Below are 56,432 nucleotides of genomic sequence, written 5' to 3' on the forward strand. Positions count from 1 at the left end.
AATACGCGGTCGGTCTTGGCATCGGCGATGACCTTGACGAAACCACCGGTATCGTTGGCAGCCATGGCACGGCCGGAAGCGGCGAACGGGAAGGTGCCGACGTTGACTTCAACGCCTTCGGCCTTCAGCGCCTGCTCGGTTTTGCCAACCCACGCGATTTCCGGGTGAGTATAAATAACCGAAGGGATCAAATCATAGTTCATCTGAGCCTTGTGGCCCTTGATGCGCTCGACAACCATGATGCCTTCTTCCGAAGCCTTGTGGGCCAGCATCATGCCGCGAACCACGTCACCGATGGCGAAGACGCCCGGTACAGCTGTGACGCAATGGTCATCGACCGCGATGAAACCGCGCTCGTCGATTTCCACGCCGCAGTCGGCAGACAGCAGATCAGTGGTCACCGGACGGCGACCAACGGCTACGATCAGCTTGTCGAAAGTGATGGTCTGTTCGCCGTTGGCATCGGTGTAGTTGACGACGACTTCTTCGCCGTTGACTTTCGAACCGGTAACGCGAGCGCCCAGCTTGATGTCCAGACCCTGTTTGGTCAGGGTTTTCAGCGCTTCCTTGGAAACAGCGGTGTCCGCTGCCATCAGGAAAGTGTCCAGTGCTTCGAGCACAGTCACTTCTGCACCCAGACGCGACCATACCGAACCCAGTTCCAGACCGATCACGCCAGCGCCGATCACGCCCAGACGTTTAGGTACGGACTGGAATTCCAGAGCGCCAGTCGAATCGACGATGACTTTCTGGTCAACCGGAGCCGGTGGAATGTCGATCGGACGCGAACCTGGCGCGAGAATGACGTTTTCCGCTTCGATGACTTCAACCGAACCGTCCGGCTTGGTGACTTCGACTTTCTTGCCGGCCAGCAGCTTGCCGTGGCCCTGGATCGAAGTAACGCCGTTGGCCTTGAACAGGGTGGCAACGCCGCCGGTCAGGTTCTTGACGATGCCAGCCTTGCGGCCAACCATCGCAGCGACGTCCATTTTGACTTCGCCGGTCGAGATACCGTGAACGTTGAAGCTCTCTTTGGCTTCCTTGTATTTCCACGAGCTGTCGAGCAGCGCCTTGGAAGGAATGCAACCTACGTTCAGGCAGGTACCGCCCAGGGCTTGCTTGCCCTCTGCGTCGGTGTACTTCTCGATGCAGGCAGTGGTCAGGCCCAACTGAGCAGCCTTGATGGCCGCTACATAGCCACCAGGGCCGGCACCGATCACTACTACGTCAAATTTCTGCGACATTCAAAAAATCCTCTTTAGCAATAAAGCTACAAGCCGCAAGCTTCAAGCTGCAAGCCCACCCGCTCGCCTTGAGCTTGAGGCTTGTAGCTGAAAGCTTGCAGCTGCTTTTTAGATATCCAGCAACAGACGAGCCGGATCTTCCAGCAGGTTCTTGATGGTCACCAGGAAGGTCACAGCTTCTTTGCCATCGATCAGGCGGTGATCGTAGGACAGAGCCAGGTACATCATCGGACGGATCACGACCTGACCGTTGATGGCCATCGGACGCTGGATGATGTTGTGCATGCCCAGAATCGCTGCCTGCGGCGGGTTGACGATCGGCGTCGACATCATCGAACCGAAGGTACCACCGTTGGTGATGGTGAAGGTACCACCGGTCATCTCGTCCATCGACAGTTTGCCGTCACGGGCTTTCTTGCCAAATGTTGCGATGCCGCCTTCGATTTCAGCCAGGCTCATCAGCTCGGCGTTACGCAGAACCGGTACCACCAGGCCACGGTCGCTGGAAACGGCAACGCCGATGTCCGCATAGCCGTGGTAAACGATGTCGCCGCCGTCGATCGACGCGTTGACAGCCGGGAAGCGTTTCAGCGCTTCGGTGGCCGCTTTCACGAAGAACGACATGAAGCCCAGGCGTACGCCGTTGTGGGACTTCTCGAACAGGTCCTTGTACTTCGAACGCAGCGCCATGACTTCGGTCATGTCGACTTCGTTGAACGTGGTCAGCATCGCCATGTTCGACTGGGCTTCAACCAGACGCTTGGCCACGGTGGCACGTACGCGAGTCATCGGTACGCGCTTCTCGATGCGGTCGCCGGCAGCGAACACAGGCGCAGCAGCCGAAGGAGCAGCAGCCTTGGCAGGCGCGGCAGCCGGAGCGGCTTTCTTGGCAGCAACCGCTGCTACCACGTCTTCCTTGGTCACACGACCGCCCTTGCCGGTGCCGGCAACGGAAGCGATGTTGATGCCGTTTTCTTCAGCCAGCTTGCGCGCGGCAGGAGCGGCGATCGGGTCATCTTCGCCATCGGCAGCAGCTGGTGCGGCAGCGGCAGTAGCGGCCGGAGCAGCAGCGGCGGCAGGAGCGGCAGCAGCAGCGCCGCCCTCTTCGATCGAGCCCAGGACCTGGTTCGACAGAACGGTAGCGCCCTCTTCGGCAACGATTGCGCCCAGCACGCCGTCTGCTTCAGCCAACACTTCGAGCACGACTTTGTCGGTTTCGATGTCGACGATCAGGTCGTCACGCTTGACGGCCTCACCTGGTTTCTTGTGCCAGGTGGCAACGGTGCCATCGGCAACCGATTCCGGGAATGACGGGGCTTTGATTTCGATAGCCATTATCTGTGGGTCCTTAAAATTCGGTTTCAGTCAGCGCGAAGGCGTTAAACAGTGAAAGCATCTTGCAGCAGTTTTTCCTGCTGCTCGGCGTGCATCGATGCGTAACCACAAGCTGGCGCAGCCGAAGCCTCACGGCCCGCGTACTCAAGTACGAGAGTCTTGTCGAGGTTGGCGATGCTGCGACGCAAGTGATGCTGGCTGCAGTACCAGGCACCCTGGTTCATCGGCTCTTCCTGACACCAAACGGCGTGTTTGACGTTGGTGTATGGAGCCAGGACTTCTTTCAAGTCGTCCTCAGGGAACGGATACAGCTGCTCGATACGCACGATGGCGATATCTTCGCGGCCTTCGGCACGGCGTTTTTCCAGCAGGTCGTAGTAGACCTTGCCGCTGCACAGAACCACGCGCTCGACCTTTTTCGGGTCCAGTGCATCGATTTCCGGGATCACGGTCTGGAACGAACCTTCGGCCAGATCTTCCAGCGTCGAGATGGCCAGTTTGTGGCGCAGCAGCGACTTCGGCGTCAGCACGACCAGCGGCTTGCGCAGCGGACGGATCACCTGACGACGCAGCAAGTGGTAGATCTGCGCTGGCGTGGTCGGCATGCACACCTGAATGTTGTGCTCGGCGCACAGCTGCAGGTAACGCTCAAGACGTGCCGAGCTGTGCTCAGGGCCCTGGCCTTCGTAACCGTGTGGCAGCAGCATGGTCAGACCGCAGAGACGGCCCCACTTGTGCTCGCCGCTGGTGATGAACTGGTCGATCACGACCTGAGCACCGTTGGCGAAGTCGCCGAACTGGGCTTCCCAGATCACCAGCGCGTTTGGCGTGGTGGTCGAGTAACCGTATTCGAATGCCAGTACCGCTTCTTCCGAGAGGAACGAGTCGTACAGGTCGAAACGTGGCTGACCGTCGTACAGGTTCTGCAGCGGAATGTAGGTGCCCGCGTCTTTCTGGTTGTGCAACACAGCGTGACGGTGCGAGAACGTACCGCGGCCGATGTCCTGACCGGTCATGCGGATCGGGTGACCTTCGAACGCGAGGGTCGCGTACGCCATGGTTTCAGCGTAACCCCAGTTGATCGGCAGGCCGCCGGCTTGCATCTTCTGACGGTCTTCGTAGATCTTCGCGACCTGGCGCTGAACAACGAAGCCTTCCGGAATTTCCAGCAGCTTGGCGGACAGCTCTTGCAGGGTCTTGAGATCGAAACGCGTGTCGTGACGCGCAGTCCAGGCGTGGCCCAGGTACGGACGCCAGTCGACGAACAGCTCTTTGTTCGGCTCTTTGACCAGCGATTTCACTACGTGCAGACCGTTGTCCAGCGCGTTGCGGTATTCGTCGACCTTGGCCTGAACGCGTTCAGCGTCAAGCACACCGGCCTGAGTCAGGCGATCAGCGTACAGCTCACGGGTGGTGCGCTGCTTGGTGATCTGCTGATACATCAGTGGCTGGGTGCCGCTTGGCTCGTCGGCCTCGTTGTGGCCGCGACGACGGTAGCAGACCAGATCGATCACCACGTCACGCTTGAACTGCATGCGGTAGTCGATGGCCAGCTGGGTCACGAACAGCACGGCTTCCGGATCATCACCATTCACATGGAGGATCGGCGCCTGGATCATCTTGGCAACGTCGGTGGCGTACTCGGTGGAGCGCGAGTCCAGCGGGTTGCTGATGGTGAAACCAACCTGGTTGTTGATCACGATGTGCACGGTACCGCCGGTCTTGAAACCGCGGGTCTGCGACATCTGGAAGGTTTCCATGACCACGCCCTGACCGGCGAATGCCGCGTCACCGTGGATGGAGATCGGCAGAACTTTCTCACCGGTCAGGTCGTTGCGACGGTCCTGACGGGCGCGCACCGAACCTTCGACCACCGGGGAAACGATTTCCAGGTGGGACGGGTTGAACGCCATGGCGAGGTGAACTTCACCTCCGGTGGTCATCACGTTGGACGAGAAGCCCTGGTGGTATTTAACGTCACCGGAACCCAGCTCGACCTTCTTCTTGCCTTCGAACTCGTCGAACAGCTCGCGCGGGTTCTTGCCGAAGGTGTTGACCAGTACGTTCAGACGGCCACGGTGGGCCATGCCGATGACGACTTCCTTGGTGCCGTACGAGCCGGAACGCTGGATCAGTTCGTCGAGCATCGGAATCAGGCTTTCGCCGCCTTCCAGACCGAAACGCTTGGTGCCCGGGTATTTGGTGCCGAGGTATTTTTCCAGGCCTTCACCGGCAGTCACGCGCTCAAGCAGGTGGCTCTTGATGTCGGCGGAGTACGTCGGACGGCCACGCACGCTTTCCAGACGCTGCTGGAACCACTGGCGCTGCTCGGAATCGGTGATGTGCGTGAACTCAGCGCCGATGGTGCGGCAATATGTCTGCTGCAACGCTTCGTGAATTTCGCGTAGGCTCGCTTCCTCTTTGCCGATGAACAGGTCGCCGGCACGGAAGGTCGTATCAAGATCGGCATTGGTCAAGCCGTAATGATTGATCGACAGGTCTGCAGGTGCAGGACGCTGCCACAGCCCCAGCGGGTCAAGCTGGGCTGCCTGGTGGCCACGCATACGGTAGGCCTGGATCAATCGCAGCACTTCAACTTGCTTCTTCTCGTGCTCACTGCTCACGCTGCCGGCGGAAACCGGTTGGGCGCGGCGCTGGTTCTTTGCCAGCAGCACGAAATGATCGCGAATCGTCGAGTGCGAAACATCAGTGGCAGAGTTGCCGTCGGCTGGCAACTTCTGAAAGTAGGTGCGCCACTCTTCTGGCACAGCGTTAGGGTCGTGCAGGTAGAGCTCATAAAGCTCTTCCACATAGGCAGCGTTTCCACCTGAAAGGTAGGCGCTGTTCCACATGCGCTGCATCACGCTTTCTTGCATGCTTGGTCACCCTCGGTTAGGGGAACACCATCGGTGTCGACACCGAGCAAACTTGCAGAAGTCCGAATGCAGCGACTAAAACAAGCCACCTAGGATCACACTGATAGTCCGGGTACCAGCCCGGATGCCCCTGCTTGTCTCATTTCTTCAAAAGAAGAGCTGCAGCTTATGGCTACGGCTCTGGTTATAGCCATGACGCGGGTTGAAGCCCGCGCCACAGCCTCTACGGTACAACGGTTACAGCAGCTGAATCACACGCCGCTCGAAAGCAGCATGTTACGGATGTGACCGATGGCCTTAGTCGGGTTCAGGCCTTTCGGACATACGTTGACGCAGTTCATGATGCCCCGGCAGCGGAAAACGCTGAACGGGTCGTCAAGTGAAGCCAGACGCTCGCTGGTCTTGGTGTCGCGACTGTCTGCCAGGAAGCGGTAGGCTTGCAGCAGCGCAGCAGGACCCAGGAACTTGTCCGGGTTCCACCAGAAGGACGGGCAAGAGGTCGAGCAGCAGGCGCACAGGATGCACTCGTACAGACCGTCGAGCTTTTCGCGCTCTTCTGGCGACTGCAGACGCTCGATGGCCGGAGCCGGCGTGTCGTTCTGCAGGTAAGGCTTCACCTTCTCGTATTGCTTGTAGAAGATGCTCATATCGACAACCAGGTCACGGATAACCGGCAAACCTGGCAGCGGACGAACGATCAGTTTGTTGCCTTTTACAACGGCAGACAGCGGCGTGATGCAGGCCAGACCGTTCTTGCCGTTGATGTTCATGCCGTCGGAGCCGCAGACGCCTTCACGGCAGGAGCGACGATAGGAGAAACCTTCGTCCTGCTCTTTGATCAGGGCCAGCACGTCCAGCACCATCAGGTCTTTACCACCGGTATCGACCTGGAAATCCTGCATGAACGGCGCGGCGTCCTGATCAGGGTTGTAGCGATAAACACTGACTTGCAACATGGCGGTCACCCTTAATAAGTCCGGACTTTAGGTTCGAAAGTCGGAACAGTCTTCGGCGAGAAGTTCACGGCACGCTTGGTGACGCGCTTGTCACCCGGGAAGTACAGGGTGTGGCACAGCCAGTTTTCGTCATCACGGTCTTCGAAGTCTTCACGGGCGTGAGCGCCGCGGGACTCTTTACGTACTTCGGCCGCGATGGCGGTAGCTTCAGCCACTTCCAGCAGGTTCTGCAGTTCCAGCGCTTCGATACGTGCAGTGTTGAACGCTTGCGACTTGTCGTTGATCTTCACGTTGGCGATACGCTTGCGCAGATCGGCCAGCTGAGCGATGCCCTTCTGCATGTATTCGCCGGTACGGAATACACCGAAGTAGTTCTGCATGCAGCTTTGCAGCTCGCGACGCAGGGTGGCAACGTCTTCACCGTCGGTACGGTTGTTCAGCGCGTTCAGACGCGACAGTGCAGCTTCGATGTCGGACTCGGTAGCGTCGTCGTATTCGATGCCATCGGTCAACGCCTTTTCCAGGTGCAGGCCGGCAGCGCGACCGAAGACCACCAGGTCGAGCAGCGAGTTGCCGCCCAGACGGTTCGCACCGTGTACCGATACGCAAGCCACTTCGCCTACCGCGAACAGGCCAGGGATGATCTGGTCCTGACCTTCGGCGTTCTGGGTGATCGCCTGGCCATGAATGTTGGTGGCAACGCCGCCCATCATGTAGTGGCAGGTCGGCACAACCGGAACCGGAGCAACGACCGGGTCAACGTGGGCGAAAGTCTTCGACAGTTCGCAGATGCCTGGCAGACGGCTGTGCAGCACTTCCTCGCCCAGGTGGTCGAGCTTGAGCATTACGTGGTCGCCATTCGGACCGCAACCGTTGCCGGCGATGATTTCCTTGACCATCGAACGGGCAACCACGTCACGACCTGCAAGGTCCTTCGCGTTCGGAGCATAACGCTCCATGAAACGCTCGCCGTGCTTGTTGATCAGGTAACCACCTTCACCACGGCAACCTTCGGTAACCAGTACACCGGCGCCGGCGATGCCGGTCGGGTGGAACTGCCACATTTCGATGTCTTGTACCGGCACGCCAGCACGCAGAGCCATGCCGACGCCGTCACCGGTGTTGATCAGGGCGTTGGTGGTGGACGCGTAGATACGGCCTGCACCGCCAGTGGCCAGAACCGTGGCCTTGGCACGAATGTAGGAGGTTTCGCCGGTTTCGATGCAGATCGCGATCACACCAACGAATTCGCCTTCCTGGTTTTTCACCAGATCAACAGCGTAGTACTCGTTGAGGAACGTAGTGCCGGCTTTCAGGTTGCCCTGATAAAGGGTGTGCAGCAGCGCGTGACCGGTACGGTCGGATGCAGCGCAGGTACGTGCAGCCTGACCGCCCTTGCCGTAATCCTTGGACTGGCCACCGAATGGACGCTGGTAGATGCGGCCTTGCTCGGTACGCGAGAACGGCAGACCCATGTGGTCCAGCTCGAAAACAGCGGCAGGGCCTTCCTGACACATGTATTCGATAGCGTCCTGGTCACCGATGTAGTCGGAACCCTTGACGGTATCGTACATGTGCCAGCGCCAGTCATCGTTCGGGTCGGCGGAAGCGATGGCGCACGTGATGCCGCCCTGTGCGGACACGGTGTGCGAACGGGTCGGGAAAACCTTGGTGATCACCGCAGTCTTGTGGCCGCCCTGTGCCAGCTGCAGCGCAGCGCGCATGCCGGCACCGCCACCACCAATAATGATGGCGTCGAAAGAAATCGTTGGAATGTTAGCCATGAATCAGATACCCCAGAGAATCTGCACACCCCAGACGAAGTAAGCGAACATCGCAACGCCGCATACTGCCTGGAAAAGGAAACGTATCGCCGTTGCGGACTTGCCGAACGCCATTGGCGTCAGGTAGTCGGTCGCGATGGTCCACATGCCGACCCAGGCGTGAGCGCCCAGAGCAACAAGGGCCAGCAGGCTGAAAATACGCATTCCGTTGTGAGCGAACAGTTCATGCCACTGGGCATACTCGAGGCCAGGGTTGGCGACGATGTATCCGATCAGAAAGATGAAGTAAGCCGCGAGAACGACCGCAGACACACGCTGTGCCATCCAGTCATAGAGGCCCGAACGCGACAGGTTAGTGACGTTAGTTACCATATCCAGACTCCTGCCAGAACGATTACCACCACGGAAACGGCGATAACGATTTTCGAGCCCAGTTTGCCGCCTTCCAGCGTCTCACCGATGCCCATGTCCATGATCAAGTGGCGCACACCGGCTACCAGGTGATACAGCAGAGCGGACAGGATGCCCCAAATCACTAGCTTGGCTAGCGGACTGGTCAGACACGCTTTCACCTGACCGAAGCCTTCCTCGGAGCTCAGCGACTTGTCCAATGCGTAAAGCATGATGGCAAGGCACACGAAGAGGATGACACCGGAGATACGGTGAAGAATGGACGTGTAAGCAGTGACTGGGAGTTTGATGGTCCTTAGGTCTAGGTTTACAGGTCGTTGGCTTTTCACGGCTTTTTTTTCACACTGAAGAGCCCCTAACAATCAGGGCAAAGTTGTTGGGGAGTGCACTGGTCAGGTAACCACCACCCAGGGATGCGACCCCCAATGAAAGCAAGCCCAAAAGCCCTTGGCGGTCGGTGGCCGAGTATAGACAGTTAGGCTACTAATGACAACGCGTTCACCTACCCCCAATAGCGGATTGCACAAGTTGCATAAAAGGCGTAAATGGCAGGCAATTTCGAGGAAAAAGTCGGCTTAAAGCCTTCTGGAGCAAGACTTTAGGCAAATTGACATTCGAATTTATCTCACTATAGTGGTGCGGGCCCTGCGTGGGGGGTCTGTCTGATGGTTCAAGCATAAATAGGAGGCCACATGGCTGACAAAAAAGCGCAGTTGATCATCGAGGGCGCAGCCCCCGTCGAGCTGCCCATTTTAACCGGCACCGTTGGTCCCGATGTAATCGATGTTCGGGGCCTGACGGCCACGGGCCGCTTCACTTTCGACCCGGGTTTCATGTCGACCGCTTCGTGCGAATCGAAAATTACCTATATCGACGGCGACAACGGCATTTTGTTGCACCGCGGCTACCCGATCGAACAGCTGGCTGAAAAGTCGGACTACCTGGAAACCTGCTACCTGCTGCTCAACGGCGAATTGCCGACCGCAGAACAGAAGGCCCAGTTCGTCAGCACCGTGAAGAACCACACCATGGTTCACGAGCAGCTGAAAACCTTCTTCAACGGTTTCCGTCGCGACGCCCACCCGATGGCCGTCATGTGCGGTGTAGTCGGCGCCCTCTCGGCCTTCTACCACGACTCCCTGGACATCAATAACCCGCAGCATCGCGAAATTTCCGCGATCCGTCTGGTTGCGAAGATGCCGACCCTGGCAGCGATGGTTTACAAGTACTCCATGGGCCAACCCATGATGTACCCGCGCAACGATCTGACTTACGCGGAAAACTTCCTGCACATGATGTTCAACACCCCGTGCGAGATCAAACCGATCAGCCCGGTACTCGCCAAGGCCATGGACCGGATCTTCATCCTTCACGCCGACCACGAGCAGAACGCTTCGACCTCCACCGTGCGTCTGGCCGGCTCTTCGGGTGCCAACCCGTTCGCCTGCATCGCCGCCGGTATCGCCGCACTGTGGGGTCCTGCCCACGGCGGTGCGAACGAAGCCGTGCTGACCATGCTCGACGAGATTGGCGATGTGTCGAACATCGACAAGTTCATCGCCAAAGCCAAGGACAAGAACGATCCGTTCAAGTTGATGGGCTTCGGTCACCGCGTCTACAAGAACCGCGACCCTCGCGCGACTGTCATGAAGCAGACCTGCGACGAAGTGCTGAAGGAACTGGGCATCAACAACGATCCGCAACTCGAACTGGCCATGCGCCTGGAAGAGATCGCGTTGACCGACCCGTACTTCATCGAGCGCTCGCTGTACCCGAACGTCGACTTCTACTCGGGGATCATCCTCAAGGCGATCGGCATTCCGACCAGCATGTTCACGGTGATTTTCGCCCTGGCGCGTACTGTGGGCTGGATTTCGCACTGGAAAGAAATGCTTTCGAGCCCGTACAAGATTGGCCGTCCGCGCCAGCTGTACACCGGTTACGAGTCGCGTGACATTACCAAGCTGGAAGATCGCAAATAAGGTTTTTCTTTTTTGTGATGGTTTAGTGGTGTGTCAGGAACGGCCTCTTATATTGAGGCCGTTTTTGTTTGTGGTTTCAGCGGCCTTCGGGCCGACTGGTTTTTGGATTTTGGGGGCATATCCGTTGCTGCGGGTGCTGCCGCTGGCGGTTTCGCTCTTACAGCGAGTCACCTTTTCCAAACGCCAAAAAGGTAACCCAAAAGGCTTTGCTCCGGCGTACGGCCCGCTCGCTGGGGCTCGGGGTACCTTCGTTACGGGACCGATCCGGTAACGAAGCCTGCCGAAAGGGCAAAAGATCAAAAGCAAAGGCCAAAGCCAGATCAAGAGCCCCTCACCCTAGCCCTCTCCCAGAGGGAGAGGGGACTGACCGAGGTGTTTGGGCGAAACACGCCGACTTGCGATACCGAGTCGAATGCAGGTTTTGAACACCACACAAATCGGCTCCCTCTCCCTCGGGAGAGGGCTGGGGTGAGGGGCGAATCCACCGAAAATCTCAAGCCATGCGACGCTTCTAACCACTCAACAATGAGCGCAAGCTCGAGTGCTCTTGATCTTGATCCACCGGCGACGTCGGAAGGCTGAGTGGAGGGATTGATCCGGGCGTGGGAGCGCAGCGACCGTCTGGCGCAGCCAGACACAGCGGAAGGAGGTGCAGCGAAGCAAACCGGAGCCGCTGCGCCCGGATCGATCCCGCAGCGAAGGAACCCGAGCCTGCGAGGGCCGAACGCAGGAGCTAGCGTTTTTTGCTTACTTTTTTTGGCGCTTGTAAAAAAGTAAGTCGCCGTAAGGGCGAAACCGCCAGCCGCAGCACTGCAAAAAACGGATATACACACCAAACCAACCAATAACCGCCCACAAAAAAACGCCCCAATCTCTCAATCAGGGCGTTTTCTTGCAGCTTGCAGCTTACAACTGATCTCTTAGTGCGAAACCGCCCCACTCGCCCCCAACCCGGTCTGCGAACGCACAAACTGCGGGAAGAACAGCGCCCGCTCGTTATCCGCAGCCGCCGACTTGTCGGTAATCGAGAAGAACCAGATCCCAATGAACGCAATCATCATCGAGAACAGCGCCGGATATTCGTAAGGGAAGATCGCCTTCTCGTGATGCAGAATCTGCACCCAGATGGTTGGGCCGAGGATCATCAGACCAACAGCACTGACAAGACCCAGCCAGCCACCAATCATCGCGCCGCGAGTGGTCAGCTTCTTCCAGTACATCGAAAGCAGCAGCACAGGGAAGTTGCAGCTCGCCGCGATGGAGAACGCCAGGCCGACCATGAACGCAATATTCTGGCTTTCGAACAGAATGCCCAGACCAATCGCCAGCACCGCCAGGGCGATGGTGGTGATCTTCGACACGCGAATCTCATCTTTCTCGTTGGCCTTGCCCTTCTTGATCACACTGGCGTACAGGTCGTGAGAAACCGCCGAAGCACCAGCCAGAGTCAGACCGGCTACCACAGCCAGAATGGTTGCAAACGCCACTGCCGAGATGAAGCCTAGGAAGATGCTGCCGCCCACCGCGTTGGCCAGGTGCACCGCCGCCATGTTGTTGCCGCCGAGCAAGGCGCCCGCTGCATCTTTAAAGGCCGGGTTGGTGCTGACGAGCAGGATCGCGCCGAAGCCGATGATGAAGGTCAGGATGTAGAAGTAGCCAATGAAACCGGTAGCGTACAGCACGCTCTTGCGCGCTTCTTTTGCGTCACTCACGGTGAAGAAGCGCATCAGAATGTGCGGCAGGCCAGCGGTGCCGAACATCAGCGCCAGACCCAGCGAGAATGCCGAGATCGGATCCTTCACCAGACCGCCGGGGCTCATGATCGCTTCGCCCTTGGCGTGAACCTTGATCGCTTCGGAGAACAGTGTGTTGAAGTCGAAGCCCACATGCTTCATCACCATCAGCGCCATGAACGAGGCACCGGACAGCAACAACACTGCCTTGATGATCTGCACCCAAGTGGTCGCAAGCATGCCGCCGAACAGCACGTACATGCACATCAGCACGCCGACCAGGATCACCGCAACGTGGTAATCGAGGCCGAACAGCAGCTGGATCAGCTTGCCGGCACCGACCATTTGCGCGATCAGGTAGAACGCCACCACCACCAGCGAACCGCAGGCGGACAGGGTGCGAATCTGGGTTTGCCCGAGGCGGTAGGACGCCACGTCGGCAAAGGTGTATTTACCCAGGTTGCGCAGGCGTTCGGCGATCAGGAACAGAATGATCGGCCAGCCCACGAGGAAGCCGATCGAGTAGATCAGGCCGTCGTAGCCGGAGGTGAACACCAGCGCGGAGATCCCCAGGAAGGACGCCGCCGACATGTAGTCGCCAGCGATCGCCAGGCCGTTCTGGAAACCGGTGATCTTGCCGCCCGCCGCGTAGTAGTCGGCGGCCGAATTGTTTTTCTTCGAAGCCCAGTAGGTGATGTACAACGTCGCGCCGACGAAGGCCACGAACATCAGGATCGCCGGGATGTTCAGCGGCTGTTTGGCCACCTCCCCCGTCAATGCGTCAGCCGCCCAGACACTCGGCGCGAAAGCCGCAACACTCAATAAAGCCAGTAGACGCCGGATCATTGCTGAGCCTCCTTGAGAATCGCATTGTTCAGGTCGTCGAACTCGCCATTGGCGCGGCGCACGTAGATGCCGGTCAGGACGAAGGCTGAAATGATCAGACCGACACCGATCGGGATGCCCCAGGTGATCGAGGATTCAGGACTGAGTTTCGCCCCGAGCACGTGCGGCCCGTATGCGATCAGCAGGATGAATGCGGAGTAGAGCCCAAGCATGATTGCCGAGAGAATCCAGGCGAATCGTTCCCGTTTCTGAACCAGCTCCTTGAATCGGGGACTGTTTTGAATCGAGAGGTAAATGCTGTCGTTCATTGTTTTTATCCTCGCAGCACAAATTATTGTTGGAACGTAGCTAATGTATGCGGCTGCGAGAGAGGTTCCAGACGACCTTAGTAGTAGATGGCCATGATGTTTTTGCCATTTTCCGGTACACAGAAAAAAACTGTGGGAGCGAGCCTGCTCGCGAAGGCGTCGTATCAGTCGATATTGCATCAACTGACAGATTGCATTCGCGAGCAGGCTCGCTCCCACAGGGGTGTGGCGGTGTTTAAATTACTTGGTCCAGTCAGCTACACGTTCCGGGTGTTTGGCCACCCAGTCCTTGGCCGCTGCATCAGGCTTGGCACCGTCCTGAATCGCCAGCATGACCTCGCCGATTTCGTCTTTCGAGGCCCACTGGAAGTTTTTCAGGAATTTGGCCACTTCCGGCGCCTTGGCGTCCAGGCCTTTGCTGCCGATGCTGTTCACGGTTTCAGCCTGGCCATACACGCCTTTCGGGTCGTCGAGGAAGCGCAGTTTCCACTTGGCGAACATCCAGTGCGGCACCCAACCGGTGACGGCGATGGATTCGTTCTTCTTCTCGGCGCGGGTCAGCTCGGCAATCATGCCGGCGCCGGAACTGGCCTTGAGGCTGTATTTGTCCAGGCCGTAATCCTTGATCGCCTGATCGGTCTTGAGCATTACGCCTGAACCGGCGTCGATGCCAACAATGCGGTTTTTGAAGGTGTCGTCGGTTTTCAGGTCTTCGATCGATTTGGCTTTGACGTACTCCGGCACGATCAGGCCGATCTTCGCGTCCTTGAAGTTCGGGCCGTAATCGACGACCTGATCCTTGTTTTTCGTCCAGTAGTCACCGTGGGTCACGGGCAGCCAGGCCGAGAGCATCGCATCGAGTTTGCCGGTGGCCACGCCCTGCCACATGATCCCGGTGGCGACAGCTTGCAGCTTCACGTCATAACCGAGCTTCTGTTTGATCACTTCGGCCGCCACGTGGGTGGTCGCGACGCTGTCGGACCAGCCGTCAACGTAACCGATGTTCAGGGTCTGTTTTTCAGCGTTGGCGAAAGTGGAACTCATCGCAAGCGCCAAAGCGGCACCTGCGCCTAAAAGTCGTCGCATCTTCATCGTTTACTTCCCCGAAATGCTGCGCCCGACGGATGCCGGGCATCGTCAACGTATTGTTATGGTGCACAGCGCCCCCATCACGCCGGACCTCACACACCGAACATCAGCCGATTTTTCAAAAAGGGTACTGATGGTTTGATCATCAACCTCAAGCGGCCGGCGACCTGCTCTGTCAGCGACCTCAAGGCAGCGAGAAACGACATCAGAAAGCCATTAATCAAGCGAGATTAATTGACGCCAGACAATCCGCCCGAACTTTGCATGGACAACGCCTGCAAGCCACCAGCCCTTCTATAAATGCAGGTAACATGCGTCGCTTTGCAGCCACTCGGCCTGACCATGTCCGCAACGTACCGATTTCCTTTTCTGCCTTATCTGTTCGCCTGCCTGCTCGGGCTCCTGGCCCTTAGCGGTTTCTGGTATGGCCTCGGCCAACCGGTGATCCTGCCGGACGCCGCGACGCCGACGCACAAGTTGCAATGCGCCTCCTACACACCGTTCGACAAAGACCAATCGCCGTTCGACGTGCCGTTCAAATTGCGCCCCGAGCGCATGGATGCCGACCTCGCGCTGCTGGCGACGCGCTTTGAATGCATCCGCACCTACTCGATGACCGGCCTCGACGCCCTGCCCGATCTGGCGCGCAAGCACGGTCTGAAGTTGATGATCGGCGCCTGGGTCAATAGCAACCCCGTCGATACCGAGCAGGAAGTCGACCTGCTGATCAAATCGGCCAATGCCAACCCCGACGTGGTCACCGCCGTAATCGTCGGCAACGAAGCGCTGCTGCGCAAAGAGGTCACTGGCGCGCAACTGGCCCGGCTGATCAACAAGGTAAAAAGCCAGGTCAAGCAACCGGTGACTTACGCCGATGTTTGGGAATTCTGGCTCAAGCACCCGGAAGTCGCGCCGGCTGTGGATTTTCTGACCATCCACTTGCTGCCGTACTGGGAAGACGATCCGTCGAATATCGACGTGGCGCTGCGGCATGTGGCGGATGTGCGTCAGGTGTTCGGCAACAAGTTCGCGCCCAAGGACGTGATGATCGGCGAAACCGGTTGGCCCAGCGAAGGCCGCCAGCGCGAAACCGCCGTGCCGAGCCGGGTCAACGAGGCGAAATTCATTCGTGGATTCGTGGCGATGGCCGAGCAGGAGGGCTGGCGCTACAACCTGATCGAAGCCTTTGATCAACCGTGGAAGCGCGGCAGTGAAGGCGCGGTCGGCGGCTACTGGGGGCTGTTCGATGCGGATCGACAGGACAAAGGCGTGCTCGCCGGACCGGTGAGCAATGTGCCGTACTGGAAAGAATGGCTGGCAGTCGGTGCTTTGATTTTCCTCGGCACGCTGATCCTTGGTGGACGCGTGCGCACCACTCGTTCGGCGTTGCTGCTACCGCTGCTGGGCGCGGTCGCAGCGTGCTCGATTGGCGCCTGGGGCGATCTGGCTCGATTGACCACACGGTTTGCCGGTGAATGGCTGTGGGTCGGCTTGCTGACCGGGTTGAATCTGTTGGTGCTCGCGCATGCCGCGCTGACGTTGAGCGCAGGCAGCGGTTGGCGCGCGCGAGCCTTCGATTTGCTCGAGCGTCGCGCCGGCTGGCTGATCGCGGCGGCCGGTTTTGCCGCGGCGGTGATGATGCTGGAAATGGTCTTCGACCCGCGCTATCGCAGTTTCGCCAGCATGGCGTTCGTGCTGCCGGCGCTGGTCTACCTGTGCCGCCCGGTGAGCGTGCCGCGTCGGGAGGTTGCTCTGCTGACCTTTATCGTCGGCGCGGGGATTGCACCGCAGTTGTATCAGGAAGGGATGCTGAATCAGCAGGCGTGGGGCTGGGCGCTGGTGAGTGGATTGATGGTGGTGGCGTTGTGGCGATGCCTGCGGGTTCGCAAGGCCTGATTTCAGCGCCTTCGAAATCGCCATCGCTGGCAAGCCAGCTCCCACAGGATTTCTGCTGCACGCAAATGTTGTGTTTACCTCAATCCCTGTGGGAGCGGGCTTGCCCGCGATGACTGACTGTCACGCGCTGCGGGACTCGCGGACCAGGCGCAACCCGGCAATCACCACCGCAAATACCGCTAATGTGGTGTTGTACAACGCCAGCGCCGGCAGGCCGAACACCAGCGCCAGCACCGCCAGCCACCACCCTGCCCGTCCCGGCAATACAAACGCCAATACCGCCGCGCCCACCGCCGCCCAGCCCAGCACCTTGAAATGAATCATCAGCCCGAGGTTCGACCGCACCACGCATTCCCAACGGCCGGCCTCGTCGACACAGATGCCCACCCACTGCCCGTCTTCCATGAAGCCATAGCGCGCGGCATAACTGCCGGCCAGCCACAGCGGCAACAAAACGAGCAGCACAATAACGGGCAAGCGGCGGGACATGGAGCACTCCAATCTGCGGAAATCGGCGGCCAGCTTAATCTGCCGACCGGCATTCGCAAGCACTAACAACTGTTAACTGTTCAGCAAGCCCTTGCAACGTGTATCGTCCAGCTACTATTACCCCGAATTCCGCCTGTTTGGTGCCGCGGCATGGCACTTTGGCGCACGGCTGGTGGTCATAGCCTGCGAACTTCAATCGGCACCTTCCTCTAAGGGATCTAGTCATGCTCCGTTCCTTGCGCTTCGCCGCGCTGTTCAGCGGCCTTATCTTGAGTGCGTCCGCGCTGGCGGTGGATATCGACGCCGCCAGCTATGGCTACCCGCTGACCAACCCGTTCGAGGCGACGATCGCCACGACACCACCGGATCTGCGTCCGGAGCTGCCGCTGGACGACGACATCAATCAATCGGACCGCAGCCTCACCCTGCGCCCGGAGCGTGAATTCCAACTGCCGGACAATTTCTGGGCAGTGAAGAAACTCACTTACCGCATCGCCACGCAGGACAAACCGGCGCCGCTTATCTTCCTGATTGCCGGCACCGGCGCGCGCTTTGACAGCACGCTCAACGAATACCTGAAAAAGCTGTATTACAAGGCCGGCTACCACGTCGTGCAGTTGTCGTCGCCGACGAGCTTCGACTTCATCAGCGCTGCCTCGCGTTTCGCCACGCCGGGCGTGACCAAGGAAGACGCCGAAGACATGTATCGGGTGATGCAGGCCGTGCGGGCGCAGAACCCGAAGCTGCCGGTCACCGAGTATTACCTGACCGGCTACAGCCTCGGCGCCCTCGATGCCGCGTTCGTCGCGCATCTGGACGAAACGCGCCGCAGCTTCAACTTCAAGAAAGTCCTGCTGCTCAACCCGCCGGTCAACCTATACACCTCGGTGACCAACCTCGACAAGCTGGTACAAACCGAGGTCAAGGGCATCAACAACAGCACCACGTTCTACGAACTGGTACTGACCAAGCTGACCCGCTACTTCCAGCAGAAAGGCTACATCGACCTCAACGATGCGCTGCTGTACGACTTCCAGCAGTCCAAACAGCACCTGACCAACGAACAGATGGCCATGCTCATCGGCACGTCGTTCCGCTTTTCGGCAGCCGACATTGCCTACACCTCGGACCTGGTCAACCGTCGCGGCCTGATCACCCCGCCGAAATTCCCGATCACCGAAGGCACCAGCCTCACGCCGTTCCTCAAGCGTGCGCTGCAATGCGATTTCGACTGCTACATCACCGAGCAGGTTATTCCGATGTGGCGCGCACGCACCGACGGCGGCAGCCTGCTGCAACTGATCGATCAGGTCAGCCTGTATGCGCTCAAGGACTACCTGCACGACAGCCCGAAAATCGCCGTCATGCACAACGCCGACGACGTCATCCTCGGCCCTGGCGACCTGGGCTTCCTGCGTAAAACCTTCGGTGATCGCCTGACCGTTTATCCACTGGGCGGCCACTGCGGCAACCTTAACTACCGCGTCAACAGCGACGCCATGCTGGAGTTCTTCCGTGGCTAAATATCTCCTGCTGATTGCAGCGTTCCTCTGTGCAGGCGTGGCCCAGGCCGACAACAGTAAAGCCGATGCACCGGTGGTGGTCGACAGCGATGGCTTCAAACAGCCGCTGACCAAACTCAAGTTCAACCCGGGCCTGGACCAGCGCGAGTTCGAACGTTCGACGCTCAACGCGCTGAACGTCTATGACCCGCTGGAATCGTGGAATCGCCGGGTCTATCACTTCAACTACCGCTTCGACCAGTGGGTGTTCTTGCCAGTGGTCGATGGCTATCGCTACATCACCCCAAGCTTCGTGCGTACCGGGGTGAGCAACTTCTTCAACAACATTGGCGACGTGCCGAACCTGGTCAACAGCCTGCTGCAGTTCAAGGGCCAGCGCTCGATGGAAACCACTGCGCGCCTGCTGCTCAACACCACGATCGGCATCGCCGGTCTGTGGGATCCGGCAACCGCCATGGGCCTGCCGCGCCAGAACGAGGACTTCGGGCAGACTCTGGGCTTCTATGGCGTACCGGGCGGCGCCTACTTCGTACTGCCGATCTTCGGCCCGTCGAACATCCGCGACACCGCAGGTCTGGCCGTGGATTACACCGCCGACACCGCGATCAACTTCCTCAACGTCGCGGAAGTCAGCTCCAACCACCCGGAAGTCTGGGCCTTGCGTGCGATCGACAAGCGCTACCAGACCAGCTTCCGCTACGGCCAGATGAACTCGCCGTTCGAGTACGAGAAAGTGCGGTACGTCTACACCGAAGCGCGCAAGTTGCAGATCGCCGAGTAAATCGGCTGGCGCAAAACACTGTGGGAGCGAGCCTGCTCGCGAACGCGGAGTTTCAGTCAACATCGATATTGACTGAACTACCGCATTCGCAAGCAGGCTCGCTCCCACATTTGTTATGTGTTGCTGACTAACCCTTCAGCGCTTTCCAGAGCTTGCCTACGACCGAAACCACCGCCAACACCACAGCACCGGCAATAATCCCCGCAACACCATTGAGCAGCATCGGTACGGCAAACCCGGCACTGCCCGCCGCTGCGCCGACACCTTCGATCCAGTGATGCAGCACCGGCACGCCATGGGTCAGGATGCCGCCGCCGACCAGGAACATCGCTGCCGTGCCAACCACCGACAGGGTTTTCATCATGTACGGCGCGGCGCTGAGAATGCCGCCGCCGATCTTTTTCGCCATCTGCCCGGGCTTCTGCGTCAGCCACAGCCCCAGGTCGTCGAGCTTGACGATGCCCGCCACCAAACCGTAAACGCCCACGGTCATGACAATGGCTATGCCGGACATGACGACCACTTGCTGGGTCAGCGAGGCATCTGCCACGGTGCCGAGGGTGATCGCAATGATTTCTGCCGAGAGAATGAAGTCAGTGCGGATCGCGCCTTTGATCTTGTCCTTTTCGTACGCCACCAGATCGGTCGCCGGATCGGCCACTGCTTCGGTCAACTGTGCGTGTTCTGCCTCGTCTTCCTCTTTGCTGTGCAGAAACTTGTGCGCGAGCTTTTCAAAACCCTCGAAACACAGGTACGCGCCGCCGACCATCAACAGCGGCGTCACCAGCCAAGGCACAAAGGCGCTGATTGCCAGCGCCGACGGCACGAGGATCAGTTTGTTGACGAACGAGCCCTTGGCCACCGCCCACACCACGGGAATTTCCCGCTCGGCGCGCACGCCCGAAACCTGCTGGGCATTGAGCGCCAGATCATCACCGAGCACCCCGGCGGTCTTCTTCGCGGCCATCTTGGTCATCAACGCAACGTCATCCAGAACGGTGGCGATGTCATCGATCAGCACCAGCAAACTGCTTCCTGCCATGAATCCTGTTTCCTTCTGTGTATGAATGTTGCCAAGCATAACGCGACCGCCGGCCACAGGCTGCATTGTTGAGCGCCGCTCAAGGCCGGTGCTACCATGCGCCACCGCCAGAACAGGCAAGGAACCACCGGGTTTATGAGCACAATCCGCGAGCGTAACAAAGAACTGATCCTGCGCGCCGCCAGCGAAGAGTTTGCCGACAAGGGCTTCGCGGCGACCAAAACCAGCGACATCGCCGCCAAGGCGGGATTGCCCAAGCCCAACGTCTACTACTACTTCAAATCCAAGGAAAACCTCTATCGCGAGGTGCTGGAAAGCATCATCGAGCCGATTCTGCAGGCCTCGACCCCGTTCAACCCGGACGGCGTACCGAGCGAAGTGCTGAGCGGCTACATCCGCTCGAAGATCCGCATCTCCCGCGACCTGCCCTACGCCTCCAAGGTGTTCGCCAGCGAAATCATGCACGGCGCCCCGCACCTGAGCGCTGACCTGGTAGAGCAGCTCAACGCCCAGGCCAAACACAACATCGCCTGCATCCAGAGCTGGATCGACCGCGGCCAGATCGCCCCGATCGACCCCAACCACCTGATGTTCAGCATCTGGGCCGCGACCCAGACCTACGCCGACTTCGACTGGCAGATTTCCGCGGTGACCGGGAAAGACAAGCTTGATGAAGCCGATTATGAAGCGGCGGCGCAGACGATTATCCGGTTGGTGTTGAAGGGGTGTGAGCCGGATCGGTGAGATCGGGGGAACCGCTTCGCGAGCAGGCTCGCTCCCACAGGGGTTGTGGTGTCCAGACATTTTGTGTCCAACCCAGATCCACTGTGGGAGCGAGCCTGCTCGCGAATAGCTGCACCGCAGACCTCAACTCATAACCAGATCGAATCCCACAACGGATAGTCGCCAAGGCTTTTGACCAGCCCTGCCCGCAATGGGTTGGCAATGACATACCGAGCCATCTTCACCAGATTCTCCTCTTTACGCAGTGCCCGGTCATGGAAGCCAGGTTGCCAAAGGCTGGACTTTCTACCGGTCGAAAGCTTTACCGATTTAGTGCTGAGGGATTTAGTTCGCTGCATCAATTCGCCGAGCGAGCCACTCTTCAATTCAATCAGCCAGTGAAAATGATCTGGCATTACGACCCAAGCCAGAGAATTGGCCAATCCCGTTTCCTCAGCTGCCCGAAATTGGTTTACAAGCAATCTGCCGAGGAAGAAATCGCTGAATACAGGTTCTCTCCCGGCGGTATTGGCGGTCAGAAGGTAAATGCGGTTGTGTTCTGAATAGCGTCCGATGCGCAAGCGATGTGAAGCAGATAAACCCGGCATTCCGTTGCCTTCTCATATGTTGATCATGAGAAGGCTAGCCGTGGAGATGGCGAAGAGAGCGTCAGACTTTTAGCAAGATGTGTAGCGCAGATCGTATTCGCGAGCAGGCTCGCTCCCACAGTGGGCTTCAGGTGTTCAGACATTTTGTGTCCAACCCTGATCCAATGGGGGAGCGAGCCTGCTCGCGAAAGCGGTTATTCAGACACTGACATTCAACCAACCACCCCGCCATCCGCCCTCAAATCCAGCGCTTCCACCGCTCTGATCGCCACCTGCTCATCCACATCCGACAAATCCCCACTGATCCCGATCGCGCCTAGCACTTCACCCGCCTGATTTCGAATCAACACCCCACCCGGTGCCGGCACTACGCTGCCCTGCCCCATGCTGTTCAACGAAGAAAAAAACGCCGGGCGTTGCTGGGCGTCCTGGGCGAGCAGGCGTGAGCCTTTGCCCAGGGCGATGGCGCCCCAGGCTTTGCCGATGGCGATGTCCGGGCGCAGCAGGCTGGCGCCGTCTTCGCGTTGCAGGGCGATCAGGTGGCCGCCGTTATCGAGTACCGCGATGGTCAGAGGTGCGGCGTTGATGCCGCGTCCTGCGTTGATGGCTTCGCTGACCAGGTTGACTGCGACTTTCAAGGTTAAAGCGCTCATGGTGCCGTCCTCATTTTGTTATAGGGAAAGTCGTGGGACCGCGCGTTTGTGACGCAGTCCGATGCCACAAATAGAACACAATGAATTATTTTTTTGTATACAATAATTCTCGAAAAGCGCCACATGCGACGAAAAGCCACAGCACATCGGGCTTCCGACGAATGAAACAGGCGCTTGAGAAAATGGATTGACCTGCGCCGTCCGCCGTGAATACACTCTGCGCAAAGCCACTTGTATACAATTACAAAACGTAAAGAGGCACAAAACCATGAGCAAAATGAGAGCAATCGAAGCCGCCGTTCTGGTGATGCGCCGTGAAGGGGTTGATACCGCTTTTGGCATCCCGGGCGCAGCGATCAACCCGCTGTACTCCGCCTTGCAGAAGGTCGGTGGCATCGATCACGTCCTTGCTCGCCACGTTGAAGGCGCCTCGCACATGGCCGAGGGCTACACCCGCACCAAGGCCGGCAATATCGGCGTGTGCATCGGCACGTCCGGCCCGGCCGGCACCGATATGGTCACCGGGCTCTACAGCGCCTCGGCTGACTCGATTCCAATCCTCTGCATTACCGGTCAGGCACCCCGCGCCCGTATGCACAAGGAAGACTTCCAGGCTGTCGACATCACCAGCATCGTCAAGCCAGTGACCAAGTGGGCGACCACCGTTCTCGAACCGGGCCAGGTGCCTTATGCGTTTCAGAAAGCCTTCTATGAAATGCGCTCCGGCCGTCCAGGCCCGGTGCTGATCGACCTGCCGTTCGACGTGCAGATGGCCGAGATCGAATTCGACATCGACGCTTACCAACCGCTGCCACTGGCCAAACCGACCGCGACCCGCGTGCAGGTCGAGAAGGCTCTGGCGCTGCTGGATCAGGCCGAGCGTCCATTGCTGGTCGCCGGTGGTGGCATCATCAACGCCGATGCCAGTGATCTGCTGGTGGAGTTCGCCGAGCTGACCGGCATCCCGGTCATCCCGACCCTGATGGGCTGGGGCACCATCCCTGACGATCACCCGCTGATGGTCGGCATGGTCGGCCTGCAGACTTCGCACCGTTACGGCAACGCGACGATGCTCAAATCCGACGTGGTGCTGGGCATTGGTAACCGTTGGGCCAACCGTCACACCGGTTCGGTTGACGTGTACACCGAAGGTCGCAAGTTCATCCACGTCGACATCGAAGGCACGCAGATCGGCCGCGTGTTCACCCCGGATCTGGGCATCGTTTCCGACGCCGCTGCCGCGCTGACCGTGTTCATCGAAGTGGCCCGTGAATGGCAAGCCGCCGGCAAGCTGAAAAACCGCAGTGCCTGGCTGCAGGATTGCCAGCAGCGCAAGGCCAGCCTGCATCGCAAGACCCACTTCGACAACGTGCCGGTCAAACCGCAGCGCGTTTATGAAGAAATGAACCAGGTGTTCGGCAAGGACACCTGCTACGTCAGCACCATTGGTCTGTCGCAGATTGCCGGCGCGCAGTTCCTGCACGTCTACAAACCGCGTCACTGGATCAACTGTGGTCAGGCCGGCCCGTTGGGCTGGACCATTCCGGCGGCGCTGGGCGTGGTGAAGGCCGATCCGAACCGCAAAGTCGTGGCCCTGTCGGGGGACTATGATTTCCAGTTCATGATCGAAGAACTGGCGGTCGGCGCTCAGTTCAAACTGCCGTACATCCACGTCGTGGTGAACAACTCGTACCTGGGTCTGATCCGTCAGGCCCAGCGCGGGTTCGAAATGGACTACTGCGTGCAGCTGTCCTTCGATAACCTCAATGCGCCGGAACTCAACGGTTACGGGGTTGACCACATCGCAGTCGCCGAAGGCCTCGGCTGCAAGGCACTGCGTGTGTTCGAACCGTCGGAAATCGCCCCTGCCCTGCGCAAGGCCGAACAGATGATCGAAGAGTTCAAGGTGCCGGTGATCGTCGAGATCATTCTGGAGCGTGTGACCAACATCTCCATGGGTACCGAGATCAACGCGGTCAACGAGTTCGAAGACCTGGCACTGGTCGGCAACGATGCGCCGACGGCGATTTCGTTGCTCGATTGATTGCTTTTAGCCCCCTCTCCCTCTGGGAGAGGGCTGGGGTGAGGGAAAGGTTTTGCGGTGTTCGCACAATCGGGATCTGACTCAGGATTCCCCCTCACCCTAACCCTCTCCCCAAGGAGAGGGGACTGATCGCGTTCAGTCTGACCTACCGTGCCTCATCAGTTTTTAGGAGACCACCATGCCGCGTTTCGCAGCCAACCTGTCCATGCTGTTCACCGAACAGGATTTCCTTGCCCGTTTCGACGCCGCCGCCAAGGCCGGTTTCAGTGGGGTGGAATACCTGTTCCCGTACGACTTCAGCTCGGCTGAAATCAAGGCAAAACTCGAGGCCAACGGGCTGACCCAAGTGCTGTTCAACCTGCCGGCCGGTGACTGGGCCAAGGGCGAGCGTGGCATCGCTTGCCTGCCGGATCGGGTCGAAGAGTTCCGCGCCGGGGTCGATCTGGCGATCGCTTACGCACAAGTGCTGGGCAACACCCAGGTCAACTGCCTGGCCGGTATCCGCCCGCAAGGCGTTGACGATGCCACTGTGGAAAAGACCTTCGTTGCCAACCTCAAATACGCCGCCGACAAGCTGCAAGCGGTGGGCATCAAACTGGTGATGGAAGCGATCAACACCCGCGACATTCCAGGTTTCTACCTGAACAACACGGCGCAGGCCCTGTCGATTCGCGAGCAGGTCGGCAGCGCCAATCTGTTCCTGCAATACGACATCTATCACATGCAAATCATGGAAGGCGATCTGGCCCGCACCCTGCAATCGCACCTGGGCGAGATCAACCACGTGCAACTCGCGGACAACCCGGGGCGCAACGAGCCGGGCACTGGTGAGATCAACTACCGCTTCCTGTTCGAACACCTTGATCGCATCGGTTATCAGGGTTGGGTCGGTTGCGAATACAAACCGCTGACCACCACCGAAGCGGGCCTGGGTTGGTTGAAATCACACAACGCAATCTAAGAAACACAGCAAATCCCCTGTGGGAGCGAGCCTGCTCGCGAATGCGGTGGTTCAGTCAACACGGATATTGAATGTTCCACCGCATTCGCGAGCAGGCTCGCTCCCACATGAAAAGCAGCTCCCCTATTTGCTTGAGCACGAAAAAAACAAGAGGATTTTCTCATGGCTAAAATCGGATTCATCGGCACCGGCATCATGGGCCACCCAATGGCGGCGAACCTGCAGAAAGCCGGTCACAGCCTGTTCCTGTCGCAACACCACGACGCGGCCCCGGCCGATCTGGTCGCCGCTGGCGCCGTCGCCCTGGCCAACCCGCGCGAAGTGGCGCAGGAAGCCGAATTCATCATCGTCATGGTTCCGGATACCCCGCAGGTCGATGACGTGCTGTTCCGCGCCGACGGCGTCGCGGCCGGTATCGGCAAGGGCAAAGTCGTGATCGACATGAGCTCGATTTCGCCGACCGCCACCAAAGCCTTCGCCGCCAAAATCAACGAGAAAGGCGCGCAGTACCTCGACGCTCCGGTTTCCGGCGGTGAAGTCGGCGCCAAGGCCGCAACCCTGAGCATCATGGTCGGTGGCGACGCCGATGCCTTCGAACGCGCCCTGCCGCTGTTCCAGGCCATGGGCAAGAACATCACCCTGGTTGGTGGCAATGGCGACGGCCAGACCGCCAAAGTGGCGAACCAGATCATCGTCGCGCTGAACATCCAGGCCGTAGCCGAAGCCCTGCTGTTCGCCTCGAAAAACGGTGCCGATCCGGCCAAGGTGCGTGAAGCGCTGATGGGCGGTTTCGCTTCTTCGAAGATCCTCGAAGTGCACGGCGAGCGCATGATCAAAGGTACCTTCGACCCGGGCTTCCGCATCAGCCTGCACCAGAAGGACCTGAACCTGGCCCTTCAAGGCGCCAAGGAACTGAACATCAACCTGCCGAACACCGCCAATGCCCAGCAGGTATTCAGCACCTGCGCGGCCATCGGCGGCAGCAACTGGGACCACTCGGCGCTGATCAAGGGCCTGGAGCACATGGCCAATTTCTCGATTCGCGACAATAAATAAAGCCTGCACAAAACCCTGTGGGAGCGAGCCTGCTCGCGAAAGCGGCTTCACATTCAACATCCATGTTGGCTGACATACCGCGTTCGCGAGCAGGCTCGCTCCCACAAGGGACCTGAGTCGCCCTTTCGAATAACAAGAATTCCGGGAGCCCGCCATGTCGGTCGATCCGCAACAACTGCTGCGCGAGCTGTTTGCCACAGCCATCGACGCGGCCCATCCGAACCAAGTCCTCGAAGCCCATTTGCCTGCCGATCGCACGGGTCGGGTTATCGTCATCGGTGCCGGCAAAGCCGCTGCCGCCATGGCGCAAGTGGTCGAGCGCTGCTGGGAGGGTGAAGTCACCGGTCTGGTGGTGACCCGCTACGGTCACGGCGCCCCGTGCGAAAAAATCGAAGTGGTCGAAGCCGCGCACCCGGTGCCGGACGCCGCCGGTCTGGCCGTGGCCAAACGTGTGCTGGAACTGGTCAGCAACCTGACTGAAGACGACCGCGTGATCTTCCTGCTCTCCGGCGGCGGCTCTGCCTTGCTCGCCCTGCCGGCCGAAGGCATCACCCTCGCTGACAAGCAGTCGATCAACAAAGCCCTGCTCAAATCCGGTGCGACCATCGGCGAGATGAACTGCGTGCGCAAGCACCTCTCGGCGATCAAGGGCGGCCGCCTCGGCAAGGCCTGCTGGCCGGCGACGGTTTACACCTACGCGATTTCCGATGTGCCGGGCGACCTCGCCACCGTCATTGCCTCCGGCCCGACCGTGGCCGACCCGAGCACTTCGGCCGAAGCACTGGCGATCATCAAGCGCTACGGCATCGACATTCCCGCCTCCGTGCGCACCTGGCTGCAAAGTCCGGAATCGGAAACCGTCAAACCCGGCGACCCGTCCCTGGCGCGCAGCCACTTCCAGTTGATCGCCCGCCCGCAGCAATCGCTGGACGCGGCGGCGGTGAAGTGCCGTCAGGCCGGTTTCAGCACCTTGATTCTCGGCGATCTCGAAGGCGAATCCCGCGAAGTGGCGAAAGTCCACGCCGGCATCGCCCGACAGATCATCAATCACGGCCAGCCACTGGCGACGCCGTGCGTGATTCTTTCTGGCGGTGAGACCACGGTAACCGTGCGCGGCAATGGCCGTGGCGGGCGTAACGCCGAATTCCTCCTCAGCCTGACCGACAGCCTCAAGGGCCAGCCCGGCGTCTACGCGCTGGCCGGCGACACCGATGGCATCGACGGCTCGGAAGACAACGCCGGCGCAATCATGACTCCGGACAGCTACGCCCGCGCCGCCGCACTGGGTCTGAGCGCCAGCGACGAGCTGGATAACAACAACGGCTATGGCTACTTCCAGGCGCTCGATGCGCTGATCGTCACCGAGCCGACCCGCACTAACGTCAACGACTTCCGCGCCATTCTGATCCTTGAGAACTGCAAATCATGACGCCTGATAAAAAGGTCAAAATCCTCGCCACCCTCGGCCCTGCGGTCGACGGTATCGACGACATCCGCGAGCTGGTCGAAGCCGGGGTCAACATCTTCCGCCTGAACTTCAGCCACGGCGATCACGCCGACCACGCCAAGCGCTATCAATGGATCCGCGAAGTCGAGCGCCAGCTCAACTATCCGCTGGGCATTCTGATGGACCTGCAAGGGCCGAAACTGCGTTTGGGCAAGTTCGCTGACGGCAAGGTGCAGTTGCATCGCGGTCAGGCGTTCCGCTTGGATCTCGATGCGACACCGGGCGATGAGCGCCGGGTCAACCTGCCGCATCCGGAAATCATTGCCGCGCTGGAAGCGGGCATGGACCTGCTGCTCGACGACGGCAAGCTGCGTCTGCGCGTGGTCACCAAGTACAACGATGCAATCGACACCAGCGTGCTCAACGGCGGCGAACTGTCTGATCGCAAAGGTGTGAACGTGCCGCAAGCGGTGCTCGACCTGAGCCCGCTGACCGCCAAGGATCGCCGCGATCTGAGCTTCGGCCTGGAATTGGGTGTGGACTGGGTCGCGCTGTCGTTCGTACAGCGCCCGCAGGACATTGTCGAAGCCCGCGCATTGATCGGCGACAAGGCGTTTCTGATGGCGAAAATCGAGAAGCCTTCGGCGGTCGAGCAATTGCGTGAGATTGCTGAGTTGAGCGACGCGATCATGGTCGCGCGCGGCGATCTTGGTGTGGAAGTGCCGGCGGAGAGCGTGCCGCAGATTCAGAAAAACATCATCACCACCTGCCGCGCGCTGGGCAAACCGGTGGTGGTGGCGACGCAGATGCTCGAGTCAATGCGCTTCTCCCCTGCCCCAACCCGTGCCGAGGTGACTGACGTCGCCAACGCCGTGGCCGAAGGCGCCGATGCGGTGATGCTCTCGGCGGAGACCGCGTCCGGCGAATACCCGCTGGAAGCCGTGCAGATGATGAGCAAGATCATCCGTCAAGTTGAGAACGGCCCGGATTATCAGACCCAGCTTGACGTCAGCCGACCGAAAGCCGAGGCGACGGTTTCCGATGCGATCAGCTGTGCGATCCGCCGGATCAGCAACGTGCTGCCGGTGGCGGTGCTGGTCAATTACAGCGAGTCCGGCGCCTCGACGTTGCGCGCATCGCGCGAGCGGCCAAAAGCGCCGATCCTCAATCTGACGCCGAACCTGCAAACGGCGCGGCGCTTGAGCGTGGCGTGGGGCATTCATTCGGTAGTCAACGATCGCCTGCGTCAGGTCGACGAAGTCTGCTCGACGGCACTGGAGATTGCTCAGGCGCAAGGCATGGCCGAGCGTGGCGATACGCTGCTGATCACCGCTGGCGTGCCGTTCGGGCAGCCGGGGTCGACCAATTCGCTGCGCATCGAGACGTTGATTTAACCCACCCTAAAAGTGGGTGCATAACCTTGTGGCGAGGGGATTTATCCCCGTTGGGCTGCGAAGCGGCCCCCCATCGGAGAATGCGGTTTCTCTGTGGAAACCGTCACACCCTCAAAAGCGACGACTGCTGCGCAGCCGAACGGGGCGGTGCGACGTTTCGCTAAATCCCCTCGCCACAGGGACTTGCAAGACCTTTTGATGTTCCAACTGCCCAGATTTTCTCAACATGCCTGCCAATCATTTCAACACCCACTGCCCCGACTGGGCCGAGGCTTTGCTCAACGGTTTCAGTCAGATTTTCTTCCAGCGCCATCCGCTGTGCGGCCTGCTGTGTCTGTTGGCGATCCTGCTGACCGCGCCGGTGCTGTTCGCCGGGGCGCTGCTCGGTGGCGTTGCCGGTCTGCTCACCGCGCAGCGGCGCAACTACGCCAAGGCCGATCGCCAGGCCGGGTTGTTCAGCTACAACGGCGTGCTGCTCGGCCTGCTGCTGAGCCTGTATTTCCCTTGGTCGCCACTGCTGCCGCCGTTGATTCTTGCAGCCGGTGGCTTGAGCGCGATGCTTACTCAGCAATGGCTCAAACACGTGTACCGCAGTCGCGCCATACCGGCGTATACCTCGCCGTTCGTGGCGCTCAGTTGGGTGCTGCTGATGTTCGCCGAGCCGTCCGCGCCGGCGGCATCGGTCGACCTGAACACGACAAATCTGCTGGCCGCTGAACTGCGCGGATTCGGCCAGGTGATGTTTCTCGACCATCCATTGGCCGGGGCGTTGATCGCCAGCGGTTTGCTGCTCGCCGATCGCCGCGCTTTCTGCTGGGCGCTGCTGGCGTCGGCGATCGGCCTCGGCTCGAGTCTGCTGCACCACGAAACGTCCGCCGCACTGCTCGGGCTCGGTGGCTACAACGCTGTACTCGCCGCCCTCGCCTTCAGCGCTCAGCGACAAAATCCGTGGCTGCCGCTGCTCGCCATTGTCCTGGCCTTGCTGGTGACGCCGCTGTTTGCCGCCCTCGGGCTGGCCACGCTGACCGCGCCGTTCATCCTCGCCTGCTGGTTGATCCGGGCTGGCATTCAAATGCTTGGCAAAGCTTCGCTCGCGCATGAGTCTTGCGCTCACGGGGAGAATCACCCTAGGCTGCGCTGATCTTCGATTCAGGCGTTATCCATGGACAGCAGCAACAATTGGCGCGAACGGCTTTACGTCATGATTTTCCAGAGCGACACCCCGGCCGGGCGTCGCTTCGACGGCATCCTGCTGTTGATCATCCTCGCCAGTCTGGTGATCGTGATGCTCGACAGTATCGACAGCATCCACCGTAATTACGCCGACGTTCTGGCCTATATCGAGTGGGGCTTCACGGCGATCTTCCTCGGCGAATACATCCTGCGTCTGTACTGCTCGCCCAAGCCGCTGCGCTATGCCTTCAGCTTTTATGGCCTGGTGGATCTGCTGGCGATCGTGCCGGGCATCCTCGCCCTGTATTACAGCGATGCGCAGTATCTGCTGATCATCCGCATCATTCGGATGCTGCGGATTTTCCGTGTGCTCAAGCTCAGCCCGTATCTCAAGCAAGCCAACTATCTGATGTCGGCGCTGCGTGGCAGCAAGCAGAAAATCGTCGTGTTTCTGGTCAGCGTGTGCACGCTGGTGACAGTGTTCGGCACGCTGATGTACGTGATCGAAGGCCCGGAACATGGCTTCACCAGCATTCCCAAAGGCATCTATTGGGCAATCGTGACGTTGACCACTGTGGGCTTCGGCGACATCGTGCCGAAGACGCCGCTGGGCCAGGTGATTTCCTCGCTGGTGATGATCACCGGTTACTCGATCATCGCCGTACCCACGGGGATTTTTACCGCAGAACTGGCCAATGCCATGCGCGGCGAACAGCTGCAACATGACTGCCCGGGCTGTCAGAAAAAGAGCCATGAACAGAGCGCAGCGTTCTGTTCCCGCTGCGGCAGTCAGCTGTTCAAGAAAGTGGAATAAGCACAGAGCTTTTTAATCTTTAAGCGACTATGCGAGGCCCGCTATAGTCGCTGGCAAATCGCCTCATTTTTGACACGACACCCCACAGAACAAGGAATGCGCAGTGAAAAAACTCTTTGGCGCCTCACTTCTCGCCGCCGGCCTGGCCTTGGCCAACATCGCTCAGGCAGCACCGACGCTGCTCAACGTTTCCTACGACGTGATGCGCGATTTCTACAAGGACTACAACACTGCGTTCCAGAAGCACTGGCAAGCCGAGCACAACGAAAACATCACCGTGCAGATGTCCTTCGGCGGCTCGAGCAAGCAGGCGCGTTCGGTGATCGACGGCCTGCCGGCTGACGTCATCACCATGAACATGGCCACCGACATCAATGCCCTCGCCGACAACGGCAAACTGGTCCCGGACAACTGGGTCACGCGCCTGCCGAACAACAGCGCACCGTTCACCTCGGCGACGGTGTTCATCGTCCGCAAGGGCAACCCGAAAGCTTTGAAAGACTGGCCGGATCTGCTCAAGGACGGCGTACAGGTGATCGTACCGAACCCGAAAACTTCAGGTAATGGCCGCTACACCTACCTGTCAGCCTGGGGCTACGTGCTGAAAAACGGTGGTGACGAGAACAAGGCCAAGGACTTCGTCGGCAAGCTGTTCAAGCAGGCGCCGGTGCTCGACACCGGTGGCCGCGCCGCCACCACCACGTTCATGACCAACCAGATCGGCGACGTGCTGGTGACCTTCGAAAACGAAGCGGAAATGATCGCTCGCGAGTTCGGTCGCGATCAGTTCGAAGTCATCTACCCGACCGTCTCCGCGGAAGCCGAGCCACCGGTTTCGGTGGTCGATAAAGTCGTCGACAAGAAAGGCTCGCGCGCTGCGGCTGACGAGTATCTGAAATACCTGTGGTCGCCGGAAGGACAGGAAATTGCGGCGGCCAACTACCTGCGCCCGCGTGACCCGGCGGTGCTGGCGAAGTACACCGACCGTTTCCCGAAAGTCGACTTCCTTTCGGTGGAGAAGACCTTTGGTGACTGGCGCACGGTGCAGAAAACCCACTTCAATGATGGTGGCGTGTTTGATCAGATTTACAGCGGGCAGTAAGGCTTGATCTGAAAAAATCAAAAGGCGACCCACCGGGTCGCCTTTTTGTTGCGTGGCAATACCGGTCATTACACTGCGTAATAACAGTTATCATCCGAAAACGTCTTCTGCCAGTCCACGTTGTCCATTAGCCTCAGCGCTTTCCTGTGCCCGACCCGAGATCCCCTATGACCACCACTCCTCACGCAATGACCCGAGGCATGGTCCTGCTGTTCGCGTTCTGCTGCGGCGCCATTGTTGCCAACATCTACTACGCACAGCCGATCATCGGCCTGATCGCGCCGGACATCGGCCTCTCCGACACCATGGCCAGTTTCATCGTTTCGCTGACCCAGATCGGTTACGCGTTGGGCCTGTTTTTTCTGGTGCCGCTGGGGGATCTGCTGGAGAACCGTCGGCTGATGATCACCACCACGGTTGTGGCGATCGCCAGTCTGCTTGGCGCCGCGTTCACTGAACAGCCGAACGTATTTCTGCTGATCTCACTGCTGGTCGGGTTCAGCTCGGTGTCGGTGCAGATCCTGATTCCGCTGGCCGCGCATCTGGCGCCGGAAGAGTCCCGTGGTCGCGTGGTGGGCGGGATCATGGGCGGTTTGCTGCTGGGTATTCTGTTGGCGCGGCCGGTGTCGAGTGTGGTCGCCGATCACCTCGGCTGGCGCGCCATGTTCATGATCGCCGCGGCGTTGATGGCGGCAATCAGCGTGGTGCTGGCACTGACCGTGCCCAAGCGCCAGCCAGATCACAGCGCTACTTATGGCCAATTGATCGGCTCGCTGTGGACGCTGCTGCGCCAGCAACCGGTGCTGCGTCAGCGGGCGTTTTATCAGGGCTGCATGTTCGCCACGTTCAGCCTGTTCTGGACCGCCGTGCCGCTGGAGCTGGCACGCAACCATGGCCTGTCGCAAAGCGAAATTGCGATCTTCGCTCTGGTGGGCGCGATCGGTGCCATCGCCGCGCCAATCAGCGGCCGCCTCGCTGATGCCGGCCACACACGCATCGCCTCGCTGCTGGCCATGCTGTTCGCCAGCCTGAGCTTCCTGCCCGCCTTCATTCACCCGGCCTACAGCGTCATCGGCCTGGCCGTGACCGGCGTGGTGCTGGACTTCTGCGTGCAGATGAACATGGTCCTCGGCCAACGCGCGGTGTACTCGCTGGACGCGAAAAGTCGTGGCCGTTTGAACGCGCTGTACATGACCAGCATCTTCATCGGCGGCGCGTTCGGCTCGTCGGTGGCCAGCGCGGTGTACGAGCATGGCGGCTGGTTGTGGATCGTGATTGTCGGCAGCGTGTTTCCGTTGTTGGCGTTGGTGCGGTTTTTGAGTGCATCGCAAAACGCTGCGCTGGCGCAGCGAAAAGTCGCGTCCTGACGCGATGTCATAGTGGGAGCGAGCCTGCTCGCGAAGGCCGGTGTGTCAGCCATAGATCAGTGCCTGACCTGACGCCTTCGCGAGCAGGCTCGCTCCCACAATTGCGCAGACCCTCAATACCGAACCAGTTTCTCCATCGCCGCATCCGCCAGAAACGAGGAGCGGCTTTTGACGTTGTGCTCGCGTACATAGCGATCAATACGCTGAATCACATAGCCGGGCAGCGTAACGTTGACCTTTTCGGTCTTGCCAAGGTACGGCGAGATATCCAGCTCCAGCATGCCCCAGCCCATCTCGGCAAAATCCGGATGATTGCGATGCGCCGCTGCCGAGGTCGGCATCGGAATCGCCTGACCGGCCGCCGCGATCTCCTGCAGCATGAGGTGAGCCACTTCCACGGCCGCGTTGTAGGCCTCCTCAAAGCTTTCCCCGGCCGTGACTGCGCCGGGAATATCGGGGATCTGAATGCCGATGGCAGTGTTCTCGTCACCCCACTCGATGCAGATGGGATATTGCATTACGGATCTCCTTCATGACGGGTTGGCGGGCTGAATAACCCCGCGCGCCGCCGAATGCTTTTGACTGTCCCCAACGGTAAATCCTTTTTCGGATGCGGGACGGCAATCGTGTCCGGGTTGTAACGATGAGTGAAGATGTAATGACTGCCCGCAACCCGATCCAGCGTCCAGCCCGCCTCCTCCAGCTCCTTCATCAATAGCCTGCTCTGCACCAACCGCCTCCTTGGCCTGGCCCATTAAAAATAACTCTAGAGTTATCTTTACTCAAGCACAGAATGGGGCGGGGTGACGGTTGGTTGTTTTACAAAGTATTCCTGCACCAGTTTCGTTTATTGCGAATTTCGTTTGATTCGAATAACGTCCGCGGATCTTCCTTACAATGCTGGAACAGTCTTATGACCACTGCTACTCCATCTGCCATCAATCTGCCTGTCGAACGAGAGGTCAAAGCCGCGATTGAAGGCCAGCGCGCCCTGACCGCATTTCTCGCAAGCGGTTTTGAAACTCAGCGAATCCAGATTTTTGATGAACAGAACGAAGCCCACAGCGTCGAGCTGCCAACATCGGCGTTGCGCTTGCTGAGCGATATCCTCGCGGCGCTGGCGCAGGGCAACGCTGTGAAGGTGGTACCGATCCACGCGGAGCTGACCACGCAGGAAGCTGCCGATCTGCTCAACGTCTCACGTCCGCACATGATCAAACTGCTGGAGAGCGGTGAGGTTTCCTACCACAAAACAGGCAAGCACCGACGTGTGCGTTTTGCTGATCTGATGGAATATAAAACCCGGCGAGACACCGCCAGCGAGCAGGCAATGATGCTTCTCGCGGAGCAGGCACAGGCGCTAAGGACAGGATACGAGTGAGGCATTCCTCTTTCACTGCTGTATACGATGCATGCGTTTTATATCCGGCCCCTTTAAGAGATTTCCTGATGTGGCTCGCGTTGTCAGGGCTGTATCGGGCTCGCTGGACTCAGGAAATACACCACGAATGGAAGCGTAACTTATTGAAGAACAGGTCCGACCTGACCCTCGAACAACTCGATCGCACATCGCAATTGATGGACCTGGCCATTCCAGACGCGTGTATCGATGGCTATGAAGACTTGGTGTCAGGCCTTACACTGCCTGCTGAGAACGACCGCTATGTTCTAGCGGCCGCAATCCGATGCGGTGCCGATGTAATAGTGACGTTCAACCTGAAAGATTTCCCCACCCGTCACCTCGCGCCATACGGCATTGAAGCTCAGCACCCGGATGAGTTTGTGGAAAACCTTTTCCATCTTGATTCGGCTGCCGTCGTCGCTGCGGCTCAAAGTCAGCGACGGCAATTGAAAACGCCCAATGTGGAGGTGGACAAATATCTTGGCTTTCTCCAACGGCAAGGATTGGTCGAGTCGGTAAAGGCGTTAGGTAACTATCGTGCGATTCTCTGAAAATCAGACGCAAAAAAAACGGCGATCCCAAGATCGCCGTTTCTCTTACTGCCCGAACTTCTTGCCCAACCCCGGCGGGACGCCGTGGATGTTGGTGTCTTCCCACGGGCCGTTGGGGCTGACCGAGCGGCTCCAGCCGTTGTTCCAGCGGTAGTAGGTGCGCTGGCGGTAGAAGGTGTTGGTCTGGTCGTCGAGCACGTAGACGCCGAGCTTCTGGTCCCAGTGGCTGTTGCCGCCCGGTGGCGGGGCAAAGCTGGCCGAGGTGCGGGGCACGGGCTTGGCGGGTTTGGCCGGGATGCTCTTGCCGGGGCTCGGCGAGGTCGACGGGGTCGGGCTCGGTTGCGAGGGCGGGATTGGCGGCAGGCTGGTGGTCGGTTCCGGGCGTTGTACCGCACATGCACTCAAGCCCAGGGCCAGTGTGAGGACTGTGATGCGGGCGATGGTGTGCATGGCGGTGCTTTCCTGTTGGGTCCGGTTACTTGTCCGGGCTGTCGATAGTCAGTTTTTGTGGCGCGGTGGTGCTGCTGGCTACTGGGCCGCTGCGACCGATCCACTCACCGGCAGTCGGTTGACCGGCCCGTGAGATGCGCGCAACCAGTTGGACTTCAGGGAAGTTGGACAGTTTCAACTGCGGCATCATTGCGTCGGCATCGCCCAGTTCGACGGTCACCGGCAGGTCAGCCACGGTCAGACGTTTGGCCGCCAGCGGCGCCGGTGGGCCTGAAGTGGCGCGGGCGAAGATGAACACGCTGTCGCCCGGTTGCACCTTGCTCCTGAGTTCGCTGGCCAGATCAACGCTGACTGTCAGCAATGCCGCTTTCGGCGCCGGTGCCTGGGCAACTTTGCCGCCGCTGGCTTTCAAGCGTTCGGCGGCACGCTCGATGCCGCCTTGCAGCGCAGCGCGAGAGTTGTCATCCGGCGGCAGTTGCGCGAGCAGGCGATTCCAGTAGTCGATGGCCTCCTGATAACGCTCGCCTTCGAACGCGGCGATGCCGAGCAGGCCGAGGCTGGTAACTTCCTTCGGATCGGCCTTCAGCGCTTCGTCGGTCAATTTCTGAATCTGCTCCGACCACTTTTTACCGTCAGCAAAATACTGCGCCTGCGCCCACTGGCCGAGCAGTTCCGGCTGGCGACCGGCGAGGTTGGCGGCGCGTTCGAACATCTTCGCCGCGTCTGCCGGACGGTCCTGAGCCATGTAGGTACGGCCGAGAAAATACAGACCTTCAGCGGAATCCGGTTGTGCGGCGACCGCACGTTCCAGACGCTGGGTCATCTCTTCCATCGACTGCGGTGCCTGAGCGAATTCGCGGGTCAGTTCGACCTTGTCGGCGGCGCCGAAATGCAGGTACAGACCGAGACCCAGCACCGGTACCAACACGGCGGCCAGCAGCGGCAACGGCTTGCCCAGGCGCGAGACACGCGGTGCGGTGACGCCTTCGGTGTCAGCGAGCAATTCACGCGCGGCTTCTGCGCGGCCGCTGTCCAGTTGCGCGGCGTCGAGCACGCCTTCGGCCTGCTGCGCTTGCAGCTCGGCAACCCGTTCCTGGTACAGCGCGACGTTCAACGCGGTGCGATCTTCTTCCCGCTGAGCGCGGCGTTCGCGCAGTACCGGGATCAGCAGAAAACTCAGGGCGACCAGAAGCAACAGCCCTGCGGCGAGCCAGAAATCAATCATTCTTGGTTTTTATCCAACAGTTGGTCGAGGCGCTGACGTTCTTCGGCAGACAGCGATGACGGCGTTTCGGCACGTTGCCCGCGACGCCTGCGCACGATCAGCGCGATCACCACGAAACCACCGAGCAGCAATCCGGCCGGACCGAACCACAGCAGCGCGGTTTTGGCATTGAGCGCCGGTTTGTAGCGGACGAAATCACCGTAGCGATCGACCATGAAGTCGATGATCTGCTGATTGTCCTTGCCCTCGCCGAGCATGCGGAAAATCTCTTTGCGCAGGTCGGCGGCAATCGGTGCGTTGGAGTCGGCGATGTCCTGGTTCTGGCATTTGGGGCAGCGCAGTTCCTTGGTCAGCTCGCGGAAACGCTCGCGGTCACCCTCTTTGGCAAATTCGTAGGTATCGATGGCCGCGTGGGCGACACCGGCCAGGCTCAAACCCAACACGACCGCAGCGAGAAAACGCTTCATGGCTTGGCCTCATCGACCAGCGCCTGATACTTGGCCGCGAGTTTTTCGCGCCAGACCTGCTCGTCGATCACCCCGACGAACTTGTCGCGGATGATGCCTTTGGCGTCGATGAAGAAGGTTTCCGGCGCGCCGTAGACACCGAGGTTGAGGCCCAGCGAACCCTCGTCGTCACGAATATCCAGCGCATACGGATTGTGAAACTCGGCCAGCCATTTCAAGGCGTCGGCATTGGTGTCCTTGTAGTTGATGCCGTAGATCACCACGCCGCGCTCGGCAAGTTTGTTCAGCACCGGATGCTCGACCCGGCAGGAAATGCACCAAGTGCCCCAGACATTGACCAGCGCCGGTTTGCCGAGGATGTCGGCCTTGGTCAGCGTCTTGTCACCCTGCACACTCGGCAGGGAAAACTCCGGGAACGGCTTGTCGATCATCGTCGACGGCAGCTCCGCCGGATCCAGGTACAAGCCGCGATAGAGAAACACCGCCACCAGCAGAAAAATCGCCAACGGCAACAACATCAACCAACGCCTCATGCCGCCGCTCCCGTCATGCCCAGCGCTTCGCGCACTTTGCTTTTCACCTTGACCCGATAACGCCGATCCAGCGCCGCCAGCAAACCACCCAATCCGGTGAGCAAGCCGCCGAACCAGATCCAGCGCACAAACGGTTTGACGTGTACGCGCACGGCCCAGGCGCCATTATCCAGCGGCTCGCCGAGGGCGACGTAGAGATCGCGAGTGAAACCGGCATCGATCCCGGCTTCGGTCATCACCGAGTTCTGCACGGTGTACAGACGCTTTTCCGGGTGCAGCACGCTGATTTCCTCGCCGTCACGAATGACGCGGATGGTGCCTTTGTCGGAGGTAAAATTCGGCCCCTCGAAATGCTTGGCGCCCTCGAAGACGAATTGATAGCCGGCCAGATCCATCGACTCGCCCGGTGCCAGACGCAGGTCGCGCTCGGCACTGTTCTGGCTCGACAACACCACGCCCAGCGCGCACACCGCGATGCCGAGGTGAGCGATCTGCATGCCCCAATAACTGCGGGTCAGCGTCGGCAAACCTTTGATCAGGCCTTTGTGCCGAGTCTTGTCGAACAGATCGCGCACACCGGCAAGCAACACCCACGCCGCCAGCAGGAACGTCGCGATCACTGCCCAGTTAAAGTCGCCATAAGCCACGCCGGCCACCACGGCCAATGCGACGCTGCCGAGCAGCACCGGAGTGAGCATGCTCGCCAGCCATTTCACTGGCGTGTCCTTCCAGCGCACGATCACGCCGATCGCCATGACCAGCATCAGCAACGCCATCAACGGAATGAACAACGCATTGAAGTAAGGCGGGCCGACCGACAGCTTGGCGCCACTGATGGCATCAAGAATCAGCGGATACAAGGTCCCAAGGAGGATCATCGATGCAGCGACAACCAGCACCAGGTTGTTGCCCAGCAGCAAGGTTTCCCGTGACCAAAGATTGAACCCGACCTGGCTTTTCACCACTGGCGCGCGCAGGGCGAAAAGGGTCAGCGAACCGCCCACCACGAACAGCAGGAAAATCAGGATGAACACGCCGCGCTCGGGATCCGAAGCGAAGGCATGCACCGAAGTCAGCACACCCGAGCGTACAAGGAAAGTGCCGAGCAGGCTCAACGAAAACGCGGCAATCGCCAGCAACACCGTCCAGCTCTTGAACACCCCACGTTTCTCGGTGACCGCCAGCGAGTGAATCAACGCGGTGCCGACCAGCCATGGCATGAACGAGGCATTTTCCACCGGGTCCCAGAACCACCAGCCGCCCCAGCCGAGTTCGTAATACGCCCACCACGAACCGAGGGTGATGCCGATCCCGAGGAAGGCCCAGGCGACGATGGTCCATGGCCGCGACCAGCGCGCCCATGCCGCATCGAGACGGCCGCCGAGCAGCGCGGCGATGGCAAATGCGAAGGCCACAGAGAAACCGACGTAACCCATGTACAGCATCGGCGGATGCACGATCAGGCCAATGTCCTGCAGCAACGGGTTGAGGTCGCGACCGTCTGCGGGAATCTGTGGCAGGATCCGCGAAAACGGGTTCGAGGTAAGAATCAGGAACAGCAGGAAACCGGTGCTGATCATGCCCATCACCGCCAGGACGCGGGCGAGCATGACTTGCGGCAACTGCCGGGAGAACACCGACACGGCGAAGGTCCAGCCGCCGAGGATCAACGCCCACAGCAGCAGGGAACCTTCGTGGGCGCCCCACACCGCGCTGAATTTGTAGTACCAGGGCAGCGCGCTGTTGGAGTTCATCGCCACGTAGCCGACGGAGAAATCGTCGGTCATGAACGCATAGGTCAGGCAGCCAAAGGCAAACAGCAGAAAGGCGAACTGGCCCCACGCTGCCGGTTGCGCCAGGCTCATCCACAAGCGGTCGCCGCGCCACGCGCCGAGCATCGGCACCAGCGCTTGGACGAGTGCAAAACACAGGGCGAGGATCATCGCCAGATGGCCCAGCTCGGGAATAAACAGTGCGGCAGCCATCGATCAACCCTCCTTCACAGGCGTCGGTGCGGATTGACCGCTGTCCTTCAGCGCTTTGGTCACTTCCGGCGGCATGTACTTCTCGTCGTGCTTGGCCAGCACTTCATCGGCGACCACTACGCCATCAGCGTTGAGCTTACCGAGGGCAACGATGCCCTGCCCTTCGCGGAACAGATCCGGGAGGATGCCGCGATAGGCGATGGTCACGGATTTGTTGAAATCGGTGACGACGAATTTGACGTCCAGCGAATCCTTGGAGCGTTGCAGCGAACCGGCCTCGACCATGCCGCCGGCGCGGATGCGCGTGTCCTGCGGCGCTTCGCCGTTGGCGATTTGCGTCGGCGTGTAAAACAGATTGATGTTTTCCTGCAACGCGCTCAGGGCCAGGCCGACAGCAGCGCCCACTCCGACCAGAATCGCCAGAATGATGATCAGACGTTTTTTGCGCAGCGCATTCACTTGCCGTTCTCCCGGCGCAGCCGACGCGCCTCTTGTTGCAGATAACGCTTACGCGCCGCAATCGGCGCCACCACGTTGAGGGCCAGCACCGTCAGGCAGATGCCGTAGGCCGACCAGACATACAGGCCGTGATGGCCCATGGCGAGAAAATCGCCGAATGAAGCAAAACTCATCGCGCCGCCTCCAGACTCTGCTGCACTTCGGTCTTCACCCAACTGGCGCGGGCCTCGCGCTTGAGCACTTCCAGCCGCATGCGCAGCAACAGCACGGCGCCGAAGAAGCAGTAGAAACCCAGCACCGTCAGCAGCAGCGGCAGCCACATTTCCGCTGGCATCGCCGGTTTTTCCGTGAGGGTGAACGTCGCGCCCTGGTGCAGGGTGTTCCACCACTCCACCGAGTATTTGATGATCGGAATGTTGATCACGCCAACGATCGCCAGCACCGCGCAGGCCTTGGCGGCGCTGTCGCGGTTGCTGATGGCATTGCCCAGCGCGATCACGCCGAAATACAGAAACAGCAGAATCAGCATTGAGGTCAGGCGCGCATCCCACACCCACCACGAGCCCCAGGTTGGTTTGCCCCAGATGGCCCCGGTGACCAGCGCCACGGCGGTCATCCACGCACCGATCGGTGCGGCGCATTGCAAAGCGACGTCGGCCAGTTTCATCTTCCACACCAGCCCGACTACGCCGCACAGCGCGAGCATCACGTAGATCGACTGGGCGAGCATCGCCGCTGGCACGTGGATATAGATGATGCGAAAGCTGTTGCCTTGCTGGTAATCCGGCGGCGCGAACGCCAGGCCCCAGACCACGCCAACGCCGATCAGCAGCAACGCTGCAATGCTCAACCACGGCAGGAACTTGCCGCTAATGCCGTAGAACCACTTGGGCGAGCCGAGCTTGTGAAACCAGGTCCAGTTCATACTGTTTCCGTCACGGTTGCCGCTCATCATCGCGAGCTGGCAGAGGGTCATGCCTTTCTTCTGGAAGAAGTGGTCAATTTTTGACCAGGCCTCATTATTATTCGCCGACGCTGATCTTCAGGCCAGCGGCTATTGCAAAGGGTGTCAGGGTGATCGCCAGCGCTGTGAGGCTGGCCATCCACAACAAGTATCCGGTCGCCGGCATGCCTTGCAACGCCGCTTGCAACGCGCCACTGCCAAGGATCAACACCGGGATGTACAACGGCAGAATCAGCAGCGCCAGCAACAGCCCGCCGCGCTTCAGGCCGACCGTCAGCGCAGCACCGACTGCACCGAGCAGGCTCAACACCGGCGTGCCCAACAGCAACGACAGCAGCAGCACCGGCAGGCACGCAGCCGGCAAACCGAGCATCAACGCCAGCAACGGCGACAGCAGCACCAGTGCCAGACCGGAGAACAGCCAGTGTGCCAGCACCTTGGCCAGGACCAGAAGCGGCAGCGGGTGCGACGAAAGGACCCACTGTTCCAGCGAGCCGTCTTCGAAGTCACTGCGAAACAATCCGTCCAGCGACAGCAGGACCGACAACAACGCCGCCACCCAGACTAACCCCGGGGACAGGTTTTGCAAGACTTGAGTTTCCGGGCCGACGGCCAGCGGGAAAAGGGCAATGACGATGGCAAAGAAAATCAGCGGATTGGCCAGCTCCGCCGGGCGGCGGAACAGCAGTCGCGATTCGCGGGCAAGCAGCAGGCCGAAGACACTCATACCGCCCATTTCCCCAGATCGATGTCGCGATAACCGGCCGGCATGCGGCTCAGGGTGTGGTGGGTGGTCAGCACCACCAGACCGCCGCGTTCGCAGTGGCCGGCCAGATGCTCTTCCAACTGAGCGACGCCCTGCTTGTCCAGCGCGGTGAACGGTTCGTCGAGAATCCACAACGGCGGGCTGTCCAGATACAACCGCGCCAGCGCCACGCGGCGCTGTTGGCCGGCGGAAAGACTGTGGCAGGGAACGTCTTCGAAACCGCGCAATCCTACTGCTGCCAGCGCCTGCCAGATCGCCTCGCGTTCGGCGGGATGATGCAGGGCGCACAGCCACGACAGGTTTTCTTCGGGAGTGAGCAGATCCTTGATCCCGGCAGCGTGGCCGATCCACAACAGGTTTCGCGCCAGTTCGCTGCGTTGCTCGGTCAGCGGCTGACCGTTGAGCAGCACCTGGCCGTCGGTGGGTTGCATCAAACCGGCGAGCAGACGTAAAAGACTGGTCTTGCCGCTGCCGTTGGGGCCGCTGATCTGCACCATGTCACCACTGGCCAGGCGCAATTCGAGGTTTTCGAAAAGCAGCCTGAGATCGCGTTCACACGCCAGGGCAACGGTTTGCAGGACAGGACTGGTCAAGGGATCACGGGCCTTATACGGTTCAAGTCGGCTCTAGAGCGGCCGTTAAAGAGATGCAGCATAGATGCTTTGATCGCTCGATCTGGCGAGCTGGATCAAACAATTGCCAGGTTTTTTGAACGAAGCGCACGACGCGCGGCATTATACATGCCGTGCCTTACTCTCAAGAGCGCAATTTCCTCAGGTTGTGTCCGCGTATGACAGGCGAAATGAACATCCTCCCGCTGCCGCCCACCGTGCCGGCGAGCGCTCGCCCGCAGATGGGTGAACTGCTCAAGCTGCTGACGCCGGTCGAGGGCTTGATCGGCGCGGGACAAAGCGCCAAGGCTGAGGTGTTGTCGCTCAAGCAGGCCGATCAGACCTTTGAATTGCTGTTGAAAGTGACCCTCGACAGCGGCCGTCAGACCACCGTGCAGGCCAGCAGCAACCTGCCGTTGCCACAGGGCACCAACCTGGCGATCACTCAGCCATCGGCCGGTAATCTGGCGATCACCGTACAGCAAGCGATCGCCAGCAGCGTCGCCACCCTCACCCGCATCGATACCGCGCAATTGCCCGCCGGCACCTTGCTGCAAGGCAAAGTCGTGACTTCGCAGGCCCTGCCGCAGACGCCGGGGCAAGCGGCGGTATTTCGCTCGATGGTCACCCTGCTCAACACCGCATTGAGCGGCAGCACTTTGACCGTCGACAGCCCGCAACCGCTGCGCATCGGCACCTTGTTGTCGGCGCAGGTGCAGGATGCGCAAACCCTCAAATTCGTGCCGCTGAGCAGCCGCCAGGAACAACTGGCGGTCAGTCAGCGATTGCTCGGTCAGCAAAGTCGTCAGGGCTCGCTCGATGGCTTGCTGAAGTTGTTGCAGAGCCTGCCGCCATCCAGCGATCAGACTTCGGCCGATCTGCGCGCGCTGGTCAACAAGCTGCTTGCCAGCCTGCCGGACCTGCCGCAAATGAGCACCGCCAAAGGCGTGGCGCTGGCATTGGCCAACAGCGGCGCGTTCCTCGAAGCGAAATTGCTCAGCGGACAAAACCCGACTCTCGCCCCGGACATGAAAGCCGACCTGCTAAAACTGATCGCGCAACTGACTCCGGGCCTGCCGAGCAACACTAATTTCAATGCGATCATCGCCGCCAATACCCTGGCCCAGGCACTGCCGAGTTTCGTCCGGAACGCCCTCGGCACCCTCGGCCAGGTCAGCGCCAAACCGGTGCCGAGCAGCTTCCCGTTGCCCGAACGACTGCTGGCGAAACTCGAAGGCGAAGGTGATCTCGAACAACTGCTGCGCCTCGCCGCCGCAGCGGTGTCGCGTCTGCAAAGCCATCAGTTGTCGAGCCTGGAACAGACCGGCGTCACCGACGATGGCCGCCTGCTCAGCACCTGGCAGCTGGAAATCCCCATGCGCAACCTGCAGGACATCGTGCCGCTGCAGGTCAAATTCCAGCGTGAAGAAGCGCCGGAGCGGGAGCCGCAGCCGCATGAACGCCGCGATGAACGCGAAGCCAAACAGCAACTGTGGCGCGTCGATCTGGCCTTCGATCTGGAACCGCTCGGGCCGATGCAGATTCAGGCGCAACTGATCGCCGGCAGCCTGTCCAGTCAGCTGTGGGCCGAGCGGCCGTACACCGCCGACCTGATCGAGAACAACCTGTTCGCCCTGCGCCAGCGCTTGCTCGATTCCGGGCTCAACGTCGGCGACCTCGACTGCCACCACGGCACCCCGCCGCAAGGCAACCAAACCCGCCTCGAACACCGCTGGGTCGACGAAACCGCATGAACGATTCCACCGCCCCACGCCAGGCCATCGCCCTCAAATACGACGGCAACCACGCCCCGACCCTCACCGCCAAGGGCGACGAAGAACTGGCCGAAGAAATCCTGCGTATCGCTCGCGATTACGAAGTGCCGATCTACGAGAACGCCGAACTGGTGCGCCTGCTGGCGCGGATGGAACTGGGCGACAGCATTCCCGAAGAGCTCTATCGCACCATCGCCGAGATCATCGCGTTTGCCTGGAACCTGAAGGGCAAATTCCCCGAAGGACAAGACCCCAACGCGCCGATGGTCGAGAAGGACATCACCGCACGCGGGGATGACTACTGAGCCGCAGTCGCAGTCTCGTGTGCGCCCTGCCATATACCGTTTGTCGCTACTGTCAGGTCTGACAGTAGCGCATGCCCGATCCCGCAGCGCTTGATTACGGACCAGACCTGACCAGGTTGCCCGCAGGTCCACAATCTTGAGGGATTGATTCCATGCCAAACGAGAAAGATGAATTGCCCCTGAAGATAAACGCTGAAGGCGGACTGCTGGTCATGGGCGCACGCGGCAATCGGGGTGGTCTTGGCAACTTCTACACGCGCAGCTGGCGACTTGTAGCGCTGGACGCCTCAACGCTCAAACCGTTGAACGTCACGTGGCAGTATGTTGGAGACAAGCAGCCAGCCACTGGTAGCGAATTTTTCGATGTCCGGCCTTATGAGGAACTGATCGTCTGGTCGGGCAAGAAACGGATAACCCTGAACCCGTCAAACATTATCGGTACATCATTCGCCCTGTGCGCTGTTTTGGACAGCCGGGCAGTCCATGCATGGGGTCACGTCGATGGCGGCGGCACTTTGCCGGAACCGGTAAGAGAAGCGCACGACGTCGTAGAGTTGTCGGCGGGGATGAGAGCCTTTGCGATTCGGCGCGCGCAAGGCAATGTCCTCGCTTGGGGACTTCAGCCCAGCGGGACCGTCCCCGAAGATATCGCACAGCTGAATACGGTTGTCGCGGTGTCGGGAAGCACTTATGTTTTCGTAGCCCTTCTTGAATCGCGCAAGCTTGTCGCATGGGGCATGCCCGAGATGGGAGGCGCACTTCCGCCCGAAATCGCCGATTTGACCGATATCATGCAAGCGTCGGGTGGCCAGTATGGTTTCGCCGCGCTGCGCAGCACTGGCAACGTCGTCTGTTGGGGCTATCATGACCATTCAGCGCAGTTGCCGGACGATATCGCGTTGCTCACCGACATAACCAGACTGGCTTGCTCGACTCATGCTTTCGCAGTACTGAGCGGCAATGGCCAAGTGCGCGCATGGGGGCATGAATCGCTTGGAGGCCAAGTGCCGTCGGACATCGCAGCGCTTAGAGATATCGTCGACCTGGCCAGTAACAGCTCAGCCTTTGCAGCACGCAGAAGCAATGGCGCACTGGTCGTATGGGGACATATGCCGGCCATGCCAGAAGAGATTGCCAGTCGCAACGACATCGTCCACGTCATAGGCTCCGGATCCGGATTTGTCGTGCTGTGCGGGGATGGCTCAGTGCACGCTTGGGCTACCCTCCCCAGCGATATCGTTAACATTCCGCCAGACATTCGCCAGTTGAGAGACATTGTCGCCATTAATGCCAACCAAGACGCGGTCGTAGCATTGCGCAGCAACGGCGTGGCAGTTGCGTGGGGAAGAGAGAACGGCGGCGGCGATACCAGCGCAGTTGCCCATTTGCTCACTGACGTTCGTGCTGTGTACGGAGGAGGCGATACCTTCGTGGCACTCAGGGCAGATCGTCGGGTAGTGGCTTGGGGCAACGCCGACTTCGGCGGTAACGGTGAGCAGAAAGCCCTGTATCAACTGATCAGTTACACAAAAACTCCGGCGAGCTGATCCGGACAACTGCGGATCGCTATGCCTGCGATGCAATCGAGAAAAAAGATCGCAGCCTTCGACACCGCTTACACGAGATTTATGCAGGCGCTGCCTCCGATGCGATCTTTTGATCTTGCTTGCCGCTTGAAGCTTGAAGCCCCTAGCTGCCCTTGTGCAACTTGCGCATCAACTCCGCCTCAGCCTGGGTCAAGCCGCACGACTGAGTCAGTTCATCGACGCTGGCGCCCATGCCCACCAGTTTCGCCGCTTGGGCGAATGACAGGCTCGACGGGTCGCGTTGTTCCAGTGCAACGATCTTGTCCGGCAACGGGCTTACCACCGCGCGCAACTCGTGCAGGGCCTCGCCCATGCGCACGTTGCCGTTCTGGTAATCGTCGACGCGTTTGGCCAGTTCCTTGATGCGCTGATCACGCAGCGCATCACCCTGGGCCTGCTGTGCAGCGATCACTCGCTGCGCCTTGATGTACGAGACGAACATCGCCAGCGTGCCGGCCCAGAACAGGAACAGAACAATTACCGCAACCTCGAGAATCAAATCAGATGCTCTCCAGTTCCGACCATTCTTCTTCGCTCATCATCTTGTCCAGCTCGACCAGAATCAGCAGCTCATTGTTCTTGTTGCACACGCCCTGAATGAACTTGGCCGATTCTTCGTTACCGACGTTCGGCGCAGTTTCGATTTCCGACTGACGCAGGTAAACCACTTCGGCCACGCTGTCGACCATGATGCCAACGACTTGCTTGTCGGCTTCGATGATGACGATACGGGTGTTGTCGCTGATCTCGCCGCTGTGCAGGCCGAAGCGCTGACGGGTGTCGATCACGGTGACCACGTTACCGCGCAGGTTGATGATGCCCAGCACGTAGCTCGGTGCACCCGGCACCGGCGCGATCTCGGTGTAGCGCAGCACTTCCTGCACGCGCATCACGTTGATGCCGTAGGTTTCGTTATCCAGTTTGAAGGTCACCCATTGCAGGATCGGATCTTCAGAACCTTTTGCATTCGACGCCTGACTACTCATACCCTGACCCCTCGAAAAAACCGCCCCGGGCGGTGTGTGTTCTGTGTGGTGGCATTGGAAAATGCCATCGCCTGATTGTTATGTCGGCTGCTATGTCGGTTTATGTAGCGGCTTGTTGCCACTCAAGTGCTTTGCCCCGCCGCTGGCGATCAACTCGGCCAGTGCGGATACGTCAAGCAATGCACACATGTGCTCGATCACGGTGCCGGCGAGCCATGGCCGCTGACCCCGGTGACTTCTCCATTTGATTTCATTCGGGTCCAGGCGCAACGAGCGGCTGACCTGATGCACCGCCAGCCCCCACTCGTAACCTTGTACCGAAATCACGTATTGCAGGCCCTGCCGGAAGTCATCGCGGTAACGATCCGGCATGACCCAGCGCGCGGTGTCCAAAACTTTCAGGTTGCCAGCCTGGCTCGGCAGAATGCCGAGGAACCACTCCGGCTGACCAAACAGCGGCGTCAGCTCGTGGCCGGCCAGCGAATAGATCGAGCCGAGGCACACCAGCGGCACCGCCAGGGTCAGCCCGGCAACGTCGAACAGCAAGCATTCGAATGCATCGGCAGCCCAGGCCGGACGGCCATCGGGTTCGACCGGTGGCGGCGGGTTGTTCGGTGGCAGGTGCACTTCGACCAGCGGCGGGACCAGCACCTTCGGCTCCGCAATCTGCGGCGCGGGTTCTGGCTCCGGCTCGGGTTCCGGCACGGTCAATAATTGCGTTTGCAGCAGCGGCGCCAAGGTCGACAGCGGCGCGCGCGGTTCGTCGATCAGCGCGACTGGCGCTTTGGCCACGGGGGCAGCAGCGGGCGCGGCAATTGGAGCGACGGATTTCTGCGCGTCGCGGGCCTGTTCTTCCAGCACCGCGGCCTGGAACTCGTCCATGGCCTCGGTGCTTTCCACCACTTCAGGCTGCGCCTGTTCGACGACTGGCGGCGGCGCTTCGACCGGCGCAGGCAAGTCCTCGGGCAGGTCGAGCAACAGGTCTTCCAGATAGGACTGCAAGGCCTGTTGCGGACGTGACGTGAGTTTCACTGGGCGGTTCATCGGTGATCAACGCCAGGCAGGGAAACCGCGTCGTCCGCTTCGCGAGCAGGCTCGCTCCCACAGGGTTCGGGCAAGCAGATCGGAATCATCTCAGGCCACCTGCGGAACAAGTTGCTGCGCGAGCAGGTGCTTGAGCAGCGCACGATAGGCCAGCACACCACGGCTCTTGCCGTCGAATTGCGAAGGCGTGACGCCGGCACGGCTGGCGTCGCGCAGACGAGTATCGACCGGGATGTAGCCGTGCCAGATGTCGTCGGGAAATTTGTCACGCAGCACGCGCAAGGTGCCCATCGACGCCTGCGTGCGGCGGTCGAACAGGGTCGGCACGATGCTGAACGGCAGCGGTTGTTTGCGCGAGCGATTGATCATCGCCAGGGTGTTGACCATGCGCTCCAGACCTTTCACGGCCAAGTGCTCGGTCTGCACCGGGATCACCAGTTGCTGGCTCGCCGCGAGAGCGTTGACCATCAGCACACCGAGCAACGGCGGGCTGTCGATGATCGCGTAATCGAAGTCCTGCCACAGTTGCGCCAGACTCTTGGCGATCACCAGACCCAGGCCACTCTGCCCCGGCGACTGCCGCTCAAGGGTGGCCAGTGCGGTGCTCGATGGCAGCAGGGAAATGCGTTCGTCGCTGGTCGACAACAGCAACTGCCCCGGCAGGCCTTGCGGCACGCTGCCCTTGTGCAGAAACAGATCGTAGTTGCTGTGCTCCAGGCTGTCGGGGTCGTAACCGAAATAGCTGGTCATCGAGCCGTGCGGGTCGAGATCGACCACAACCACGCGCTTGCCCGCCTCGGCCAGCAATCCGGCTAAAGCGATGGAGGATGTGGTTTTACCAACACCACCCTTTTGATTGGCGACTGCCCAGACTCTCATTCAGTTCGTTCCTCCCGGCCAGGTTGATTGGCCGAGACATGCTTCAGCGTGTTAATGCGGGCGACGGAGAATTGACGGCACTCTCGCGTCCCGGCGTCTTGACCGGGGTCGGTGCAGTTTGTGTGCCAGCGCGCTTCAACGCCGCGTCCGGTTGCGCATTGGCGGTTCCGGTGCCCGTCAGGCTGCGGCGCACATCGAGATTGCGCGACACCACCAGCACCACGCGGCGGTTCTTCGCCCGGCCTTCGACCGTGGCGTTATTGGCCACCGGCTGGAATTCGCCGTAGCCCACCGACGCCAGTCGCCCAGGGTTTACGCCCTGCATGGCGAGCATGCGCACGATGCTCGCCGAGCGCGCCGAGGACAGTTCCCAGTTGGTCGGGTACTGCGCGGTGCGGATCGGTTGATCGTCGGTGAAGCCTTCGACGTGGATCGGGTTATCGAACGGTTTGAGGATCGCCGCGACCTTGTCGATGATGTTGAACGCGATGTCGCTCGGCATGGCATCGCCGCTGCCAAACAACAGGCTGGAATTGAGCTCGATCTCGACCCACAACTCGTTGCCGCGCACGGTCATCTGGTTGGAGCTGATCAAGTCACCGAAGGCGGCACTGATGTCATCGGCGATGCTTTTCAGCGGATCGCTGGCCCCGGAAATACCGGCGTCGACCTGTTCGGCATCCTTGACCAGCGGCTTGGCCGGGGTCACGGTTTTCGGTCGTTCGTCGCCGATCGGAATCGGCTTGAGCGAGCGGTCGGAGTCGGTAAACACGCCGATCAGCGCTTCGGAAATGACTTTGTATTTGCCTTCGTTGATCGACGAGATCGAGTACATCACCACGAAAAACGCGAACAGCAAAGTGATGAAATCCGCGTAAGACACGAGCCAGCGCTCGTGATTGACGTGTTCTTCCTGGTGGCGACGACGAGCCATGAGGTTATTCCCTTAGTCCATGAAGCCTTGCAGCTTCAACTCAATGGAACGAGGGTTTTCACCTTCGGCGATCGACAGAATTCCTTCCAGCAACATTTCGCGATAACGCGACTGCCGCAACGCGATGGACTTGAGCTTGGCCGCGACCGGCAAGAGGATCAGGTTGGCACTGGCCACGCCATAGATGGTCGCGACGAACGCCACGGCAATGCCGTTACCCAGTTGCGACGGATCAGCGAGGTTGCCCATCACGTGAATCAGGCCCATCACCGCACCGATGATGCCGATGGTCGGCGCGTAGCCGCCCATGCTTTCGAACACCTTGGCCGCTTCGATATCGCGGGATTCCTGAGTGTAGAAATCCACTTCGAGAATGCTGCGAATGGCTTCCGGCTCGGCGCCGTCGACCAGCAATTGCAGGCCCTTGCGCGAATAGCTGTCAGGTTCGGCGTCGGCCACGCCTTCGAGGCCGAGCAGGCCTTCCTTGCGCGCCGTCAGGCTCCAATTGACCACGCGGTCGATGCCGCCGGCCAGGTCGACACGCGGCGGAAAGAAGATCCAGCCGAGAATCTGCATGGCGCGCTTGAACGCGCTCATCGGCGATTGCAGCAGCGCAGCACCGACCGTGCCGCCCAGTACGATCAGCGCCGCCGGGCCGTTGGCCAGCGCGCCGAGGTGACCGCCTTCAAGGTAGTTGCCGCCGATGATGGCGACGAACGCCATGATGAGGCCGATTAGGCTGAGAACATCCATCAGATACACGCCTCGACGATGTGCTTGCCGATGTCGTCCAGACCATACACCGCGTCAGCAAGATCGGCTTTGACGATGGCCATCGGCATGCCGTAGATCACGCAGCTAGCTTCGTCCTGTGCCCACACCGAACTGCCGCCCTGCTTGAGCAGACGCGCGCCTTCGCGGCCGTCGGCGCCCATGCCGGTCAGCACCACTGCCAGAACTTTGTCGCCGTAAGACTTGGCTGCAGAACCGAAGGTAATGTCCACGCACGGCTTGTAATTCAGACGTTCGTCACCCGGCAAAATCTTCACCGCGCCACGGCCGTCGATCATCATCTGCTTGCCACCCGGCGCCAGCAGCGCCAGGCCCGGACGCAGGATGTCACCATCCTCGGCTTCCTTGACGCTGATGCGGCAGAGCTTGTCGAGACGCTCGGCAAACGCCTTGGTGAACGCCGCCGGCATGTGCTGGATCAGCACGATCGGCGCCGGGAAGTTCGCCGGCAACTGCGTCAGTACGCGTTGCAGCGCGACCGGGCCACCCGTCGAGGTGCCGATGGCAACCAGTTTGTAGGCTTTGCGTTTCGGAGCCGGCGACGAAGCGCTGGCAGCGGATGCACGGGCAGGCGCTGGCGCAGGCGCCGGACGTGCCGGGACAGGGCTGCTGTGGCTCGTGTGGCTGCCGTAGCTGGACGCTGGCGGAGCAGGCGTCGGCGCTGGCGCAGCGGCGGGAGCCGGCGCGCTGTAGGCACTGAAACGACGATTGCTGCGCGAGATGCTGTGGACTTTCTCGCACAGCAGTTGCTTGACCTTCTCGGGATTGCGCGAAATGTCTTCGAAATTCTTCGGCAGGAAATCCACCGCGCCGGCGTCCAGCGCATCGAGGGTTACCCGCGCGCCTTCGTGGGTCAGCGAGGAGAACATCAACACCGGGGTCGGGCAGCGCTGCATGATGTGCCGCACTGCCGTGATGCCGTCCATCATTGGCATCTCGTAGTCCATGGTGATCACGTCAGGCTTGAGGGCCATGGCCTGATCGATCGCCTCTTTACCGTTGGTGGCCGTGCCGACCACCTGGATGCTCGGATCCGCCGAAAGAATTTCCGAGACGCGGCGGCGGAAAAAACCCGAATCGTCCACCACCAGGACTTTGACTGCCATAAACACTCCATTAGGTGCAGCGGCGCGTCATCGCGCCGCCGCCCCGGATTCAAATACGCTTTGTGGCGTAACGCTTGAGCATGCTTGGAACATCGAGAATCAGCGCAATGCGGCCGTCACCGGTGATGGTGGCGCCGGACATGCCCGGAGTTCCCTGGAGCATTTTGCCCAATGGCTTGATGACCACTTCTTCCTGGCCGACCAGTTGATCGACGACGAAGCCGATGCGCTGAGTGCCCACCGAAAGAATCACCACATGGCCTTCGCGCTGCTCTTCGTGAGCGGCGGAGCTGACCAGCCAGCGCTTGAGGTAGAACAATGGCAGCGCCTTGTCGCGCACGATCACCACTTCCTGACCGTCGACGACGTTGGTGGTCGACAGGTCGAGGTGGAAGATTTCGTTGACGTTGACCAGCGGGAACGCAAACGCCTGATTGCCCAGCATGACCATCAGCGTCGGCATGATCGCCAGGGTCAGCGGCACCTTGATGACGATCTTCGAGCCTTGGCCCTTGGTCGAGTAGATGTTGATCGAACCGTTGAGCTGGGAAATCTTGGTCTTCACCACGTCCATGCCGACACCACGGCCGGACACGTCGGAGATCTCGGTCTTGGTCGAGAAACCCGGAGCGAAAATCAGGTTGTAGCACTCGGTATCGCTCAGGCGATCGGCGGCGTCCTTGTCCATCACACCGCGTTTTACCGCGATCGAACGCAGGACGTTCGGGTCCATGCCTTTGCCGTCGTCGGAGATCGACAGCAGGATATGGTCGCCTTCCTGCTCGGCCGCCAGCACCACGCGACCGCCACGGGCCTTGCCCGATGCTTCGCGTTCTTCCGGCGACTCGATGCCGTGGTCGACAGCGTTGCGCACCAAGTGGACCAGCGGGTCGGCCAGAGCCTCGACAAGGTTTTTGTCGAGGTCGGTTTCTTCGCCCACCAGTTCCAGGTTGATCTCTTTCTTGAGCTGACGTGCGAGGTCGCGAACCAGACGCGGGAAGCGCCCGAAGACCTTCTTGATCGGCTGCATCCGCGTTTTCATCACGGCGGTCTGCAGGTCAGCGGTGACCACGTCGAGGTTCGACACGGCCTTGGACATGGCTTCGTCGCCGCTGTTGAGGCCCAGACGCACCAGACGGTTACGCACCAGCACCAGCTCACCGACCATGTTCATGATCTCGTCGAGCCGCGCGGTGTCGACGCGCACGGTGGTTTCCGCTTCGCTGGCCGGTTTTTCTGCCGGTGCAGCGGCTGGCGCACGGGCCGGAGCCGGTGCAGCCGCGGCGGCCGGTTTCGGCGCCTCGGCTTTCGGTTCAGGCTTGGCGGCAGGTTTCGGCGCAGCAGCGGCAGCCGGAGCTTTCGCCGTTGGCGTGGCGACGCTCGACGCAGAGCCGGCAGTCGCAGCGCTGGCGTCAAACTTGCCTTTGCCGTGCAATTCGTCGAGCAGCGATTCGAATTCGTGATCGCTGATCAGGTCACTGCCGGCCGCAGCGGCTGCCGGTGCAGCAGGTGCTGACGGGGCGGAAGCGATGGCCGATTCCAGCGCGTCAACGGCGAAGTTGCCCTTGCCGTGCAACTGATCGAGCAAGGCTTCGAATTCGTCGTCGGTGATGTCCGAGCTGTCGCCCGCAGCAGGCGCGGCCGGAGCAGCCGGCGCTGCTGGTGCCGCCGGAGCGACCGCATCGACAGCAAACTGGCCTTTGCCATGCAGTTGATCGAGCAGCGATTCAAATTCGGCGTCGGTGATTTCATCGCTCGCCGCCGTGTCGGCAACCGACGCGGGCGCCACAGCAGCGGCCGGAGCCTCAGCCTGGGCCTTGACGGCGTTCAGCGAGTCCAGCAGTTGTTCGAATTCGTTATCGGTGATGTCGTCCGAGGAGTCGCTTTCAACGACCAGTTCTTCGATCATCTCGGCAACCGGCGAAGCCGGGGCTTCATCCGCCGATTGCGGTTCGGCCAGACGCGCCAGCGCGGCCAACAGTTCCGGCGTGGCAGCGGTGATCGGTGCACGCTCACGGACTTCGCTGAACATGCTGTTCACCGCGTCCAGTGCTTCGAGCACAACGTCCATCAGCTCTGCATCAACGCGACGCTCACCCTTGCGCAGGATGTCGAAAACGTTTTCGGCGATGTGACAGCACTCCACCAGCTCATTGAGCTGAAGGAAGCCGGCGCCCCCTTTTACAGTGTGGAAACCGCGAAAAATTGCATTGAGCAGATCTGCATCATCCGGGCGGCTTTCCAGCTCGACCAGTTGTTCGGACAGTTGCTCAAGAATCTCGCCGGCCTCAACCAGGAAATCCTGAAGGATCTCTTCATCGGCGCCGAAGCTCATTAATGGGGTGCTCCTACAGGTCTAAAAACCCAAAAAACCCGAATTCCGAAACTCTAGAATCCAAGGCTGGATAACAAATCGTCCACATCGTCCTGACCGGACACAACGTCTTCTCGTTTATCGGCATGAATCTGCGGACCTTCACCCTGCGAGAGATGTTTTTGTGGATCTTTTTCAGCAAGCATTGCGGCGCGGTCATGTTCGATGCCCGCAAAGCGGTCGACCTGACTGGCCATGAGCACGAGTTTGAGCAGATTGCTTTCGACTTCGGTGACCAGTTGGGTCACACGCTTGATCACTTGACCTGTGAGGTCCTGGTAATCCTGAGCCAGCAGGATGTCGTTGAGGTTGCTCGACACCGCACGGTTGTCCGTGCTGCTGCGTGACAGAAAACCGTCGACCCGGCGCGCCAGTTCACGGAACTCTTCAGCCCCGACCTCGCGACGCATGAAGCGGCCCCAATCGGCGCTCAACGTCTGCGCTTCATCAGCCAGACTGTTGACCACCGGGGTGGCGCTTTCCACCAGATCCATGGTGCGGTTGGCCGCGGCTTCCGTCAGCTTGACCACATAGCCCAGGCGTTCGGTGGCGTCGGTGATTTGCGACACTTCCTCGGCCTGCGGCATGTGCGGATCGATCTGGAAATTGACGATCGCACTGTGCAGTTCACGTGTGAGCTTGCCCACTTCCTGATACAGGCCGCGGTCACGGGTCTGATTGAGCTCATGGATCAGTTGCACCGCGTCGCCGAACTTGCCTTTTTCAAGGCTCTCGACCAGTTCGACCGCGTGTTTTTTCAGGGTCGATTCGAAATCGCCCTGTGATGATTCGTTATGCTCCATAGCTCCCCCGCGCATTCATCAGCCGATGCGTTCGAAAATCTTCTCGATTTTGTCTTTCAACGCTTGAGCCGTGAAAGGTTTGACTACGTAACCGTTCACACCGGCCTGAGCGGCCTCGATGATCTGCTCGCGCTTGGCTTCAGCAGTCACCATCAACACCGGGAGGTGCTTGAGTTTTTCATCGGCGCGCACGTGACGCAGCAGGTCGATACCGGTCATGCCCGGCATGTTCCAGTCCGTTACCAGAAAGTCGATGCTGCCGCTGTTGAGCACCGGAATGGCAGTGGTGCCATCGTCGGCCTCGACGGTGTTGGTGAACCCAAGATCGCGCAGCAGGTTCTTGATGATCCGCCGCATCGTTGAGAAGTCATCAACGATGAGGATTTTCATGTCTTTGTTCAATTCGACCTCCAAGCAGTCTTAAACGCGCCCAGCACCTGGACGCGCCACTTCAATCAATCGGCGCAGCACTTAAAGTTTGTCTGGAGCACAACGGATCGAGACCGGCGCCGTTCATCACCGCACCAGCCTCGTTTCGCAGTGTCCCCACACTGCCTTCAGCGCGCTCGCCACTCCCCCAAACGCCCCCGCAGACGGGCCGCGCACTGGCTGTGTAACTGGCTGACCCGCGATTCACTGACGCCAAGGACTTCACCGATCTCCTTGAGGTTCAGCTCTTCGTCGTAGTACAGCGCCAACACCAGTCGCTCACGCTCCGGCAAATTGGCAATCGCGTCCGCCAGCGCCGCCTGAAAGCGTTCATCTTCCAGATCGCGTGACGGCTCCATATGAGCACTG

At 60.1% G+C, this 56,432-nt stretch carries 56 protein-coding genes (2 of these 56 running past the window's edge); 19 read left to right on the forward strand and 37 right to left on the reverse strand.

Going from position 1 to position 56,432, the window contains the following annotated elements:
• The 7 genes from lpdA to sdhC form a co-directional block, all read right to left on the reverse strand.
• Positions 1–1,244: the 5' portion of a dihydrolipoyl dehydrogenase gene (gene lpdA, locus ACV8MC_RS25235; protein ID WP_016773678.1), read on the reverse strand. Its footprint begins 193 nt before the window's first position; 1,244 of the gene's 1,437 nt are visible here — the first part of the coding sequence; the start codon lies at positions 1,242–1,244; its stop codon lies off the left edge, out of view.
• Between the two features lie 108 nt (positions 1,245–1,352).
• Positions 1,353–2,579: a 2-oxoglutarate dehydrogenase complex dihydrolipoyllysine-residue succinyltransferase gene (odhB, locus tag ACV8MC_RS25240; RefSeq protein WP_024012151.1), complete on the reverse strand. Its 1,227-nt coding sequence runs from the start codon at positions 2,577–2,579 to the stop codon at positions 1,353–1,355.
• 44 nt (positions 2,580–2,623) lie between these two features.
• Positions 2,624–5,455, reverse strand: a complete 2,832-nt coding sequence (locus ACV8MC_RS25245) for a 2-oxoglutarate dehydrogenase E1 component (protein WP_041479560.1) — start codon at positions 5,453–5,455, stop codon at positions 2,624–2,626.
• A gap of 251 nt (positions 5,456–5,706) precedes the next feature.
• Positions 5,707–6,411 (reverse strand): succinate dehydrogenase iron-sulfur subunit, encoded by a 705-nt coding sequence (locus ACV8MC_RS25250; RefSeq protein ID WP_016773675.1) that lies wholly within the window; start codon positions 6,409–6,411, stop codon positions 5,707–5,709.
• A gap of 11 nt (positions 6,412–6,422) precedes the next feature.
• On the reverse strand, positions 6,423–8,195 hold the full coding sequence (gene sdhA, locus ACV8MC_RS25255; protein ID WP_024012149.1) for a succinate dehydrogenase flavoprotein subunit: 1,773 nt from the start codon (positions 8,193–8,195) through the stop codon (positions 6,423–6,425).
• A 3-nt stretch (positions 8,196–8,198) separates the two neighbouring features.
• Positions 8,199–8,567, reverse strand: coding sequence for a succinate dehydrogenase, hydrophobic membrane anchor protein (gene sdhD / locus ACV8MC_RS25260; RefSeq protein WP_008049683.1), 369 nt, complete (start codon positions 8,565–8,567; stop codon positions 8,199–8,201).
• On the reverse strand, positions 8,561–8,935 hold the full coding sequence (gene sdhC, locus ACV8MC_RS25265) for a succinate dehydrogenase, cytochrome b556 subunit (RefSeq protein WP_016773673.1): 375 nt from the start codon (positions 8,933–8,935) through the stop codon (positions 8,561–8,563). Before sdhC ends, sdhD begins: the two co-directional genes overlap by 7 nt.
• A gap of 363 nt (positions 8,936–9,298) precedes the next feature.
• On the opposite strand from sdhC, the gene gltA reads away from it, so the two are divergent.
• Positions 9,299–10,588 (forward strand): citrate synthase, encoded by a 1,290-nt coding sequence (gltA, locus tag ACV8MC_RS25270; protein WP_003222994.1) that lies wholly within the window; start codon positions 9,299–9,301, stop codon positions 10,586–10,588.
• A gap of 920 nt (positions 10,589–11,508) precedes the next feature.
• Here gltA and ACV8MC_RS25275 read toward each other — a convergent pair.
• From ACV8MC_RS25275 to ACV8MC_RS25285, 3 genes are all read right to left on the reverse strand, one after another.
• On the reverse strand, positions 11,509–13,167 hold the full coding sequence (locus ACV8MC_RS25275) for a cation acetate symporter (RefSeq protein ID WP_016771015.1): 1,659 nt from the start codon (positions 13,165–13,167) through the stop codon (positions 11,509–11,511).
• Positions 13,164–13,475 carry a DUF485 domain-containing protein gene (locus ACV8MC_RS25280; RefSeq protein WP_016771016.1) on the reverse strand — a complete coding sequence of 104 codons (312 nt, stop codon included), beginning with the start codon at positions 13,473–13,475 and terminating at the stop codon, positions 13,164–13,166. Before ACV8MC_RS25280 ends, ACV8MC_RS25275 begins: the two co-directional genes overlap by 4 nt.
• 240 nt (positions 13,476–13,715) lie before the next feature.
• Positions 13,716–14,567: a glycine betaine ABC transporter substrate-binding protein gene (locus ACV8MC_RS25285; protein WP_101158684.1), complete on the reverse strand. Its 852-nt coding sequence runs from the start codon at positions 14,565–14,567 to the stop codon at positions 13,716–13,718.
• 297 nt (positions 14,568–14,864) lie between these two features.
• Between ACV8MC_RS25285 and ACV8MC_RS25290 the strand changes: the two genes are divergently transcribed.
• Positions 14,865–16,460, forward strand: a complete 1,596-nt coding sequence (locus ACV8MC_RS25290; protein WP_457263945.1) for a glycoside hydrolase family 17 protein — start codon at positions 14,865–14,867, stop codon at positions 16,458–16,460.
• Between the two features lie 120 nt (positions 16,461–16,580).
• On the opposite strand, the gene ACV8MC_RS25295 is transcribed toward ACV8MC_RS25290, so the two are convergent.
• A complete protein-coding gene (locus tag ACV8MC_RS25295; RefSeq protein WP_236169683.1) occupies positions 16,581–16,949 on the reverse strand; it encodes a hypothetical protein in 369 nt (122 codons plus the stop codon).
• Positions 16,950–17,173: 224 nt separating this feature from the next.
• On the opposite strand from ACV8MC_RS25295, the gene ACV8MC_RS25300 reads away from it, so the two are divergent.
• Positions 17,174–18,472, forward strand: coding sequence for a serine/threonine protein kinase (locus ACV8MC_RS25300; protein WP_258707793.1), 1,299 nt, complete (start codon positions 17,174–17,176; stop codon positions 18,470–18,472).
• The gene (locus tag ACV8MC_RS25305; protein ID WP_041479602.1) at positions 18,465–19,253 is read left to right on the forward strand and encodes an MlaA family lipoprotein; all 789 of its coding nucleotides are present in this window, start codon (positions 18,465–18,467) and stop codon (positions 19,251–19,253) included. Before ACV8MC_RS25300 ends, ACV8MC_RS25305 begins: the two co-directional genes overlap by 8 nt.
• A gap of 127 nt (positions 19,254–19,380) precedes the next feature.
• Here ACV8MC_RS25305 and ACV8MC_RS25310 read toward each other — a convergent pair whose 3' ends face one another.
• Positions 19,381–20,295 carry a DUF808 domain-containing protein gene (locus ACV8MC_RS25310; RefSeq protein WP_310215026.1) on the reverse strand — a complete coding sequence of 305 codons (915 nt, stop codon included), beginning with the start codon at positions 20,293–20,295 and terminating at the stop codon, positions 19,381–19,383.
• A 135-nt stretch (positions 20,296–20,430) separates the two neighbouring features.
• On the opposite strand from ACV8MC_RS25310, the gene ACV8MC_RS25315 reads away from it, so the two are divergent.
• Positions 20,431–21,039: a TetR/AcrR family transcriptional regulator gene (locus ACV8MC_RS25315; protein ID WP_041479604.1), complete on the forward strand. Its 609-nt coding sequence runs from the start codon at positions 20,431–20,433 to the stop codon at positions 21,037–21,039.
• A 128-nt stretch (positions 21,040–21,167) separates the two neighbouring features.
• On the opposite strand, the gene ACV8MC_RS25320 is transcribed toward ACV8MC_RS25315, so the two are convergent.
• Together ACV8MC_RS25320 and ACV8MC_RS25325 are read right to left on the reverse strand one after the other, a co-directional pair.
• The gene (locus ACV8MC_RS25320; protein WP_423522196.1) at positions 21,168–21,626 is read right to left on the reverse strand and encodes an REP-associated tyrosine transposase; all 459 of its coding nucleotides are present in this window, start codon (positions 21,624–21,626) and stop codon (positions 21,168–21,170) included.
• Between the two features lie 212 nt (positions 21,627–21,838).
• Positions 21,839–22,279 (reverse strand): GlcG/HbpS family heme-binding protein, encoded by a 441-nt coding sequence (locus ACV8MC_RS25325; RefSeq protein ID WP_041479606.1) that lies wholly within the window; start codon positions 22,277–22,279, stop codon positions 21,839–21,841.
• A gap of 268 nt (positions 22,280–22,547) precedes the next feature.
• Here ACV8MC_RS25325 and gcl point away from each other — a divergent pair, with 268 nt between their 5' ends.
• The 9 genes from gcl to ACV8MC_RS25370 all read left to right on the forward strand — a co-directional run bounded on the left by gcl (position 22,548) and on the right by ACV8MC_RS25370 (position 33,637).
• Positions 22,548–24,323, forward strand: coding sequence for a glyoxylate carboligase (gene gcl / locus ACV8MC_RS25330; RefSeq protein WP_042607573.1), 1,776 nt, complete (start codon positions 22,548–22,550; stop codon positions 24,321–24,323).
• Between the two features lie 178 nt (positions 24,324–24,501).
• Positions 24,502–25,284 (forward strand): hydroxypyruvate isomerase, encoded by a 783-nt coding sequence (hyi, locus tag ACV8MC_RS25335; protein WP_056783872.1) that lies wholly within the window; start codon positions 24,502–24,504, stop codon positions 25,282–25,284.
• Positions 25,285–25,446: 162 nt separating this feature from the next.
• The gene (locus tag ACV8MC_RS25340; RefSeq protein WP_016771028.1) at positions 25,447–26,340 is read left to right on the forward strand and encodes a 2-hydroxy-3-oxopropionate reductase; all 894 of its coding nucleotides are present in this window, start codon (positions 25,447–25,449) and stop codon (positions 26,338–26,340) included.
• 154 nt (positions 26,341–26,494) lie between these two features.
• Positions 26,495–27,769, forward strand: coding sequence for a glycerate kinase type-2 family protein (locus ACV8MC_RS25345; RefSeq protein WP_457263951.1), 1,275 nt, complete (start codon positions 26,495–26,497; stop codon positions 27,767–27,769).
• The gene (pyk, locus tag ACV8MC_RS25350) at positions 27,766–29,181 is read left to right on the forward strand and encodes a pyruvate kinase (RefSeq protein WP_457263953.1); all 1,416 of its coding nucleotides are present in this window, start codon (positions 27,766–27,768) and stop codon (positions 29,179–29,181) included. Before ACV8MC_RS25345 ends, pyk begins: the two co-directional genes overlap by 4 nt.
• A gap of 226 nt (positions 29,182–29,407) precedes the next feature.
• Positions 29,408–30,322 (forward strand): urea transporter, encoded by a 915-nt coding sequence (locus ACV8MC_RS25355; protein WP_457263955.1) that lies wholly within the window; start codon positions 29,408–29,410, stop codon positions 30,320–30,322.
• Positions 30,323–30,343: 21 nt separating this feature from the next.
• Positions 30,344–31,168: an ion transporter gene (locus tag ACV8MC_RS25360; RefSeq protein ID WP_041479613.1), complete on the forward strand. Its 825-nt coding sequence runs from the start codon at positions 30,344–30,346 to the stop codon at positions 31,166–31,168.
• A gap of 103 nt (positions 31,169–31,271) precedes the next feature.
• A complete protein-coding gene (locus ACV8MC_RS25365) occupies positions 31,272–32,270 on the forward strand; it encodes a sulfate ABC transporter substrate-binding protein (protein ID WP_056783861.1) in 999 nt (332 codons plus the stop codon).
• 167 nt (positions 32,271–32,437) lie between these two features.
• Positions 32,438–33,637 (forward strand): MFS transporter, encoded by a 1,200-nt coding sequence (locus tag ACV8MC_RS25370; protein ID WP_457263958.1) that lies wholly within the window; start codon positions 32,438–32,440, stop codon positions 33,635–33,637.
• Between the two features lie 113 nt (positions 33,638–33,750).
• Here ACV8MC_RS25370 and ACV8MC_RS25375 read toward each other — a convergent pair whose 3' ends face one another.
• Entirely contained in the window at positions 33,751–34,155 is a 405-nt protein-coding gene (locus ACV8MC_RS25375) for a type II toxin-antitoxin system HicB family antitoxin (protein WP_457263959.1), read from the reverse strand.
• Positions 34,155–34,367: a type II toxin-antitoxin system HicA family toxin gene (locus tag ACV8MC_RS25380; protein WP_095180735.1), complete on the reverse strand. Its 213-nt coding sequence runs from the start codon at positions 34,365–34,367 to the stop codon at positions 34,155–34,157. Before ACV8MC_RS25380 ends, ACV8MC_RS25375 begins: the two co-directional genes overlap by 1 nt.
• Positions 34,368–34,550: 183 nt before the next feature.
• Here ACV8MC_RS25380 and ACV8MC_RS25385 point away from each other — a divergent pair, with 183 nt between their 5' ends.
• The gene (locus ACV8MC_RS25385; protein WP_150636770.1) at positions 34,551–35,018 is read left to right on the forward strand and encodes a helix-turn-helix domain-containing protein; all 468 of its coding nucleotides are present in this window, start codon (positions 34,551–34,553) and stop codon (positions 35,016–35,018) included.
• Positions 35,015–35,590, forward strand: coding sequence for a PIN domain-containing protein (locus ACV8MC_RS25390; RefSeq protein WP_457263962.1), 576 nt, complete (start codon positions 35,015–35,017; stop codon positions 35,588–35,590). Before ACV8MC_RS25385 ends, ACV8MC_RS25390 begins: the two co-directional genes overlap by 4 nt.
• 45 nt (positions 35,591–35,635) lie before the next feature.
• On the opposite strand, the gene ACV8MC_RS25395 is transcribed toward ACV8MC_RS25390, so the two are convergent.
• The 10 genes from ACV8MC_RS25395 to ccmA form a co-directional block, all read right to left on the reverse strand.
• On the reverse strand, positions 35,636–36,040 hold the full coding sequence (locus tag ACV8MC_RS25395) for a hypothetical protein (protein WP_016771039.1): 405 nt from the start codon (positions 36,038–36,040) through the stop codon (positions 35,636–35,638).
• Between the two features lie 25 nt (positions 36,041–36,065).
• Positions 36,066–37,265 (reverse strand): c-type cytochrome biogenesis protein CcmI, encoded by a 1,200-nt coding sequence (gene ccmI / locus ACV8MC_RS25400; protein ID WP_056783853.1) that lies wholly within the window; start codon positions 37,263–37,265, stop codon positions 36,066–36,068.
• Positions 37,262–37,732 (reverse strand): cytochrome c-type biogenesis protein, encoded by a 471-nt coding sequence (locus tag ACV8MC_RS25405; RefSeq protein WP_016771041.1) that lies wholly within the window; start codon positions 37,730–37,732, stop codon positions 37,262–37,264. Before ACV8MC_RS25405 ends, ccmI begins: the two co-directional genes overlap by 4 nt.
• A complete protein-coding gene (locus ACV8MC_RS25410; RefSeq protein ID WP_457263965.1) occupies positions 37,729–38,265 on the reverse strand; it encodes a DsbE family thiol:disulfide interchange protein in 537 nt (178 codons plus the stop codon). Before ACV8MC_RS25410 ends, ACV8MC_RS25405 begins: the two co-directional genes overlap by 4 nt.
• On the reverse strand, positions 38,262–40,250 hold the full coding sequence (locus ACV8MC_RS25415) for a heme lyase CcmF/NrfE family subunit (protein WP_056783848.1): 1,989 nt from the start codon (positions 40,248–40,250) through the stop codon (positions 38,262–38,264). Before ACV8MC_RS25415 ends, ACV8MC_RS25410 begins: the two co-directional genes overlap by 4 nt.
• Before the next feature lie 3 nt (positions 40,251–40,253).
• Positions 40,254–40,709, reverse strand: coding sequence for a cytochrome c maturation protein CcmE (ccmE, locus tag ACV8MC_RS25420; RefSeq protein ID WP_016771044.1), 456 nt, complete (start codon positions 40,707–40,709; stop codon positions 40,254–40,256).
• Positions 40,706–40,882: a heme exporter protein CcmD gene (ccmD, locus tag ACV8MC_RS25425; protein WP_071171457.1), complete on the reverse strand. Its 177-nt coding sequence runs from the start codon at positions 40,880–40,882 to the stop codon at positions 40,706–40,708. The genes ccmE and ccmD overlap by 4 nt, the downstream gene beginning before the upstream one ends.
• The gene (locus ACV8MC_RS25430) at positions 40,879–41,634 is read right to left on the reverse strand and encodes a heme ABC transporter permease (RefSeq protein ID WP_457265604.1); all 756 of its coding nucleotides are present in this window, start codon (positions 41,632–41,634) and stop codon (positions 40,879–40,881) included. Before ACV8MC_RS25430 ends, ccmD begins: the two co-directional genes overlap by 4 nt.
• A 97-nt stretch (positions 41,635–41,731) precedes the next feature.
• Entirely contained in the window at positions 41,732–42,400 is a 669-nt protein-coding gene (gene ccmB, locus ACV8MC_RS25435) for a heme exporter protein CcmB (protein WP_039763615.1), read from the reverse strand.
• Complete coding sequence (gene ccmA, locus ACV8MC_RS25440; RefSeq protein WP_073472746.1) at positions 42,397–43,032, reverse strand: cytochrome c biogenesis heme-transporting ATPase CcmA; 636 nt, start codon at positions 43,030–43,032, stop codon at positions 42,397–42,399. Before ccmA ends, ccmB begins: the two co-directional genes overlap by 4 nt.
• A 197-nt stretch (positions 43,033–43,229) precedes the next feature.
• On the opposite strand from ccmA, the gene fliK reads away from it, so the two are divergent.
• From fliK to ACV8MC_RS25455, 3 genes are all read left to right on the forward strand, one after another.
• Entirely contained in the window at positions 43,230–44,804 is a 1,575-nt protein-coding gene (gene fliK, locus ACV8MC_RS25445) for a flagellar hook-length control protein FliK (RefSeq protein WP_457263969.1), read from the forward strand.
• On the forward strand, positions 44,801–45,130 hold the full coding sequence (locus tag ACV8MC_RS25450) for an EscU/YscU/HrcU family type III secretion system export apparatus switch protein (protein WP_041479625.1): 330 nt from the start codon (positions 44,801–44,803) through the stop codon (positions 45,128–45,130). The genes fliK and ACV8MC_RS25450 overlap by 4 nt, the downstream gene beginning before the upstream one ends.
• 152 nt (positions 45,131–45,282) lie before the next feature.
• On the forward strand, positions 45,283–46,677 hold the full coding sequence (locus ACV8MC_RS25455) for an RCC1 domain-containing protein (protein ID WP_457263971.1): 1,395 nt from the start codon (positions 45,283–45,285) through the stop codon (positions 46,675–46,677).
• 142 nt (positions 46,678–46,819) lie between these two features.
• Here the strand turns inward: ACV8MC_RS25455 and ACV8MC_RS25460 are convergent, their stop codons facing one another.
• The 11 genes from ACV8MC_RS25460 to fliA form a co-directional block, all read right to left on the reverse strand.
• The gene (locus ACV8MC_RS25460) at positions 46,820–47,215 is read right to left on the reverse strand and encodes a DUF2802 domain-containing protein (RefSeq protein ID WP_016771049.1); all 396 of its coding nucleotides are present in this window, start codon (positions 47,213–47,215) and stop codon (positions 46,820–46,822) included.
• 1 nt (position 47,216) lies between these two features.
• Positions 47,217–47,702 (reverse strand): chemotaxis protein CheW, encoded by a 486-nt coding sequence (locus ACV8MC_RS25465; protein WP_016771050.1) that lies wholly within the window; start codon positions 47,700–47,702, stop codon positions 47,217–47,219.
• A 90-nt stretch (positions 47,703–47,792) separates the two neighbouring features.
• Positions 47,793–48,746: a CheW domain-containing protein gene (locus tag ACV8MC_RS25470; protein WP_252877693.1), complete on the reverse strand. Its 954-nt coding sequence runs from the start codon at positions 48,744–48,746 to the stop codon at positions 47,793–47,795.
• A gap of 90 nt (positions 48,747–48,836) precedes the next feature.
• A complete protein-coding gene (locus ACV8MC_RS25475; RefSeq protein WP_024012121.1) occupies positions 48,837–49,625 on the reverse strand; it encodes a ParA family protein in 789 nt (262 codons plus the stop codon).
• Between the two features lie 43 nt (positions 49,626–49,668).
• Positions 49,669–50,559 (reverse strand): flagellar motor protein MotD, encoded by an 891-nt coding sequence (motD, locus tag ACV8MC_RS25480; protein ID WP_016771054.1) that lies wholly within the window; start codon positions 50,557–50,559, stop codon positions 49,669–49,671.
• Positions 50,560–50,571: 12 nt separating this feature from the next.
• Complete coding sequence (locus ACV8MC_RS25485; RefSeq protein WP_016771055.1) at positions 50,572–51,312, reverse strand: flagellar motor protein; 741 nt, start codon at positions 51,310–51,312, stop codon at positions 50,572–50,574.
• A complete protein-coding gene (locus tag ACV8MC_RS25490) occupies positions 51,312–52,457 on the reverse strand; it encodes a protein-glutamate methylesterase/protein-glutamine glutaminase (RefSeq protein ID WP_095180725.1) in 1,146 nt (381 codons plus the stop codon). Before ACV8MC_RS25490 ends, ACV8MC_RS25485 begins: the two co-directional genes overlap by 1 nt.
• A 49-nt stretch (positions 52,458–52,506) precedes the next feature.
• Positions 52,507–54,792 (reverse strand): chemotaxis protein CheA, encoded by a 2,286-nt coding sequence (locus ACV8MC_RS25495; protein WP_457263975.1) that lies wholly within the window; start codon positions 54,790–54,792, stop codon positions 52,507–52,509.
• Positions 54,793–54,845: 53 nt separating this feature from the next.
• Positions 54,846–55,634 (reverse strand): protein phosphatase CheZ, encoded by a 789-nt coding sequence (locus tag ACV8MC_RS25500; protein WP_016771058.1) that lies wholly within the window; start codon positions 55,632–55,634, stop codon positions 54,846–54,848.
• 18 nt (positions 55,635–55,652) lie between these two features.
• A complete protein-coding gene (locus ACV8MC_RS25505; protein ID WP_024012118.1) occupies positions 55,653–56,024 on the reverse strand; it encodes a chemotaxis response regulator CheY in 372 nt (123 codons plus the stop codon).
• Between the two features lie 167 nt (positions 56,025–56,191).
• Positions 56,192–56,432 carry the final stretch of an RNA polymerase sigma factor FliA gene (gene fliA / locus ACV8MC_RS25510; protein WP_016771059.1) on the reverse strand. 500 nt of this gene lie beyond the right edge of the window, so the window shows 241 of its 741 coding nt (coding positions 501–741); its start codon lies off the right edge, out of view — the gene reads right to left on this strand; the stop codon is at positions 56,192–56,194.

This window comes from Pseudomonas sp. PK-RTE-24, from assembly GCF_054052265.1.

What these genes read in the sequence shown, in the direction of transcription:
- odhB (WP_024012151.1), bottom strand. Translation starts at nt 2,579, where the DNA reads ATGGCTATCGAAATCAAAGCCCCGTCATTCCCGGAATCGGTTGCCGAT.
- ACV8MC_RS25245 (WP_041479560.1), bottom strand. Translation starts at nt 5,455, where the DNA reads ATGCAAGAAAGCGTGATGCAGCGCATGTGGAACAGCGCCTACCTTTCA.
- ACV8MC_RS25250 (WP_016773675.1), bottom strand. Translation starts at nt 6,411, where the DNA reads ATGTTGCAAGTCAGTGTTTATCGCTACAACCCTGATCAGGACGCCGCG.
- sdhA (WP_024012149.1), bottom strand. Translation starts at nt 8,195, where the DNA reads ATGGCTAACATTCCAACGATTTCTTTCGACGCCATCATTATTGGTGGT.
- sdhD (WP_008049683.1), bottom strand. Translation starts at nt 8,567, where the DNA reads ATGGTAACTAACGTCACTAACCTGTCGCGTTCGGGCCTCTATGACTGG.
- gltA (WP_003222994.1), top strand. Translation starts at nt 9,299, where the DNA reads ATGGCTGACAAAAAAGCGCAGTTGATCATCGAGGGCGCAGCCCCCGTC.
- ACV8MC_RS25275 (WP_016771015.1), bottom strand. Translation starts at nt 13,167, where the DNA reads ATGATCCGGCGTCTACTGGCTTTATTGAGTGTTGCGGCTTTCGCGCCG.
- ACV8MC_RS25280 (WP_016771016.1), bottom strand. Translation starts at nt 13,475, where the DNA reads ATGAACGACAGCATTTACCTCTCGATTCAAAACAGTCCCCGATTCAAG.
- ACV8MC_RS25285 (WP_101158684.1), bottom strand. Translation starts at nt 14,567, where the DNA reads ATGAAGATGCGACGACTTTTAGGCGCAGGTGCCGCTTTGGCGCTTGCG.
- ACV8MC_RS25290 (WP_457263945.1), top strand. Translation starts at nt 14,865, where the DNA reads ATGCAGGTAACATGCGTCGCTTTGCAGCCACTCGGCCTGACCATGTCC.
- ACV8MC_RS25295 (WP_236169683.1), bottom strand. Translation starts at nt 16,949, where the DNA reads ATGTCCCGCCGCTTGCCCGTTATTGTGCTGCTCGTTTTGTTGCCGCTG.
- ACV8MC_RS25300 (WP_258707793.1), top strand. Translation starts at nt 17,174, where the DNA reads ATGCTCCGTTCCTTGCGCTTCGCCGCGCTGTTCAGCGGCCTTATCTTG.
- ACV8MC_RS25310 (WP_310215026.1), bottom strand. Translation starts at nt 20,295, where the DNA reads ATGGCAGGAAGCAGTTTGCTGGTGCTGATCGATGACATCGCCACCGTT.
- ACV8MC_RS25315 (WP_041479604.1), top strand. Translation starts at nt 20,431, where the DNA reads ATGAGCACAATCCGCGAGCGTAACAAAGAACTGATCCTGCGCGCCGCC.
- ACV8MC_RS25320 (WP_423522196.1), bottom strand. Translation starts at nt 21,626, where the DNA reads ATGCCGGGTTTATCTGCTTCACATCGCTTGCGCATCGGACGCTATTCA.
- ACV8MC_RS25325 (WP_041479606.1), bottom strand. Translation starts at nt 22,279, where the DNA reads ATGAGCGCTTTAACCTTGAAAGTCGCAGTCAACCTGGTCAGCGAAGCC.
- gcl (WP_042607573.1), top strand. Translation starts at nt 22,548, where the DNA reads ATGAGCAAAATGAGAGCAATCGAAGCCGCCGTTCTGGTGATGCGCCGT.
- hyi (WP_056783872.1), top strand. Translation starts at nt 24,502, where the DNA reads ATGCCGCGTTTCGCAGCCAACCTGTCCATGCTGTTCACCGAACAGGAT.
- ACV8MC_RS25340 (WP_016771028.1), top strand. Translation starts at nt 25,447, where the DNA reads ATGGCTAAAATCGGATTCATCGGCACCGGCATCATGGGCCACCCAATG.
- ACV8MC_RS25345 (WP_457263951.1), top strand. Translation starts at nt 26,495, where the DNA reads ATGTCGGTCGATCCGCAACAACTGCTGCGCGAGCTGTTTGCCACAGCC.
- pyk (WP_457263953.1), top strand. Translation starts at nt 27,766, where the DNA reads ATGACGCCTGATAAAAAGGTCAAAATCCTCGCCACCCTCGGCCCTGCG.
- ACV8MC_RS25355 (WP_457263955.1), top strand. Translation starts at nt 29,408, where the DNA reads ATGCCTGCCAATCATTTCAACACCCACTGCCCCGACTGGGCCGAGGCT.
- ACV8MC_RS25360 (WP_041479613.1), top strand. Translation starts at nt 30,344, where the DNA reads ATGGACAGCAGCAACAATTGGCGCGAACGGCTTTACGTCATGATTTTC.
- ACV8MC_RS25370 (WP_457263958.1), top strand. Translation starts at nt 32,438, where the DNA reads ATGACCACCACTCCTCACGCAATGACCCGAGGCATGGTCCTGCTGTTC.
- ACV8MC_RS25375 (WP_457263959.1), bottom strand. Translation starts at nt 34,155, where the DNA reads ATGCAATATCCCATCTGCATCGAGTGGGGTGACGAGAACACTGCCATC.
- ACV8MC_RS25385 (WP_150636770.1), top strand. Translation starts at nt 34,551, where the DNA reads ATGACCACTGCTACTCCATCTGCCATCAATCTGCCTGTCGAACGAGAG.
- ACV8MC_RS25395 (WP_016771039.1), bottom strand. Translation starts at nt 36,040, where the DNA reads ATGCACACCATCGCCCGCATCACAGTCCTCACACTGGCCCTGGGCTTG.
- ccmI (WP_056783853.1), bottom strand. Translation starts at nt 37,265, where the DNA reads ATGATTGATTTCTGGCTCGCCGCAGGGCTGTTGCTTCTGGTCGCCCTG.
- ACV8MC_RS25405 (WP_016771041.1), bottom strand. Translation starts at nt 37,732, where the DNA reads ATGAAGCGTTTTCTCGCTGCGGTCGTGTTGGGTTTGAGCCTGGCCGGT.
- ACV8MC_RS25410 (WP_457263965.1), bottom strand. Translation starts at nt 38,265, where the DNA reads ATGAGGCGTTGGTTGATGTTGTTGCCGTTGGCGATTTTTCTGCTGGTG.
- ACV8MC_RS25415 (WP_056783848.1), bottom strand. Translation starts at nt 40,250, where the DNA reads ATGGCTGCCGCACTGTTTATTCCCGAGCTGGGCCATCTGGCGATGATC.
- ccmD (WP_071171457.1), bottom strand. Translation starts at nt 40,882, where the DNA reads ATGAGTTTTGCTTCATTCGGCGATTTTCTCGCCATGGGCCATCACGGC.
- ACV8MC_RS25430 (WP_457265604.1), bottom strand. Translation starts at nt 41,634, where the DNA reads ATGAACTGGACCTGGTTTCACAAGCTCGGCTCGCCCAAGTGGTTCTAC.
- ccmB (WP_039763615.1), bottom strand. Translation starts at nt 42,400, where the DNA reads ATGAGTGTCTTCGGCCTGCTGCTTGCCCGCGAATCGCGACTGCTGTTC.
- fliK (WP_457263969.1), top strand. Translation starts at nt 43,230, where the DNA reads ATGACAGGCGAAATGAACATCCTCCCGCTGCCGCCCACCGTGCCGGCG.
- ACV8MC_RS25450 (WP_041479625.1), top strand. Translation starts at nt 44,801, where the DNA reads ATGAACGATTCCACCGCCCCACGCCAGGCCATCGCCCTCAAATACGAC.
- ACV8MC_RS25455 (WP_457263971.1), top strand. Translation starts at nt 45,283, where the DNA reads ATGCCAAACGAGAAAGATGAATTGCCCCTGAAGATAAACGCTGAAGGC.
- ACV8MC_RS25465 (WP_016771050.1), bottom strand. Translation starts at nt 47,702, where the DNA reads ATGAGTAGTCAGGCGTCGAATGCAAAAGGTTCTGAAGATCCGATCCTG.
- ACV8MC_RS25470 (WP_252877693.1), bottom strand. Translation starts at nt 48,746, where the DNA reads ATGAACCGCCCAGTGAAACTCACGTCACGTCCGCAACAGGCCTTGCAG.
- ACV8MC_RS25475 (WP_024012121.1), bottom strand. Translation starts at nt 49,625, where the DNA reads ATGAGAGTCTGGGCAGTCGCCAATCAAAAGGGTGGTGTTGGTAAAACC.
- motD (WP_016771054.1), bottom strand. Translation starts at nt 50,559, where the DNA reads ATGGCTCGTCGTCGCCACCAGGAAGAACACGTCAATCACGAGCGCTGG.
- ACV8MC_RS25485 (WP_016771055.1), bottom strand. Translation starts at nt 51,312, where the DNA reads ATGGATGTTCTCAGCCTAATCGGCCTCATCATGGCGTTCGTCGCCATC.
- ACV8MC_RS25490 (WP_095180725.1), bottom strand. Translation starts at nt 52,457, where the DNA reads ATGGCAGTCAAAGTCCTGGTGGTGGACGATTCGGGTTTTTTCCGCCGC.
- ACV8MC_RS25495 (WP_457263975.1), bottom strand. Translation starts at nt 54,792, where the DNA reads ATGAGCTTCGGCGCCGATGAAGAGATCCTTCAGGATTTCCTGGTTGAG.
- ACV8MC_RS25500 (WP_016771058.1), bottom strand. Translation starts at nt 55,634, where the DNA reads ATGGAGCATAACGAATCATCACAGGGCGATTTCGAATCGACCCTGAAA.
- ACV8MC_RS25505 (WP_024012118.1), bottom strand. Translation starts at nt 56,024, where the DNA reads ATGAAAATCCTCATCGTTGATGACTTCTCAACGATGCGGCGGATCATC.